Consider the following 57,066-nt stretch of genomic DNA (forward strand, 5'->3'; position numbering starts at 1 on the left):
GAGACGCCCCGATTATATAAGGGCGTCGTCCTGGACCGCCGAGGGTTCGGCGGGGGTACGACGGGTCCGAGCGCCCTCGAGCGAGGCGGCAGCGGCGTGAGCCGCGGCGGCCCCGGGGAGGGTGGATACAGCGTGGGTCCTCCGTGCCGGGTTGCGGCCGGAGGGAGCGTGGCGGCGAGCGCCACGTCGTTCGCATTCCAATCGAACGCCGGGTTCACATATAAGGCCGTCGGACGAGACCGATATCGGAAACCGATACCATGGCACGATTTTCCACGAGAAGATAGGGTCGATGACACTAATAAATGGACGTGCTGCTCGAGCGCGCCAGCTCGGCGGTTCGAGAATGTCACGCGGGCGGAGGTCGGCCGGTCATCCCACCCTCGAAGGTACGGTCGGGCCGGATGATACCCGCGTGAATTGCACTCGAGCGCGTACGCGCAAGAAGGCTTCGTGTCTCGGGCAGACGACGGGAACGCTGGGAGACGCATCGATGCCGATAAACCACGTGCGTTGTAACAGTGAGACGAATGGTCCGGGACCCGTTCGCTTCGGAGTCGACGCCGTCCGCGGAAGAGATCTGCTCTGCGCTGGACGATCCCGACTGCCGTGAAATTATTCGGCATCTCGAGGAACCGATGACCGCGTCCGAGCTCACGAAGCAGTGTGAGATCCCGCAGTCGACGCTGTACCGGAAACTCGAGTTGTTGACCGAGGCGACGCTACTCGAGGAGTCGACGGAGATTCGACAGGACGGCCATCACGCGAGCAAGTACTCGGTCGCGTTCGACGAAATCACGCTCGGATTAGACGAAGAGCGATCGTTGACGGTCCAGATCGAACGCCCCGCCCGGACCGCGGACGAACGGCTCGCGGAGCTGTGGTCGGAGGTGCGAAAGGAAACATGAATCCATTTCCAGCTGGCTCGGCCGAGATGATGTTCGCGTTGGCTGTCGTCAAAACGCTCGTCCTCGTCGTCGGGGGCGTCATCACGTATTTCGCGTTCAAAGCGTACCGTCGGACGCGACAGCGAGCGTTGGGTTATCTCACGGCCGGATTCGGTCTCGTCACGCTCGGGCTGGTGCTCGCCGGTATGTTGTACGAGCTACTCGGTGTCGAACTCGCGACGGGAATCCTGCTCGAGAGCCTGCTCGTGTTGGCCGGCTTTCTCGTGATCGCGTACTCGCTGTACGTCCAGTGAAACGGCGAAAACCGGCTATCGACCATCGGCGTGACGCGGTCGGCCGAAACGCGTTTCGGGCGTACGAGTACGCACCGGAGGAGAGTTCTGCGGACGCGATTCCGTGCGATCGTCACCGGTTCAGCGTGTGAATCGCGTGACCGAGCGCGTTTTCGGCGGCTTCCATGACTGCTTCCGAGAGCGTCGGATGGGTGTGGACCGTCGCGGCGACGTCCTCGAGCGTCGCGCCGAGTTCGATAGCGAGGCCGAGTTCGGCGATCAGTTCCGAGGCCTCGGGGCCGACGATCGAGGCACCGAGGACGTAGCCGTCCGCGTCGTCGGCGACGATTTTGACGAAGCCGTCGGAGTCACCGGTCGTCAGCGCGCGGCCGCTGGCGCGGAACGGGAACTGACCGGTCACAGTCTCGAAGCCGGCCTCTTCGGCCTCGGATTCCGTCATGCCGACGGTCCCGATTTCGGGATCGGTGAAGACTGCCGCGGGCATCGCCTGATAGTCGATCGCCGCGGGTTCGCCGGCGATCACTTCGGCGGCGACTTGTCCCTCCGCGCTGCCCTTGTGCGCGAGCATCGGTTCGCCGGCGACGTCGCCGACGGCGAAGATGTGATCGACGTTCGTGCGTGCGCGCGAGTCGGTTTCGATGAACCCGTGGTCGTCCGTCTCGATACCGGCGTCCGACAGGTCGAGCGTGTCCGAGACGGGGTGGCGGCCGACGGCCACGAGCACCTTCTCGGTGTCGAGCACGAGCCGTTCGTCCGCGGCCGTTTCTGCACCGCTCTCGGTTTCACCGCTCGCTTGTTCCGAGGCGCGTGGCGCCTCGTGCCCGCCGTCTGCGGCGGCCTGGTCCGCCGGCTCGGCGACGACGCGAATGCCCTCGCCGTCGCGGTCGTGCCACTCCGAGGCGGTGTACCCGAACTCGAAGTCGACGCCCAGGTCGTTCGCGCGTTTCTTTACCGGGCGTTTGAGGTCGTCGTCGTACCCCGGGAGGATCGAGTCGAGCATCTCGACGACGGTCACGTCGGTCCCCAGTTTGGCGAAGACGCCGGCGAGCTCCATCCCGATGTAGCCGGCACCGACGACGACGAGCGAGTCGGGGACCGACTCGAGCGCGAGCGCCTGCTTCGAGTCGAGGACGGGCTCGTCGGCGAACTCGAAGTTCGGAATCTCGATGGGGCGCGAACCGGTCGCGACGATCGCGTGTTCGAATTCGAGGCTCTCGGAGCCCTGGCCGTCGCCGCTGTGTGAGACGCGGACGGTATTCTCGTCGGCGAAGCGGGCGGTGCCCTCGAGCAGGTTGACCTGATTGGCCTTGCAGAGTTTCTCGACGCCGCTGGTGAGCTGGTCGACGACGCCGTCTTTCCAGTCCATCATCCCTGCGAGGTCGATCGCGGGGTCGGCGTGAATGCCCATCTCCTCGGCGGTGGCGGCCTCGTGGGCGACGTCGGTCGCGGTGATCAGCGCCTTCGATGGGATACAGCCGTAGTTGAGACAGGTGCCGCCGTAGGCGTCCTTCTCGACCAGCGTGACGTCCAGATCGAGCTGTCCCGCGCGAATCGCGGCGACGTAGCCGGCTGGGCCGGCGCCGATAACCAGTACGTCCGTTCCGGTGGTGACGTCTCCGACGACCATCAGTTATCCGCCCCCGTCGTACGCATCGTCCGTGAACTGTGTGTGTTCATGTTCGGTAGAGTTTGGTTCGATCACTCGAGCAATAGTAGGCTGGGGTTCTCGAGGTACTCCATGACGGTGTTCGTAAACTGCGCACCTACCGCGCCGTCGATCAGCCGGTGGTCGAACGACAGCGAGAGCGTCATCACCGAGCGCGGTTCGATCGACTCGGTGCCGTTCTCGTCGGTCACCACGCGCGGTTTGCGTTTGATCTCGCCGATCGCGAGGATCCCCGCCTCGGGGTAGTTGATGATCGGCGTCGCGTACTCGCCGCCGATGCCGCCGACGTTGGTGATCGTAAACGTCGAGCCGCGGAGTTCCCCGGGACTGATCGTTCGGTCGCGGGCCTTCTGGACGACCTCGTTCATCTCCGAGGAGAGCTGGAGCAGCCCTTTCCGATCGGCGTCCTCGACGACCGGGACCATCAGTCCGACGTCGGTCGCGGTCGCGACCCCGATGTTGTAGTAGTCGCGGTAGACGATCTCGTCGTTTTCGTCGTCGATGACCGCGTTCATCTCGGGGTGTTCGTTCAGCGCCGCCACGACGGCCTTCATGATAAACGGCATGTAGGTCAGCCGGATTCCGCGCTCCTCGGCGCGGGGTTTGAGGTCCTCGCGCGCCGCGACGAGGGCCGTGACGTCGACCTCGTCGTGGTGGGTGACGTGGGGGGCGCTGTATTTCGACTCGACCATCGCCTCGGCGATCCGCTTGCGGACGCCCCGGAACGGCTCGCGGCGTTCGCGCTCCCCTTCGGCGAACTCGGCTCCCGTCGCTCCGACGGGCTCGCCCGCCTCGAGCGCTTCCCGGTCCGCCTCCTGGGCTCGCCGCTGGGCCTCGGCGTACTCCCGAACCGCGTCGGGCGTGACGAACGCCTCGCCGTCGCGCTCTTCGGTGGCGGGAACGGCGTCGATGTCGACGCCTTCCTCCTCGGCCACCCGCCGGGTCGCCGGCGCGGCGAGCGTCCTGTCGCGGTCGGCCGACTCGACCTGTGTCGGCGTCTCGGATCGCTGGGTGCTCGAGCCAGGAGTCGTGCTCTCGACGACCGTTTCCTCGGTGGGACCGCCACCCGCGCCTGCCGCTTCGCTCTCGGCGCTCGAGCCGCCCGAATCGGCCGCCGCGCCGCCGGCCGTCGTCCCGTCCGGCTGTGACTCGGCCTGGTCCGTTGCCGCTGCGGTGCCGATTCCTGCCGCTGCCTGCACGTCGGCCGCAGTGATGCGACCGCCGGGGCCGCTGCCCTGAATCGTCGAGAGATCGATTCCTCGCTCGCGGGCCATGCGGCGCACGCGCGGCGGTGCGAAGATTCGATCTTCGGGCGGCGCGACGTCCTCGGTATCGGCCCCGGTCGCGCCGGGACTGCCGGCGGGTTCACCGCCCTCGGCCGGCTGTTCGGCCGCCTCGCTCGCCGCGTCGCCGGTCGCGCTTTCCGAAGTGCGTGACACCTCGCTCTCCTCCCCCGCCACGTCGAACGAGATAATCACCGTCCCGACGGGGACGATTTCGCCCTCCTCGACGTGTAACTCGCGAACGGTACCGTCGACCGGCGCGGGGACCTCCACGAGCGCCTTGTCCGTCTCGACCTCCGCGACCGGCTGGTCCTCGGAGACCGTGTCGCCCGCGGCGACCAGCCACGAGACCAGTTCGCCCTCCGCGACGCCCTCGCCGACGTCCGGTAATTCGAACTCTCGGACCATGTTAGAACTCCACGGCGTCTCGAATGCCGTCCTCGATGCGCGCCGGTTCGGGCAGGTAGTAGTCCTCGAGCGCGTACAGCGGGAACGGCGTGTCGAACCCCGTGATGCGCTGTACCGGCGCTTCCTGATACAGCAGCGCTTCCTCCTGTAAGGTCGCGGTGATCTCGGCCCCGAGGCCGCCCGTTTTGGGTGCCTCGTGGACGACTGCGGCGCGGCCCGTCTTCTCGAAGGAGTCGACGATCGTCTCCTCGTCCAGCGGCGACACGGTTCGCAGATCGACGACCTCCGCGTCGATGCCCTCCTCGGCGAGGTTCTCGGCCGCCTCGAGGGTCGGCCGGGTCATCGCACCCCACGTGAAGACCGAGATGTCGGTTCCCTCGCGACGAACGGCGGCCTCGCCGATCGGCACCTCGTACGATTCCCGAGGCACGTCCTCGCGGAACGCCCGGTAGATGAGCTTCGGCTCGAGGAAGACCACCGGATCGGGGCTCCGGATCGCGCTGGTTAGCAGTCCCTTGGTGTCGTAGGGGGTCGACGGGATGACGACCTTGAGCCCGGGCTGGTGGACGAACATCGCCTCCGTCGACTCGGAGTGGTGTTCCGGCGCGCGGATACCGCCGCCGTAGGGGGCCCGAATGACCATGGGACACGTGAATCGCCCTCGCGAGCGCGTCCGCAAGCGCGCCGCGTGCGAAACAATCTGATCGAATGCAGGATAGATGAACCCCAGGAACTGGATCTCGGGCACTGGCCGCATCCCATAGGCAGCCATCCCGATCGCCGTCCCGACGATCCCCGACTCCGCGAGCGGGGTGTCGACGACGCGGTCCTCGCCGAACTCGTCGTAGAGTCCCTCGGTCGCGCGGAAGACGCCGCCGTTCTTGCCGACGTCTTCGCCCATGACGATCACGTCGTCGTCTCGCTCCATCTCGGTGTGTAATCCGTCCTGTACCGCCTGTACCAGCGTGAGATTGTCTGATTCTGATTCCGTAGCCATGATATCACTCCAGCAGCGCGTCGTCGCCGTGTTTGTCGCGAACCGATTCGAAATATTCGAGCTGCCGTTGTAACCGACGGGGCATCCCCTCGTAAACGTGTGCGAAAATTTCCTCGGGATCGGGCCGTTCGAACGACTCGGCGGACTCGATCGCGTCGGCGACGTCGTCCTCGATCCGCGCTTCGATGGCGTCGACCCGTTCGTCGTCGAGGATTCCGTTCGACCGGAGGTACGTCTCGAGGCGCGGAATCGGATCCTTCTGCTTCCAGCGTTCGACCTCGTCGTCGGTCCGGTAGACCGAGGGGTCGTCCGCGGTCGTGTGAGCACCGAACCGGTACTGGACGGCCTCGATGAGCGTCGGCCGCAGTTCGTCCTCGTCGGGGTCTTTGGCCTTCGCGATCGCATCGCGGGTGACCTTGTACACCGCGAGCGGATCCATGCCGTCGACCTGTACGCCCTCGAAACCGTAGGCGGTAGCCTTCTGGGCGAGGGTCGCGCTGGCCGTCTGGCGTTCGCGCGGGACGGAGATGGCCCACTGGTTGTTGTTACAGAAGAAGACGTTCGGCGTGTCGAACACGCCCGCGAAGTTCAGGCCTTCGTGGAAGTCGCCTTCGGAGGTCGCGCCGTCGCCGAAGTAACAGACGAACGCCCGTTCTTCGTCGCGAAGCTTCGAGGCCCAGGCCGCGCCGGTCGCGTGCGGGATCTGGGTCGCGATGGGGACGGCGACCGAGAAGATGTTGACGTCCTCGGGGACGTAATTGCCCCGTTCGTGCCCCATCCAGTAGAGCAGCGTCCGCTCGAGCGAGAGCCCTCGAACGAGCCCGACGCCGTGTTCGCGGTAACTGGGGAAGACCCAGTCATCCTCGGCCAGCGCGTGGGCGCTGCCGACCTGTGCGCCCTCCTGTCCCGACAGCGGCGGATAGGTTCCCATCCGTCCCTGCCGCTGGAGGCTGACGGCTCGCTCGTCGAACCGGCGAACGAGCCGCATCTGCTCGTACATCTCGACGAGGCGGTCCTCGGAGAGGTCGGGGACCTCGGCACCCTCTCGGACCCGACCGGCTTCGTCAAGTATCTGTACTCGCTCCTGCGGATCGCGCTGTAACGTACTCACGGGAAGACCCACCTGTACATACTCGGGGTAACTATCGCTCAGGGTAAAGGAGTTTCCCAAATAGTTTACTATCAGTGAGATTCTTGCCAGACGCCCGAAAAACCACTGTACGACGGGGGACAGAGATGGACAGGGATGAGACAAAATGGTCATTTCTTTTGTTTCGTTCGATTCTGCCCTCGAGTGACGGGGTGGAGTGGACGAACTCACAGTTCGATCGGACCGGCGGCTCAGCGACCGAGAATGGGGCCGAGGAATCGGCTGTGCGTGTCGACTGCTCAGGATTCGGTCTGTCGGGGCTGGGATCGGCGCGCGTCGGCCCTCGCCGCCGCGACGCTCTTGCCCTCGCGGAGGACGGCGTCGACGAACAGTTCGCCCGCCTTGTACGACGAGCGTACCATCGGCCCGCTCGCACAGTACAGGAACCCGAGTTCCTCCTCGGCGACCCGTCGCCACGTCTCGTACTTGTCCGGCGGATCGTACCGCTGTACCTCGAGGTGGTCCCGCGAGGGCCGCAGGTACTGGCCCAGCGTGACGATGTCGACGCCGCGCTCGCGCAGGTCGGCCAGCGTCTGGTAGACCTCGTGGTCGTACTCGCCGTGGCCGAGCATGATCGACGTCTTCGTGTAGATATCCGATTCGCGCTCGACCTGCTCGAGGACCGAGAGGCTCTGCTCGTAGCCGGCCCGTCGGTCCCGGACGGGATACTGCAGGCGATCGACGGTCTCGACGTTGTGAGCGATCACGTCCGGTTCGGCGTCGATGATCTGCCGGACGAGCCGTTCCTCGCCCCGGAAGTCGGGGATCAGTACTTCGACGAGGATGCCCGGATGGCGGGCCTTGATCTCGCGGATCGTCTCGGCGAAGTGGCCCGCCCCCTGATCGGGGAGGTCGTCGCGGTCGACGCTGGTGAGGACGACGTAGTCGAGGCCGATTTCGGCGATGGCGCTCGCGACGTTTTCGGGTTCGTCGGGATCGAGGGGTTCCATCCCGCCGGTTTGCACGTCGCAGAAGTTACAGGCTCGAGAGCAGCGGTCGCCCATCAGCATGAAGGTGGCCGTTCCCCCGCCGTCCCCCGACCCTGCGTTTCCGTCGGGGCCGGCTCGTCCCGACCAACACTCGCCCAGATTGGGACAGTTGGCCTCCTCACAGACGGTGTGCAGGTCGTGCTCCCGCAGCGTCTCTCGGATGCCGGCGAACTCCTGTCCCGACGGCGGGCGGCTCTTCAGCCAATCGGGCTTTCGCGCGCGGCTCATACCCCATCATGGGGCCGGACGGTGAAAAACCGTGGTGATCACTCGGTTCCAGGCCGCGGCGTTGGTATCGGGCATCGAATCGCTCGAATAGACGGCTCGTCGGCGTTAACCGGTCCATTCCCCCGATAGCTTTACGGGCAGGTGTGGAATAGGCGCGGCCGATGGCCTTCGGCTCGACCCCCGACTGGTTTCACATCAGCGACGACGAGAGCATCGTCTGGGAGAGCCGCCCCCATCCGATCACGATGGGGTCCGGACTGCCAGTCGGGATCGGACTGGCGATCGTGGGCTTTCTCGTCGCCGGGTGGAGCGGAACCGACGGCGTCGGCATCCTGACGATACTGGGCGTCCTGCTGACGGTCGTCGGTGCGGCCGTTGCGCTCGTCCGCTACCTCGTCTGGACGAACACTCGCTACGTCATCACCTCCTCGGAGCTCTACAAGAAACGGGGGATCGTCTCGAGGGACGTCACCCAGTTTCGCCTCGACCGCGTCCAGAACATCAGCTTGCGCCAGTCCGGGGTCGGCCGCCTGCTCGGCTACGGCAATCTGACCGTCTACACCGCCGGCTCCGGCGATCCGGAGCTGGTCTTCGAGCGCGTCCCCCAGCCCGACCGGGCCAGCAGCCGGCTCAGCGACCAGCTCGAGGACGTGGCGACCGACGAGGCGGCCGTCTGAGCGACCAGTGGCGGACTCGAGTTCTCAGCCCGTCGAACGAGCCACTCGACAGTGAATCGATTCTCGAACAGTCGGCGGAGACTCAAACCACAAGATCCATTATATCAACGCACATCTAGGTTCTCCACAATGTCTTCACAGTTGGCAAGGTCCGAAGAGAGTGCAGTACCGGGTGGCTCGAGAGTCGCGGCGGGTGCGGGGCTCGGCGTCTTCGCCGCCGTGATCGGTTATCTACTTACGTACCTCCTGATCAGCGGCGAGGTTCGCGAGACCATCAGTGAGAGCGTTGCCGAATGGAAGGCTGTAGCCTGGTACTTTTACAACGCCCACATGGTCGACATCCAGAGCAGCGGTAGTTTCGGACCGTTCGGCGGGACGGGCACCGTGAACTTCATCACCGAGTCGAGTAGTTCGACCGCGGGGGTACTGTACATCCTGCCGCCGCTTGCGTTGCTCGCAGTCGGCGCGTTCTTGGCCCTCCGGTGGAACGCGACCGACCTCGGCGAGGCCATCATCGCCGGGACACCGGTGACGATCGGGTACGGGCTAGTCATGGGCGTCGGTGCCATCGTCACCGAATCCAGCGCGGAATGGTCCACCTTCGGAATCGAAGGCAGCAGTTCGACCGCACCGGTACTCGTGCCCGCGGTTTTGCTCGGTGGGATCATCTACCCGCTGGTGTTCAGCAACGCCGGGGCTGTGATCGCCACCGCCATCAACGGACGGTAGCTACTGCGACTCGAAGGAAACGCCTTTGACCCGCCACCCCCCGTTTCCGTGTGATGGAGGTCGCCGAGGTTCTCCCCGAATTCGCCGACGCCTTCGCCTTCGAGGAGTTCAACCGGATGCAACGCGAGGCACTGCCCGCATTACTCGAGTCCGAGGACAACGTGGTCGCGAGCGCGCCGACCGCCTCGGGGAAGACGGCGCTCGCGGAGCTGGCGATCTGTAAGTCGCTCGCCGACGGGGGAACGGCGCTGTTTATCGCCCCGATGCGAGCGCTCACGAACGAGAAGGAAGACGACTGGGATCGGTTCGAGGAGCTGGAGTACTCGATCTACGTCGTCACCGGCGAGCGCGACCTGAACCCGCGGCGCGCGCGCCGGGCGGACATCCTCGTGATGACCCCCGAAAAGCTCGACTCGGCGACCCGCAAACACGATTCGCGACGGTACGACTTCGTCACCGACGTCGACGTCTGCGTCATCGACGAGGTTCACCTGCTGGATGCCGACCGGCGAGGATCGGTGCTCGAGGTAACGATCTCCCGCCTGCGTCGGCTCTGTGACCCACGCATCGTCGCGCTCTCGGCGACGATGCCGAACGTCGACGACGTGGCGGCGTGGCTGGACGCCCCGGCGGAAACGACCTTCGAGTTCGGCGAGGAGTACCGACCCGTCGAACTCAACGCCGGCGTCAAGACCTACACCCACGGCGACAACTCCTTCGCCGACAAGTACCGCCGCCTCTACCGGGCGCTGGACCTCGCAGAGCCGCATCTCCGGGAGGACGGCCAGTCGCTGGTGTTCGTCTCCTCTCGACAGGACACCGTCCAGGCCGCCAAGAAGGCCCGCGACGAGATCGCCGAGCGCGACATTCCGATGGGCGCTCGCGGCGACTACGATTTCCACACCGACTCGACGGAACTCGAGGACTCGACGCTCCGCAAGTCGGTGCTCGACGGCGTCGCCTTCCACCACGCCGGGCTCTCGAAGAACGACCGCGACCTCGTCGAGAAGTGGTTCAAGGCCGGCCACATCGAGCTCCTCTTCTCGACCTCGACGCTGGCCTGGGGTGTCAACCTGCCCGCCCGCTGCGTCGTGATCCGGGACACGAAGCACCACGATCCGCTCGAGGGCGAAGTCGACATGAGCCCCCTCGACGTGCTCCAGATGCTCGGCCGCGCCGGCCGCCCGGGGTACGACGACGTCGGCTACGGCTGGGTCGTCTGCGATTCGTCGGAGGCGGACAAGTACCGCGGGCTGCTCCGCGACGGGAAGGAGATCGAGTCTCGGCTGGCCGAGAGCCTCGAGACCCACCTCAACGCCGAGATCGCGATGGGGACGATCACCGATCTCGACGACGTGATGGACTGGCTCGAGACGACCTTCTACTACGTCCGCGGGCAGTCCAAGCCCGACGAGTACGACTTCCCGAACCTCACACAGCGGGTTCGGGACTGCCTCGAGGGACTGGTCGACCGCGGGTTCGTCGAGACCGGCGACGATCTCTCGATCGAGGCGACGCCGCGGGGCGTGTTGACCTCGAAGTACTACCTTCGACTCGACACGGCGGCCCGCTTCGCAGCGCTTTGCGACCGCGTCGCCGGCGACGACGGAACCGGCGGGGGCGACGAGCCGACGACCGGCGATATCCTCAGGGCCGTCGCGACCGCCGAGGAGTTCGACTCCGTGTCGGCCCGGCAGGACGAACGCGACGCGATCGACGCGGTTCTGGTCGGCGAGGACACCGAGGCGCTCGAGGCGGGCCAGCGGAAGGTGCTCGCGATCCTTCGCAGTGCGGCCAGCGGGACGACCCCGTCTGAACTCCGCAGCGACGCGTGGGTCATTCGCCGGAACGCGACGCGGCTCGTCTCGGCGCTCGGGGCCTTCCTCGATCGGTTCGTCGGCCCCCACGCCGCGAACCTCGCGCGTCGGGTCGAGGCCCGTATCGAGAACGGCGTCGCCGAGGACGCGGTCGGGCTGACCGCCATCGACGGCGTCGCGTCGGGTCGAGCGAGCAAACTCGCGAAGGAGGGGCTGTCGACCCCCGGCGACGTCGTCGACGCGGGCGTCGACGGACTCGTCGACGCCGGCCTCTCCGAGGGCGTCGCCGAGCGCATCCGTGAGGGAGCCGGGTCGCTCCCCGCGGTCGAAATCGAGTGGGGCCGGTTTCCCGAGACCGTCGCGACGGGCGAGAACGAGGTCTGCGAGGTCACGGTCCGAAACGTCGGCGAACCCGCCCGCGCCGGCGTTCGGGTGACGGTCAACGGCGTGGAGATGACGAGCACGAGCAGCTACCTCCGCGACGCGGAGACCGTCCCGGTCGGCGTCTTCGGCGCGGACGCCGAGGAACTCGAGTTCACCGTCAGCGTGGCCTTTCCCGAGGAGCCGCTGCTGCCGATCGAGGCGAGCCGGACGGTCGACGTGCGATAGCGTCGACCCGCTCGAGCAGTTACGCGACGCCGTCGGCCGTTCGTCGAAGTGCGTTTCGCCGAGAGCCCGGGAGACGGGGCCGTCGGTCACGGCGTCCCCGCGGGCGGTCTTCTTCGGCAGCGCGATGCCGCTACGCTCGGTCCGTCAGTGCGAGCACCCGCTCCCGAAGCTCGGCCGGCGAATCGACCACCTCGTCCGCGGACGAGCGATCGATGTCGCCGTGGGCTGCGATCCGATACGCGACGACGATCGTCCCCGCTCGAGCGGCCGCCTCGATCCCGTTTGCCGAGTCTTCGACGACCACACACTCCGCCGCCGGGACCCCGACTTCGTCGGCCGCGTACTCGAAGACGTCCGGCTCCGGCTTGCTCGCCGCGTCGATATCGTCGGCGCTGACGACGCGCTCGAACTCGCCCTCGAGGTCGAAGCGCTCGAGTACCATGCCGATCCAGTCGTGGGGCGACGAGGAGACCAGCGCCGCGGGGACGCCGCGCTCGTCCAGTTCGGAGAGGAGGTCGCGGAGGCCGTCCAGTAGCTCGACGCGTTCGGTGTAGATCTCCTCGGCGGCCTCGTTGAACCGCTGCACGAATTCGTCGCGAGAGATGGCAGTTCCGTACGCCGCGTCGAGGTAGTCGTAGATCTCGCGGAAGTTCATTCCGCTCGTCTCGGCGAGATCGACGTCCGCGTCGGGGACCGTGGCGGGAAAGATCTCCTCGCGTTCGACGTCGACCCAGTAGTCTTCGCTGTCGACCAGCACGCCGTCCATATCGAACAACACAGCAGGCATGTACGACGGGGTATTCGATCGCTCCCTATAGCCGTTTGGCACGCGCGGGAGATCAGTCGACGACCGCGCCGCGCCGTTCGTGTTCCATCTCCGTCTCGACCGCCGCGGCGACCGCCGCGCCGAACTCGCGCTCGAGGAACCACAGCGCCAGGTCGAGCCCCGCGGTGACGCCGCCGGCGGTGAGAACGTCGCCGTCGTCGACCACGCGCGCGTCGATTACGTCCGCCGCGTGGGCCTCGAGATCGTCGACGGCGACCTGGTGGGTGATCGCCGGTCGCCCCTCGAGCAGGCCGCCCGCCGCCAGCACCATCGCACCGGTACAGACGGAGGCGACGGTCGCGCCGGCCGCGGATCGCTCGCCGACGGCGTCGGGCAGCGTCCCCTCGTCGACGACCGCCCGGACGCCGCCCGCGGTCGTCCAGCCCCCGCCGGGAACGAGCAACAGGTCCGGCTCCCCGAGGGTCCCGTCCGGTTCGACGCGGAGTCCGTGACTCGCCGTCACGAGCGCCGTCTCCTCGAGCGTGACCAGCCGGGTTTCGAGGGACGCGCCGGCCTGCGCCCCGTTCTGAAAGACCTCGTAGGGGCCGATGGCGTCGAGTTCGTCGAAGCCGTCGAACAGCACGATTTCCGCGAGCAGATCGGCCATAGCCGAGAGTCACCGGCGCTACGGAAATCCGTTGCGTCTCCGGCGACGCGAGACTCGAGTCGTCGCGTCGTCGACGCGCACCCTGCCGTTCGGTCGGCGTCGTCGTCGTGTCGCGGTCCGCCGGCAGACGGAGATCCGAGCCCGTTCGATCCGCGTTGAACGGGTCACAAACCGACGAAAACGCGGTTCAAACGGCCTCAAACACTCGAAAACCGCGTTCACGAGAGTGCCCCTTCAAATGGCTCGACCGACCGAGAGTGGGATGCGAGCTATGAAACGAACAACGCTCATCGCAGTCGCACTCGCAGTACTGATCGCGGCGACCGGTTTCGCCGCCGCAGCACCCGGAAACGCACCCGTGTCCGTGGACACTGGCGCGGATAGTACCGACGAACAGCACACGAACGAACGCGGTGACGACGAGCGAAGCGAGAACGGAGCCGCTGTTGGCAGCGCCGCCGACGAACGCGACGGGCAGGGTCCGACCGTCGACCTCCCGGATCAGGCCCCAGATCACGTCTCGGCGATCCACGAGCGGATTTCGTCGTTCCTGAGCGGGGACCTCGAGGGATCGCTCGGCAACGCGATCGGCGAGGTGACGCCGGGTGACGACGAGGAACCCGACGAGGCTGACGACACCGAGGACGAGTCCCAGGAGACCGACGACGAGGGGGCCGACGACGATCACGACGAGTCGGACGACGGCGACGAATAAGCCGCTGCACGACTGCACCATCCCATGCCGCCGCTCGCACCACCAGCGCCGCTCGGTCTCGAGGACCGACTGCTGGCGTTCGCCGTGAGCCTGCTGGTCGGCGGTGCCGCTCTCCACGCCGGCACCCACGTCGTCGCGGACGCCCGCGACTACGGCCACGCGGTGCTGACCGCGCTGCTCGGCGCACTGGTCTGGGCCGTCCTCGAGCCGATCCCGTTGTTCGGCGGGCTGCTGGCGATCGCGGCGTGGGTCGCGGTCGTCAAGCGGCGCTACCGGCTCGGCTGGCGACGGTCCGCCGGCGTCGGCGTCGCCGCCTGGGCCGCCACAGTGGTCGTCCTCGCGGCGCTCGAGCTAGTCGGTATCGGTTCGGTCTCGGCGCTCGGCGTGCCGGGTACCTGAGTTGTCCCCGTTGACACCCCCTGTCGGCCCTCCCTCCCGGTTCCTCCCTTGCCGACCCGAGCGACAGTGAGACGACTCCGTCGGCGGTCGCTCCTGCTGTTCGGTCGTCCCGTTCTACGGACCGGCTTTCTGCGTGAGGCTGGGTCGCGAAACCACCACGATACCGACGGATCGGACGGTGGCACGCGACCGACGCGTCCCGCTCGAGTCGTCCGCGGTGTTCTCCGGTCGCCGGGGACTGGGGACGGACGTTCGGGCGCACTTTTCCGAGGGTGGCGCGGGCCAAACAGTATCTAGTAGTGATTTCGTATTGATGCGATTTTCCCGACACCGGTCTCGTCGGTGCAGTAACGGCCGGTAGCACCGGAGATCCGACTTCCGCATGCTTTAACAGAGGTGAGAAGTACCGACTGGTATGAACGGTCGCGTCGGCGTGACGATCCTCCTGGTCGCGCTCCTGCTCACCGGAACGGGACCGGTCGTCGCCGCTACAGCCGTGGACGGCGGGCAGCCGCAGTCGGAGCCGTTCGCGGTCCAGCAAGACCGGATCGACGCGGACGAGGTCCGAATGGACGTCGCTGTCCGACCGAACGGGACCGCAGCGTGGACCCTCGAGTTCTGGGTTCGGCTCGACGACAACGAGAGCGAGACGGCTTTCGAGTCGCTGCGGGACGACATCCGAGCGGACCCGGCGAATCACACACAGTCCTTCGCCGATCGAATGACCGACACGGTCACCGCGGCGAGCGACGCGACGGGTCGGGAGATGGCCGCCGACGAGTTCAGCGTGACGACCGAGCGCCAGTCGTTCGGCCGCGAGTACGGCGTGGTCAGATACGCGTTCCGCTGGCACGGATTTGCCGCCGTCGACGGCGACGAACTCCGCGCAGGCGATGCGATCGAAGGGATCTACCTCGACGACGGGACGCGATTACTGATCGAGTGGCCGGACGGATACGAACCGACCTCGATCGCACCCGACCCGGACGACGAACGCGATCACGCGGTGATCTGGCGGGGTGACGAGACCGACTTCGTCTCCGGCGAGCCTCGGGTCGTCGTCACTGCCGCCGGAAGCGGGTTCAGTACGGCGATGATCGCGGGGATCGCGGTCGGCGTGGTCGGACTCGGCGTCGCCGGCGCGTGGTGGTACCGCAACCGAGAGCCGGCGAGTCGAGCGACCGGAGATAACGGGGCGGCCACGTCCGATTCCGGACCCGAGCCGGACCCTCGTTCGGACGCCGGGGCGGCGGGAACGTCCGACGAATCGGCGAACTCGAGCGCGACGGAGGGGCCGGACCCCGAACTCCTCACCAACGAAGAGCAGGTCCTTCGCCTCGTCAGAGACCGCGGCGGCCGGATGAAACAGCAGGCGGTCGTCGAGGAACTCGGCTGGACCGACGCGAAGACCAGCAAGGTCGTCACCGGGCTCCGCGAGGAGGGCGCGCTCGAGTCGTTCCGGCTCGGTCGCGAGAACGTGCTCTCGCTTCCCGATGCGGAGGAGGAGGAAGGGAACGAGACCGAACGAGAGACCTGACTCGGAGAAACCAGCCGAAACCGACGGACGGCGACGGATCGAAAACCGCGTTGAATCGCGTTAACCGTCGGTGAACCCAAGTCATCGTCTCGAGCACCTATCACCGACCGACGCAATCTATCACCAATGAATCGAACTACGTCGATGACGCTGGCAGCGGTACTGGTCGTCGCGACGGTCGCGATGCCCCTCGCTGCGGCGAGCGTCGTCTCGAGCGGGAGCGGACAGGACGGCTCCGACGCCGAGACGGGACCCGAATCGATCGCACCCGGCGAACGGTTCGTCGCCGCCGTCGGCGTCCAGAACGCCGAGATCGAGGGCGACGTCGCCGAGCGAGCCTTCGACGTCAGGCTCTCGAACGCCGACTCGAACGAGACGAAAGCGGCCGTCATCGCAACGCAACACGAGGAGAGCGAGGCGCGCCTCGCCGACCTCGAGGAGCGACTCGAGGCGGTGAACGAGTCCCGCGAGGCCGACGAGATCAGCGACGGTCGCTATCGCGCGGAGGTCGCGAAAACGGTCGCCGAGATGCGAAGCGTCGAACGACGGGCCGCGGCGGCCGAGACCGCCGCAGTCGGAATCCCCGCGGACGTGCTCGCCGACCGCGGCGTCGACCTCGAGTCGATTCGAACGCTTCGAGAGCGCGCTGGCGAACTCGGCGGTCCCGACACGGCGGCGGTCGCTCGCTCGATCGCCGGCGACGATGTCGGCCGATCGATGAGCGACGACCGCGCACCCGGCGGGTCTGACGGGAGTGCGAACGCGTCCCGATCCACCGAGCGAACGGCCGACGGAAACGAGAGTCGAGAAGCGACGAACGAGAACTGAGGAGCGACCGCGGTCCACTCCCGTTTTTTGCCCGTCGATACCGTAGACGGGCAGGATGGTCTACGCGTTTGCGATGCTCGACACCGCGGCCGGAACCGCCGAGGAAGTCTGTCAGACCCTGCGCGATGCGACGGGTGTCGTCGACGCACACGTCATCGCGGGCGACTTCGACGTCATGGTCGAACTGACCGGCGACGATCCCCGGGATATACTCGAGACGATTACCGAAACCGTTCGGCCGCTCGAAGGAGTCGGAACGACGCGAACCTACGTCTGTCTCGACTGAACGGATCGAAGAGGCGGACCGGTCGCACACGCCGCCGAGCGGGAGCGACCCCCGAACGGCCGGTGGTGCCCGGTGTCACGAAAGCCGGCTCGACGGGTCGATCGCCGGCCTCCCGACCGAGGTCGCCGCGGCGGTCACGTCCGGTCCGCGGGTTTAAGTACGAAACCGCGGCCAGACGGCCCGTGATCGACGACGCGATTCGCGTCCTCGCGGGTGACTGCACCGTCATCGCCGAGGACGCCGACCGAGCGGAGTACCGCGGCCGAGTGACCACCATCGTCAAACCGGACAACACCGTCCTCGTCCACGACGTCGACGGCTACCAGCCCGTCGCGTGGCTCACCCGCGCCGACAGCGTCTCGAGCGACCGCAGGGACGGCTTCACGCTCGTCGCGAAGAAAGGCACCCAGACGCTGCGGATCGCCGCCCACGAGCGGGAGGGGTTCGCACACTATCCGTCCTCCGCGGCCGGGACGCCGGTCGGCACCTGTCCCGACTGCGGGGGCGCGCTCGTGCGCTCGAGCGGGGTCCACTGCGTCGGCTGCGGCGACCGCTACGGCGTGCCGGCCGACGCGACGATCCGAGACGAGCAGTGCGATTGCGACTGCGGCCTCCCGAAGATGCGCGTCGAGCGCGGCCTCGCGTTCAACCTCTGTCTCGACCGCGGCTGCGAGTCCCTCGACGCCGCGGTCAAACAGGCGTTCGACCGCGAGTGGGCGTGTCCGACCGCCGACTGCGACGGCGACCTCCGGATCCGCCGACGCGGCGGGCTCATCGCCGGCTGCGAACACTACCCGGACTGCGACACCGGCTTCGCCGTCCCCGCCGGTGTGGTCGACGGCGCGTGCGGCTGCGGGCTCCCGACCTTCGAAACGAGAAGCGGAATCCGGTGTCTCGACGCGACCTGCGACCGCGCACTCGAGGGGCCGCTCGAGGCGGACTCCGCCGCCGACGACTGACCGACCCGTCGATCGAACCGCAGCGACCGCCACCCCGGGACAGCATCCCGACCAGCCGCAGCTGCGGCGGGTGGGATCGCCAGCGTGTTCGAAGGCGTGCCGTTGTCGACGTCGATCGTGCGTCCCGAACCGGCCACCGTCGAACCGGGTGTTCCACGACGGCGGTCGCCCGGGAATCGATCCGCAGCCACTTAATGTCGCCCGGCGAAGCCACGGGTATGGCACTCGAGGGACGGTTCGAGACGGACGACGGCGTCGTCTACGTCGGCGGCGACGCGCGCCAGCGCTATCACGACTCGCGAGGCTACGGCTATCCGCTCGAAGGCAACGAGATCGCGCTCGCGCCCGTCGAGGCGGCCCACCTGCTCTACCGGGGAGACCTCGAGGCGATCGTCGACGCCGCGAGCGGCGAGCGGCTGCGTTTCCGGGAGTTCGTCGCCAGGGAGCCCGGCGAGGGGTTCGGCGTGCGGTTTCTCGTCTACGCGGATCTGCGATCGCGCGGATTCTACCTCTCGCCGGCCGCGGAGCCGTGGGTTCCGGACCCGCCCGGCGGCGAGGTCGACTTCGCGGTCTTCCCGCGCGGGAAGGGGCCCGGCGACGGGAAGATCGCCTACGCCCTGCGGATCGTCGGCGAGCGAACCGACATCCCCGCCGCCGAGCTCCGGGAAGGCGTCTTGGCGGTCGTCGACGAGGAAAGCGAGATTACCTATTTCGAGATCGGCCGCCGAAATCCGTCGGGGACCTCGGGGTCGGACGCCGCGCTGCCCGACGGCTGTGAGGCCGACCTGCTCGCCGATCGGGTCGTTGTCTGGGAGCCGCCGCTCGACCTCTACGAGCGGACGTTCTACGGCCAACCGCTCGAGGGCCGGGAGTACGACGAGCCGACGCTGCAGTGTTCCCTGCTCGAGGCGGCCTACCTCGCCGAACGGGGCGCGATCGACCTCGAGCCCGAGATGGTCCGCGAGCGGGGGCGGGAGGTCGAGGGCGAACGCTTCGATCGGCGGCTGACCGTCTATACGGAGCTGCGAGAGCGGGGCGTCGTCCCCAAGACGGGGTACAAGTTCGGGGCGGACTTCCGGACGTACGCGGACGTGGAGTCGGTCGAGAATCTCGGACACTCCGAACTGCTCGTTCGCGTGCATCCGGCCGACTACGTCTTCGAACCGCGCGATCTGGCGCTGGACGTGCGGCTGGCCCACGGCGTCCGGAAGACGATGGTGTTCGCGCTGGTGGGCGACGGAACGGATCGAAGCGACGCGATCGAATGGTGGTCGCTCGAGCGGCTCACGCCGTAGTACCCGGCCGCGTCCTCACGCGATCTGATCGAGCAAGACCCTCCCGAGGACGACCTCCGTCCCCGCCAATCCGACCGAACAGAACAGCGTGACGTCGTCCTCGCGTTGCCGTCCGCGTTCGGGGGCTCCGAGCACGTCGGCGAGTTCGACCAGCCGCTCGCGGTCGTCGCCCGACGCGATGTACGGCCGGTCGTAGGCGTCGACCTGCGGCAGCGAGTCGGTCGCGACGACGTCGGCGCGATCGACCACCGCGAGCGGGAGTTCGTGGGCGTCCCGAAATCGCGGGCCGATCGTGGTGACGTGGGTTCCGGGCTCGAGCCAGTCGGGATCGAAGACCGGCTCCTCGCTGTCGGTCGCACAGACGAGCGCGGCGGCGGCGCGGACGACCGGTTCGGGATCGTCGACCGCGCGGACGGCCGGCCCGACCTCGCCGTCGACCGTTTCGGCGAACGACTCGCGGCTCTCGGCGGTCGGACTGAAGACCAGTACCTCGTCGAAGTCGCGGGCCGCACACGCCGCACCGACCTGCGCCCGGGCCTGAAACCCCGCCCCCAGAATCCCCAGCGTCTCGCTGTCCTCGCGGGCGAGACAATCGATCGCGACGCCGCCGATGCCGCCCGTTCGGAGCCCGCCGACCGCGTACCCGACGAACAGCCCCTCGAACGCGCCGGTCGTCGCGTCGAAGACGGCCACCAGTTCCGCGTGGTCGTCGCCGGACTCGGGATGCGTCTCGTAGACCCGGAACCCGGCCGCGTTCGTGGGGCCGGTCGCGGCACCCGCGGTGAACACCAGGTCGCCCGCGCCGGCCGGGACCCGCCAGCGCGGCGGCGCTTCGAGCGTGCCAGCCGCCCGTTCCGCGAAGGCGTCGCGCACGGCGTCGACGACCGTCTCGTAGTCGAACCGGGAGTAGACGTCGCCGTCGGTGAGGACGGGAAACTCGGTCATGGCTGCCCGGTCGGGCGGACGGCGTATAACAGTTCAGTCGCGCGGCGAGTCGACGGCCTCCCGCTCGCCCGGAATCGCCGCGCCCTCGTGCTCGAGCAACTGCCGTTTCAGATCCAGTCCGCCGCCGTATCCGACCAGCGAGTCGACGCCGACGATACGGTGGCAGGGAACGATGACGGGAATCGGGTTCCGACCGCAGGCCTGCCCGACCGCGACCGGTGCGCTCTCGAGCGTCGCCGCGACGTCACCGTACGTTCTCGTTTCGCCGGCCGGAATAGCCGTCATCGCCTGCATAACGCGCCCGGTAAAGCTGTCGGGGTACGCGATCTCGAGGTCGAACGCCGTCCGTTCGCCCGCCTCGTACTCCCGTATCTGTTCGCGGATCGTCGCCGGCCGTGCGTCGATCCGCGACTCGTCGATCTCCCGCTCGCGTCCGAATAGCTGAACGTCCATGGTCGGTCGACGTTCGTCGCGCACCGACTTCACTCTCCGGCCGCGAAGATTCCACCGACGGCGAAGCCGAAGGTTTTTGCGCGCTGCCGCGCCAAAACCGACACGATGACCGGAGACGACCCACTCGAGGAGCCCGAGTCAGGGGAACCGTTACCAGACGGCGGAGCTGCAGGTGCGGACGACGTCGCGCTGGACCCCTGGGGTTCCTCGAGCGTCTCCGACTACCGGAAGCTGTTCGAGGAGTTCGGCATCGAGGAGTTCGACGAGTTGCTCGACCAGGTACCGAACCCGCACTACCTGATGCGTCGGGGCGTCATCTTCGGCCACCGCGACTACCGGCCGGTCGCCGAGGCGCTGCAGAACGACGAGCCGGCGGCCGTCCTCTCGGGGTTCATGCCCACCGGCGACCCCCACATCGGCCACAAGCTGGTCTTCGACGAGATCATCTGGCACCAACAGCAGGGAGCCGACGCCTACGGCCTCATCGCCGACCTCGAGGCCAACTCGGCCCGCGGGATGAGCTGGGCGGAGATCGACGAGCACGCCCGGGACTACCTCCTCTCGTTGCTCGCACTCGGCTTCGACCCGGACGAGGGGACCCTCTACCGCCAGTCGACGAACCGCGAACTGCAGGACCTGTCCTTCGAACTCGGTGCCGAGGCGAACTTCTCCGAGTTCCAGGCGATCTACGGCTTCGACGGCGAGACCGACGTCTCGCACATGCAGTCGGTCGTCACCCAGATGGCCGACATCCTCTACCCGCAACTCGAGGAGCCGAAACCGACCGTGATCCCCGTCGGGCCGGACCAAGACCCCCACGTCCGGCTCGCGCGGGACCTCGCCGAGCGGATGCGCTTCTTCAAGGTGAGCGAGGCCTACGCCAGCTTCGAACTCGAGCCCGACGAGCGCGCCCTCGTCGCCGCGTTCTACGAGCGGCTCGACCCCGCCGACGTCGACGACGACGCGCTCCGCTGCGTGCACGTCGCCGAGGCGCTCGAGGAGACGCCACTGTCCGAACTCGACGCGGACGCCGACACGCTGAGCTCGGTCCTGACGAAACTCAACGAGGCCGGCATGGAACCGGTCCGGCCGCGAACCCGGTTCTTCGATCGGCGAGCCACCGACGAGGCCTTCGACGCGCTGATCGACGCGATAGCGGGCGAGAAACGGGTCTACGAGAGCCACGTCGACGCCTTCGAGATCGACCGCGCCGAGGCCGAGGAGCTGGCCCGGGAGATCGAGGTCGAGAACGGCGGCCACGGATTTCAGCCGCCGTCCTCGATCTACCACCGGTTCATGACCGGGCTCACGGGCGGGAAGATGTCCTCTTCGGTTCCGGCGAGTCACATCTCGCTGCTCGACGACCCCGAGGACGGCTACGACAAGGTGAAGGCCGCGACGACCGGCGGCCGAGAGACGGCCGAGGAACAGCGCGAGAAGGGAGGCCGCGCCGACGAATGCCCGGTCTACGAACTCTACGCCTACCTGTTGGCCGGCGACGACGACGAGTTCGCCAAGCGCGTCTACGACGAGTGCGTCGGTGGCGAGCGCCTCTGTGGCGACTGCAAGGAACAGGCCGCCCAGCTCATGCGGGAGTTCCTCGCGGAACACCAGGAGAAACGCGCGGAAGTCGAGGAGCTGCTCGAGGCCGCCGACATCGAACTCGAGTCGCCGCGGCGTCGCTGAGCCCGGAAGAGGGGGAGCGGCCGCACGGACGGCTCCCGACCGATCGGTGAGCGAGCGGCGACGTTTGTACGGGCGACGGGAGGGATACGTTTTGGCGTCTGACGAAGATATATAGGTGCGTCCGTGGAATCCGGAGGTATCGATGGTCCTGGCCACTCGTGACTCGAACGACGACCTGTTGGTCTCCGCCGACGTCCTCGGCTCGTTCGGCGTCACGCCGACGGACATCGGACGGGCGGCGTCCGGTGACGACACCCTCGAGGCGGCGCTGGCCGACGCCTTCGCGACGTCGGTCGACCGGACCGCGGTGCTCCGCCGAACGATCACGCGGAGCGACCGCGGACTCGCCTGCGCGGCCCGGTACTCGCGGGCGGCGCTCGAGCGCGAACTCGCGGCCGTCTTCGAGGCGATCGGCTGGTCGCTCGCCGGTTCGGTCACGCGGACGGGGATCGAACTGACGGCGACGGATCCCCGCGGTCGCCGCCGCGAGGCGACGGTCGCGTACCCGGACACGCCGCTCGCGACCGACAACCTCCCCGCCGTCCTGTGGGCGATCAACGACGAGATTCTCGCCAGGACCGACGCCCGGTTCGTCCTCCTCTCCAGCGGCGTCGACCGCTGGCGGGCCGCGCTGGTCGACGCGGGCGAACTCGAGCGACTCCGGGACCGCTACGGGCCGCGAATCGAAGCGTTCGACCGGCCGCTGCTACCGACACACGGACTCGAGGCGTACGTGCCCGCGGCGGGCGACGACCCGACCGCCAGCGGCGATGACGACCCGTGGCCGCCGTGGGCGCTGGAGGGCAACGCCCGTCGGGCGGCGAACTCGCCCGCGACCGTCGACTCGCTCATCGACGAAGCCGAGCCGTCGACGGAACGGGAGCCGGAACCGAATTCGGAACCGGCGACCACGTCGACCCCCTCGAGGGAGGTCGACGGATTCGAACTCCGCGGTCGCCCGTCGGTCGCACGACGCCGTGACGAAGACGATAGTGACGACGATGATGGGTGCCGGTCTCCGGAGCGCGACTGCGCGACGCCCGATGCCGACGATGCAGGCGGGGCCGCGGGCTCGAGTCGGCCCGAGCGAGCGACGAGCGACAACGGAGACGGAGACGGAGATGGAGACGCGACGAAGGCGGACGAGTTCGGGACGCTCTCGGGAGGCTGCGAGACCGCGCGCGTCACGAACGACGCCTTCGGGGCGGACCTCGAGTGCCGGTCCGACGACGATCGCTATCGCGCGCTCGGCGCGGCGCTCGACGCGGGCGGGGCCGTCTCCGTCCGGGGATTGCTCGAGGACGACGACTTCCTCCCCGAACTGCCGGCCGTCGGCTCCGAGGAGACCCGCATCGAGTTCGCCGACGGGTGTGCGCCCGTGGACATCCCCGACGCGACGGCGGCAGCAGAACGGTCCGGATTCGAGTGGGTCGACGCCGGCTCGCTCGAGACGACGCGCGTGTCCGAGGGGTAGCGTGCAGTGGTGTGGTGACTCGTATCACAACGTTTTTAGGCCGGTCGCGAGTGAGACCGCGTATGGCATCCGAATCCCACGGAATCGGTGTCGGCAGCCAGCCACAGCGCCAGCGGTCGGGGTTCGGCTTCTTCTTCGCCCGGTGAAACCGGGCCGGTGGATCCGCGGGGGCTCACATCGAGTGCGCGCGGCGAAACCGACCGTTCGACACCGTCCGGGGAGTCGTTCTCGGACGGGTATCGGAACCGCTAACTGACCGACACGCAGGCATACGAACAAGCGAATGCAACTTCCATCACAACAGGTCGCGGTCCTGAAGACCGCGAACGCGGACGAGGCAACGTCCGTCGACGCCCTCGCCACGGCGACCGACCTCCCTCCCGAAACCGTCACCGGGGCGGTCTTCGAACTCGAGGACGAGGGGCTGGTCGCCGTCAGCGAACGCGTCGACGAAACGGTCGCCCTGACCGACGAGGGGCGCGAGTACGTGGCCGAGGGGCTTCCCGAGGTCCGACTGTACGAGGCAGCGCTCGAGGCCGGTGCCGACGCCGACCCCGTCTCGATGGGGCAGGTCATCGGCGCGTCGGGTCTCGAGGGGAACGCGGTCGACATCGCGCTCTCGAACTACGCGCGCAAGGGCTACGGCGCGATCGACGGCGGCGAGATCACGGCCGATCCGGACGCAGCGCCGGACGCCGACACGGAGGCGAACGCGCTCGCGGCGCTCGCCGACGCCGACGACGCGCCGACCGACGGCGTCGACGTGGATTCGGAGGCGCTCGAATCGCTCGACCGACGCGGCCTGCTCGAGCGCCGCGAGTCGACGGTCCGCGAAGTGACCCTGACCGAGCGCGCCGTCACGGAGCTGATGGCGGGGCTCGAGACCGCCGAAACGGTCGGCCAGGTCACGCCGGAACTCCTGACGAGCGGCGAGTGGGCGGACGTCGAGTTCGCCGAGTACAACGTCGAGGCCGACGCCGAGCAGTTCCAGGGCGGCAACGTCCACATCCTGCGCCAGACCGCCGAGCGCGTGAAAGACGTCCTCGTCGGCATGGGCTTTCAGGAGATGGAGGGCCCGCACGTCGACGCGGACTTCTGGATCAACGACTGCCTGTTCATGCCCCAGGACCACCCCGCGCGGACGCACTGGGACCGGTTCGCCTTGGAACAGCCAACCCACATCGGCGAGCTTCCGGACGACCTCGTCGACCGCGTCGAGCGGGCGCACAAGGAGGGCGTCGGCCCGGACGGCGAGGGCTATCACTCGCCGTGGGACGAGGACTTCGCGCGGGCGCTCGCGCTGCGCGGACACACCACCTCGCTGTCGACCCGCTACCTCTCGGGCGAGGAGATCGGCGAACTCGAGCCGCCACAGCGGTACTTCAGCGTCGAGAAGGTGTACCGCAACGACACGCTCGACCCGACCCACCTGCTCGAGTTCTTCCAGATCGAGGGCTGGGTGATGGCCGACGACCTCTCGGTGCGCGACCTGATGGGCACCTTCGAGGAGTTCTACGCCCAGTTCGGTATCGAGGACATCCAGTTCAAGCCCCACTACAACCCCTACACCGAGCCGAGCTTCGAGCTGTTCGGCACTCACCCGACGACCGGCGAACTGGTCGAGATCGGCAACTCGGGCATCTTCCGCGAAGAGATGCTCGATCCCCTCGGCGTCGACTGCGACGTGATGGCGTGGGGACTGGCCCTCGAGCGACTGCTCATGCTGATGTACGGCTTCGAGGACATCCGGGACATCCACGGGACGCTGTGTGACCTGGAACTGCTGCGCGAAACGGAGGTGACCTACTGATGCCCACGGTCGACATCGACCCCGACGAACTGCGTACCCTGACCGGCCACGACGAGAAGAGCGACGACGACCTGATCGACGACCTGTTCGGGCTCGGCCTCGAGTTCGAGGGCCGAACCGAGGACGGCGAGTTCGAACTCGAGTTCGCGCCCGACCGTCTCGATCGGCTCTCCGTCGAGGGCGTCGCCCGCTCGATGCGCTACCAGTACGGCGACGCGCGAGGTGTACACGTCCCCTCGCCGAACTCGCCGGACTGGACGATCGAAGTCGACGAGTCGGTCCCCGACGACCGCCCGTACGTCACGGGTGCGGTCGTCCGCGACGTCGACTTAGACGAGGAGTCCCTCGAGTCTCTGATTCAGCTCCAGGAGAAGCTCCACGCGACGATGGGGCGCAAACGCGCGAAGGGCGCGATCGGAATCCACGATCTGACGATGCTGAAGGGGAGCGCCGCCACGGAAGGCAATCCGACGATCCAGTACGTTGGCGTCGAACCCGACGAAGATCGGTTCGTTCCCCTCGATTCCGATCGAGAGATGACGCCCGCCGACGTGCTCGAGGACCACCAGACGGGACAGACCTACGCCGACCTGGTCAGCGAGTACGAGCGCTACCCCGCGATCTACGACAGCATCGGGCTGTTCTCGTTCCCGCCGGTCATCAACGGCCGGCGGACCGAGGTGTCGACGGACTCACGGGACCTGTTCGTCGAGATGACCGGCACCGACCAGTGGACGATCGACAAGATGCTGACCATCGTCTGCTACGCGCTCTCGGCCCGGGGAGCCACGCTCGAGGAAGTGCGGGTGGAGTATCCGGATAGCGAGTCCGGCGGACGCGAACTCGTCCGCCCGGATCTCTCGATGAAGACGAAGACGGTCGCGCACGACCGCATCGAGACCATCCTCGGGATCGGGCTCGATCCCGACGACGTGATCGATCTCGCCGAGCGATCCGGGCTCGAGGCCGAAAAGGCGGAGAACGACGCTGGCGACCTCGTCTACGAGGTGACGATCCCACCCTACCGCGTCGACGTGCTCCACCCGCTGGACATCATCGACGACCTCGGGCGGGCCTACGGCTTCAACGACCTCGAGCCCCGCTACCCCGACATCGGGACCGTCGGCGGTCGTCACGAGCGCTCCCGGCTCGAGAACGCCGCCCGCACGCAGCTCGTCGGGCTCGGCTTCGAGGACATGCTGAACTTCCACATGATCAGCGAGGCCGAGAACTACGACCGGCTCGATGTGTCGCCCGGTGACGACGTCTACGGCACCGGCGAGCCGGCGACCATCAAAGAACCCTACAGCGAGGACTTCACCATGCTTCGAACCTGGGTCACGCCCTCACTCCTGATGGTCCTCGAGCGGAACACCCACCGGTCGTACCCGCAGAACCTCGCCGAGATCGGCTTCGCCGCCGAAGTCGACGAGCGCGAGAACACCGGCGTCAGCGAGGGTCGCCGCGTCGGGGCCGTCCTCGCACACCACGACGCCGGCTACGAGGACGCCAAGGCGCGGCTACAGGCGCTGGCCCGCAACTTCGACGTCGAACTGGAGACGCCGCCGACCGACCACCCGACCTTCATTTCGGGTCGAACCGCGGCGGTCGTCATCGACGGTGAGGAAGTCGGCGTGCTCGGCGAGGTCCACCCGAAGGTGCTCGTCGAACACGACCTCGAGGTACCGGTCTCGGCGTTCGAATTCGACCTCGAGGCGCTCCGATAGCCCCGAGTTCCGACTACCGACGCTCGCCGACGGTCCGCACGAGGTCGCCGTCGACGTACCGTCGCTGCTCGAAGTCGAGTGCGTTACAGAGCAGCGTGTGGCCCATCTCCGAGAGCGCGTAGTCCGCGAGCCCGAAGGGGTGGAGTTCGGTCTGTCGAGCGGGCGGGAGCACCGATCCGAGGACGGTGATCTCGGCGTCGCCCGCCGGGAGGATTCCGGCACCGACGCCGTAGCCGGCCGGAACGGGCTCGCCGTCGTCGATCAGCCACCGCGGGAGGGTCCCCGCGACGGAGCCGCCGGCCGCCTCGAACGCGTCGCGCTCGACGGTCGTCGACGGCTGGTCGATCCCCGTCGTGTAGCCAAGCTGTGAGCCCTTCCAGATCTCCTGCTGTCGCGGCCTGATTCCCGCGAGCAGCGGGTGCTCGAGGTCCCTGTCCTCGAGGGTCGCAAACACCATGTCGGCGTCGGTGATGTCGTCTGGTGCGATCGAAGCGGCCGCCCCGACGTCGAGTTCGCCGAGCAGGTTCACGCCCGCGTCCGTGAGGACGAGATCGCCGCCGAGTTCGACGAAGCGCTCGATCGCGCGGAGGTACAACGGATGGTCGAGCCCGACGTCGTGCGAGACGACGAGTTTGTCGTACCGACAGGCCGTCGCGTCGTCCCAGAGCAGTCGACCGATGGCGACGTCGAGGATACTCATCCCCTCGATCTCGCCGTCCTCGAGGAACGGCTCGAGGTCGTCGAAGAACTGCAACGGCGTGACGCTGTACGCACGCTGTTCGTACCCGAGTACTTCTTCGGGGTCGGGAACGTCGCCGTCGGCGTCGATCACCGTCGTCCCGACGCGGATGTCGGCGTCGGCGTCGACGTCGATCTCCCACCGTCCCGCACGCGGCCGGCGGACGAACACCTCCTCGACGTCACGTCTTCGCGCCGTCAAATCGGTCGGGTCGGCCTTCGCAGCGAGATCGATCTCTCGAACCACGGTCCCGGTCGGGTCTTTCACCCGGATCGTTCCCGTCGTGGCGTTGCGGACGCCGTCGAAGTGGACGAAAAGGGAGTGAGACGAGTCGACCGCGTCCGCTGCGACGGTCGACTGAGCCGCGGAACCGGCTTCCACGCGACGGTGATTCCGTCGCACTTCGGTTGCGTGGTCGGTTCCGCGACCGCCGTCGGGGCCGGAGTCGGTATCGGCGGCGGTGTCGGGGTCGAAGTGGTCGTCGGTGTGTGGGAGGGCTGCTGACGTGCGCGTGAGTTCGTCGGTCGTGACGTACGCCACGTTCTGACCGCCGGTCGCGACGGTCGCGCTCGTCTCGCGCGCGATCAGTTCCGCACACGTCCGCATCGAGATCCGGTACGCCGTGACGTAGTGGCGCGACGAGTACGGTTTCCACTCCTTCTGGGCTGCGACCTGGTGATTCGAGAGCACGACCTCCGGCGTCACCGCGACGGCCCCGAGTCCACCGAACGCTTCGGGCTGTCCCGCCCAGTCCGCGAAGCCGCCGGTCACCTGGTAGGAGATCGAATCGTACGTCGTCCCCCAGTCGAACAGGCCGTCGTAGCTGTCGCCGTCCGGAACGGCCTCGTCCCCGTCGTCCACCCAGTCGTACATCTCCTCGATTGCCGTCGCGATGTCGTCTTCGATCGCCTCGATACCGCCCCAGTGAGACTGCATCGCCTCGCCAATGCGGACGTTGAGCTCGTCGAGTTCGTTCGTCTCCCCATGATCGAGCGACGCGTTCGTCTCGAGGTTGAAGACCGCGTGATCCGCGGTGTACATTCCGTGGTAGTCACAGAAGAGCGCCACGTCGTCGTAGTCCCGCAGGTGGTCGACGATCGCGAGCGCGTCCGGGACGAGGGCCTCGAATTCCTCGGGTGCACCGTCGGGTTCGGCCGGCCGGAACGCCGGATTCGTCCAGCCGATCGTCGGATACTGACGGTTCGTATCGATCGGCTGCCCGTCGAAGACGCTCGCGTTGCCGCGCTGGAAGTTGGTGTCGTGGGCCTCGACCCAGGGAATCGCGGTCTGCGGGGTGCGCGAAACCCAGCCGTCGGGGTTGGGAAACAGGAACACGAGAACGATGTCGTCGAGCAAGTGTTCGAAATCGTCCGCCCGGCCCGTCGCGAGATCCTCGAGCAGGCGGCATCCGCTCTCCGCGCCGGCCCGTTCGTCGCCGTGGATCGAGAGGGAGTAGACGATCCGCTCTTTCTCGGCGACGGACTCCTCGTCCCGGACGTTCGCCGTCACTTCGGCGACGTAGACGGGGCGCGGATCCGACTCCTCGCCGGTGAATCGATTCGTCCAGCCCGGCGACTCGCCGATCCGCTGGACGCGGACGCGGTCGGGACGGGCGGATTCGAGGTGGTCGAGCCCCGCGGCGAGTTCCTCGTACGCGACGTAGTTACGCGCCGACTCCACCGGTGGGAAGACGCCGTCCTCGTAGGGTGAGTCGAGTTTCCACCACGGGTTCGCTCCGGGCGAGAAGTCCAGCCGCTCGACGCCGTCTCGCTCGCAGACGTCGGCGACCTCGTCGGCCGTGAGGCGTGCGTGTGCGGCGGGCGCGGGCGAATTACGGGTTACCGCCTTCGGTGCCCGGGACAGCTCCGGGTCGGGTTCCGTCACGTAGTCGTCCGCGAACGCCTCGAGCGCCCGTCGGTTGGCGAACTCGACGACGGTCGCCGCCTCGTACTCGTCGGGGGTGTGGTTGACGACGAACGCGAGTTCGTCGGTTATCGGTTCACCGCGGACGTCCGCGGTTGCGGACCCGGGAAGCGCGAGCGCGGCTCCCGTCGCTGCCGAGAGGGAGAGGTAGGTCCGTCGGTCGATGACGCTGTCAGCGAATTCGTCGCCCGAATCCTGCCCATCGGCGGTCCCGGTGGCAGCGACACGGTCGTCGGCGCGTGGCGATTTCGAACGGCCATTCCTGTTGGTCATTGAGCTTCGGCAGAAAGTATCCCCCGCTGACCAATAATTGTTTCCGACGAACGGTCGGGAATGAAATGCCCGTCGCTAGGCCAGTGGTGGAGCGGCGGAGACGAACCGACCGCCGAAAGAACCGTCGTCGAGCGCTAGAATTCGTGTTCCACGTCCTCTTCGTCGGCTTTCTGGATGATGATTTTGCCGTCCCGGACCCGGACGAAGACCTCGTCGCCGATATCCATGCCCGCGACCTCGAGTTCGTCCTCGTGGAGATTGAGGTGGACGTTGTGGTAGTTACCGTCTTCGTCTTTCGCACCGCTTGGACTCAGCTTCTTTTTCCGTACCATCGCGGGATTCTATTCCGAACTTCGCCGTAGGATATACTTAAGTGTTTTCGACGCCTCAACGAATGACCTTTGTACACACGCGTCGCCGCGACAATTACGGCACGGCGACGAGAGGCGACTGGAGATATTGCGGGAAAGTGGCGTACGCGTCTCACTTAAAGATACCGGCGCTGTCGGTCGATTTACGGGGATATCTTTATGTCGGATCGTGTGCTGAATTGACACGGAGGCGAAAATCATGGTACGCGAAGACGGGAAACGAAACTTTGCACTGCGTGAATCGGGCGGTGACGAGTCGAGCGTCTTCTCGGGCAACACGCCCCGACAGGCGGCGCTCAAGGCGGCCCGGCGACTCGAGCCGGGCTCGAGCGAGGAGGACGCGGAACGAGTCGAACTCAAACTCCGAGAGAAAGGAACGGACAAGGTTCACATCTACGACGGCTGGGCGTGGGAGGAGACGGCCCCCGACGACAAGCCGGACTGGATGCCGAGCGAGATTACGGAGGCCAACGTTTCGAAGAAGGGCATCGAACACCTCGAGGAGTGAATCGGCCGATCCGAAGATTTCTCAGGCGCAGGGCAGCCCGCGAGCGGGAGGTCTGTGCGCCGACGACGCCGCGTCGATCGATCAGCGACGCGTCCGCTGTCGGGGTACGCGGCTCGAGACGTCGCTGGCGGCTCGTGTACCGGTAGCGCGAGCGGTTCGTCGCCGGCGCAATGGAGGGATTCCGAGAGTTTAGATTATTGTAATAATTCTCGGATAGGGAACGTATGTAAGAAGAATATACGGCATAATACGATCCATCTGTATTCCAATAGTGCCGTACAGGTGGAAGGAAGCTAAGAAGTAGGTTTATACGGTAGTCGTCGGATCGTTCGGACGAGATATGCGCGAGATCGTCGAAGAGAGCGGGCAACAGAAGGCCCATTTCGACCACATATCGGGACGTATCGAAACGTTCGTTTCGAATACCCCGGTAAAACGGTTCGAACAGAAAGGTAGATCTATCGTCGCCGTCGGGAGGGAACAGCAATGATCAGGATGACCAAGTGGCGGACGCTGGCGCTGGCGACGATCGGGTTCAACTTCTCGTTCCTGATCTGGTTCTCCTTCGCCCCGTTTACGGGGCCGATGGCCGAGGAGTTCGGCCTCTCGTTGGCGGAGATCGGCATTCTGGCGAGCGCTGCGATCTGGCTCGCACCCTTTGGGCGGATTCTGACCGGCTGGCTCTCCGATCGCTGGGGCGCACCGACCGTGTTCGCCATCGTCCTGACGTACGTGGGCGTGTTCTCGATCGCGAGCGCGTTCGCCCAGTCGTACGCCGTCTTCTTCGTCGAGCGCCTGATCGTCGCGACGGCGGGGATCACGTTCGTCATCGGCATTCAACACGTCTCGGAGTGGTTCGACGAGGAACAGCTGGGGACGGCCGAAGGCATCTACGCCGGCGTCGGCAACGCCGGTGCCGCCGGCGGCGCGCTCGTCCTCCCGCGTGTGTTCACCAGCGACTGGAGCGGTCCGATCTTCGACACGAGTTGGCGAGCCGCCTTCTTCTACACCGGGATCGTCTCGATCCTGCTGGCGATCGTCTACTACACGATCGGCGAGGCCGCCAAATCGGCGGAACGACGGCAGGCGACCGCCGAGAGCGCCACCCTCGAGCAGTGGCTCCACACCGCCACGCGCTACGGCACGGTCGTGCTCGCGCTGGCGTACGTGATGAGCTTCGGCCTCGAACTCTCGATGAACGGCTGGCTGGCGACGTACTACCGCGAGGGATTCAACACCGACAACCTCGTCCTCGCGAGCACGTTCGCGGCGACGTTCTCGGTCGCGGCCGGGCTGTTGCGACCGATCGGCGGCTACGTCAGCGACCTGTTGGCTCGCAAAGAGGCGGACATCTTACCGGTCTTCACGGGCCGATACCGGGAGCAGTGGACGTTCGTGACGCTGTGTTTCATCGTGCTCGCGATGCTCGGGATGACGCTGGCGGGACTGACCGGCGAGGTGCTGCTGGCCGTCGCGGCCGGCTTCGTCGTCGGGATGGGGTGTGCGTTCGCCGAAGGGGCGATCTTCGCGCAGGTACCGGCGATGTTCCCCGACAACTCGGGGAGCGTCGCCGGCGTCGTCGGTGGCGTGGGCACGGTCGGTGGGATCGTCTATCCGCTGGTCTACGCCGCCCCGGTGATGCCGTCCCTCCACACCGGCTACACCGTGGTCGCGGTCGCGATGATCCCCATCGTGTTGCTGTGCGCGTGGGTCTTCCAGCCCCACGTCGCCGCTCGCGCGACCGACGACGGATTCGTCGTCTCGAGCGAAGACGTCGCCGGAACGCCGGCCGACGACTGATCCCCACCGACGACGACTCGAGCCGGGCGTCGGGAAACCCGACGGTCTTTTGACCCGTTCTCTCCTATCGGTGGGTAATGGCTGCAGTTACGCTCGGACCCGAAGGGACCTACTCTCACAGAGCGGCAAGTGCGGTCGCCGACGACGACGCGATCGACTTCCGGCAGTCGGTCACGTCGATCGTCGACGCCGTCGCCGGCGGCGAGTACGATCGGGGCGTTATCCCGATCGAGAACAGTATCGAGGGCTCCGTGACGGAGAGCCTCGACGCCATCGCCGAGTACGATGTCGCCGTCGTCCGCGAGATCGTGACCCCGATCAGACACGCCTTGCTCGCTCAGGGTCCGGAGTTCGACACTATCGCCAGTCACTCGCAGGCACTGGCACAGTGTCGCTCGTATCTCGAGCGCGAGTATCCCGACGCGACCCTCGAGGCCGTCGCGAGCACGGCCCAGGGCGTCGAGTTCGCCCGTGACGACCCCTCGGTCGCGGGAATCGGCCATCCGGCGAACGCGGGCGACGGTATCGAGGTCCTGGCCGAAGACATTCAGGACCAGGACTCCAACGCGACGCGCTTCTTCGCGCTCGCACCCGCCGAGGAGCGCTCGAAGGGCGGCGGCAAGACCTCGCTGGTGGTCTACCCGAACGCGAACTACCCCGGGCTGTTGCTCGAACTACTCGAACCGTTCGCGGATCGCGACATCAACCTGACCCGCGTCGAATCGCGCCCGAGCGGCCAGCGACTGGGCGATTACGTCTTCCACGTCGACTTCGAGGCGGGGCTCTACGAGTCGCGGACGACGGAGGCGATCGACGATCTCGAGGAACTCGCCGAGAACGGCTGGGTTCGGCGGCTGGGGTCGTACGATACCGAGCACGTCGTCGAGTAGTGCGATCGACGACGCGCGAGGCGGAGAAGGGGTCCGAACGGAATCGGTCGCGGGTTCGGCGACCGAACTGATCGGATGATCGGGATCGCGAGCAAATGCGTGACGCGAGCGAAGAGCGGATTACTCCGTCGTCGGCTCGCTCTCGGCGCGGAACCACCCCCGAATGCGATCCGCGTAGGCGACGACGCCGAGGCCCGCGATAAACGAGAGGACGGCCGGAACGACGATCCACAGGAGGTTGGGATGCGATGCACCAGTGTGAAGCACGACGTCTTGCATACGGAAGTATATCCGAATGCACCGGCATAATATGTCCGACGTTGGCAGAAATGACCGTAACTGGTGCCGGATCGGCACGCCGTGTCGACGAAACCGCCGTATTCGTTCAGTCCAGTGTGAGCGGAATGTAGGTGTGGCGGACGAAAGTCGAGCGTGACCCGCTGTGAGCGGCGTCGAAATCCGCGGGTGTCGTCGAAAGTCCGGGTGCGAGAATCGAACTCCGCGTCTCAGCCCGCACAGGCTGAAGGATAGCCACTACCCCAACCCGGACACGAGGGCGCTGCGCTCACAGCTACGACGGCCGATCAATAAGGCGCTGGGAAACTCTTCGCGGACTGTGAATCACGAGAAGGTACTTGACGCGGCAGCGACCGACAGGCTGCCGTCGCCACTCAGGTCCCGGCTGGCCGTACCACAAACGGTTTCTCCGCGTCCCGCGGTACCACGGATATGGCACTCGCTGCAGGCGACGACGCGCCGACCGTGACCGCACCGAACCAGAACGGCGAGGACGTCAGCCTCGCGTTCGAGGAGCCGACGGTCCTCTACTTCTATCCCAGGGACGAGACGCCCGGCTGTACGATCGAGGCCACCCAGTTCCAGCGCGAGCGCGAGACCTACCGCGACGCTGGCGTCGACGTCTACGGCGTCTCGACCGACGACGTCGACTCCCACCGTTCGTTCTGCGAATCGGAGGGCCTCGAGTTCGACCTGCTCGCCGACCCCGACGGGGAGATCGCCGAGGTGTTCGACGTCGAACTGCGGGACGGCGCGACCGCGCGGACGACGTTCCTGCTGGCCGACGGGGAGGTCCAGAGCGTCTACGGGAGCGTCGATCCCGACGGCCACGCTCGTGAGGTCCTGCTCGACGCACTCGACGACGGACTCGTGAGCCTCCCCGAGTAGTCGACGCTTCTGTCGTCGCATCGCGGGCAGAATTTATCCCCGTCGGGACCCTATCGGACCCTATGCGACGCAATCCGTTCGACAATATCGAAGAAATGCTCGACCGCGTCAGTCGGCAGGTCGAGGAAGGGATGACCGCCGGCGGCCTGCAGGTTCCCGGCTCGGTGCCGGTCGACGTCGCCGACACCGACGGGGAGTACGTCGTCACGGCCGACCTGCCCGGCTACGAGACCGACGATATCGAGCTGACGCTCTCGAATGGGACGCTGCGCCTCGAGGCCGCTCAGACCGACGAGGAGGAGTACGCCGAGGGTCGATACCTCCGGCGCGAACGAACGAAGACGTCGGCGAGTCGGCGGATTCGGCTTCCGGAGCCGGTCGACGAGGACGGGGTCGCCGCGGGCTTCGAGAACGGCGTGCTGACGGTGCGACTCCCGAAGGAGTCGAGCGACGAGGACTCGAAGCGGATCGACATCGAGTAACCGGCACCGCCACTCCTCGAGCGCGTCCCGTGTTCGTTTCCGCCGATAGCCGTCGAACCGGACGGGACCGGGACCGCCGAGCGAAGCGGTGTCGCGAAAGCGCCGGCAGCGTCCACTCGGTTACCTGCCGGACCGTCACCGTGACAGGACGTTTCCGGGCAATTATTGTGTTCCAGTGACAACTACTCGGCCATGGTCCAAGTGGTCGCACTCGTCTTCGCCGGGGCCTTTCTCCTGTTCGGCGGTATCGTTCTGTCTCGAGCAAGCGAACTCGGCGATCGGCGTGAGACGATCGGTGAACTCGCGTCGGCGGGCGACGAGCGGGTCGAACCGGGCGGCGAAGCGACGATCAGTGGACCGGCACACGTCCTCGAGCCGGCATCGCCGACGCGGACCGGTCCCGATCGGAACGGGGATGATTCGGCCGCCCTCTGGGCGTGGCGAGTCCGCCGGAAGGAGAACACAGGAAACGGCAGCCGGTGGCGGACGGCCGAGGCCGAACTCGCGGTCGGTGATTTCGCCGTCGATCACAGTTGGGACCGCGTCCGCGTGGACGCGACGACGCTGGCGACCGACGCGGACGACGATCCCTTCGACTCGCCGGATCTGTTTCTCGGCGACCCGGAAACCGAGTCCTATCTCGGCGACCTCGGCCCGGTCAATCGCTTCCTCGAGCGGACGGGACTGGCGAGCGAGGACGGGGTCGTCAGCGATCTGGAGTTCACGGTCAGCGTCGGCGGAGAGACCACCATGCCCGACAAGTATCAGGCCACCGTCGTTCGGGACGGCGACGAACTGGTCGTTCGGGGCGAACTGACCGAGACGGCCGACGGATACGTTCTGCGAGGGACCGAGGAGACGCCGCTCGTGATCGCGAACGGCTCCCTCGAGGACCAGCGGGAACGGGTCAGCTCGGAGGTCCGGCTCCGACGGGCGGCCGGCGGTGTACTCGTCGGTCTCGGCCTGTTGGTCGCGATACTCGGAGTCATCTGAACTCGGGTTGTGTTGCAGCCGCCGGGGTTAGTACCAGGCTCCGCCGGACGAGACGTTGATATCCTGTCCGGTGACGTGACGCGAGTCGGCGCTCGCGAGGTGGACGGCCAACTCGGCGACCTCTTCGGGCGGGACCAGCTCGTCGATCATGAGGCTCTCGAGGACCTCGCCTTCGACCGCCTCCACGGGGACGCCCGCCTCCTCGGCCTGTCGCTCGAAGACGCCCCGGATTCGATCGCCCTCGACCGGGCCGGGACAGATCGCGTTGACCGGCACGTCGTCGTCGCCGAACTCGGCGGCCAGCGCGCGGGTCATCCCGATCAGCCCCATCTTCGATGCGGCGTAGGGCGTCCGATTGGCGTACGGTCGCTTGCCGCCGATCGAGGAGATGTTGATCACGCTGCCCCGCTCGGAGCTGCGGAGGTGTGGAGCCGCTTCCCGCGTGACGCGAGCGACGCCGACGACGTTGACGTCGAGGGTCTCGAGCCACTCGTCGTCGGTCGTCTCCTCGATCGGGGCGGTGGGACCGGCGATACCGGCGTTGTTCACGAGACAGTCCAGCCCGCCGAACGCGTCGACCGTCGCCGCTATCGCGTCGGCGACCGACTCGGAATCGGTCACGTCGGTCTCGACGGCCAGCGTTCGATCGGGGGCGTCGATCAGCTCCGCGGTCTCGTAGATACCGTCGCTCCGGGCCGCGAGGGCGACGTTCGCGCCCTCGTCGGCGAACGCGACGGCGATTTCGCGGCCGAGCCCCTGGCTCGCACCCGTGACGAAAACAGTGGAATCCGCTACCATACACCGTGGTCGGGCGAAGCGAGGATAAAACTTCCCGCCACCGGACGGAGCCGCGCCCGTCCCCCGTCGTCGTCGGGAGCGGATCGGCGGAATCGGGCCGCGCGAGCGGCGAATGGGGTCCCCGATCATAGAGGTATGGAAAGGTATAGGGCGGCGTCACCCGCTATACGTATATAAGCAAATGAGCGACGCGGGATACGACCACGCGACGGTCGAACGACGCTGGCAAGAGGCGTGGGACGACGCGGACGTCTACCGGACGCCCGACGACGTCGACGATCCGACGTACGTCCTCGGAATGTACCCCTATCCGTCCGGAAAGCTCCACATGGGGCACGTCCGCAATTACACGATTACGGACGCATACGCTCGCTACCGCCGGATGCGCGGCGACGAGGTACTCCACCCGATGGGGTGGGACGCGTTCGGACTCCCCGCCGAGAACGCGGCCAAAGAGCGCGACACGAATCCCCGCGACTGGACGTTCGACTGCATCGAGACGATGACGGACCAGATGGAGTCGATGGGCTTTGGCTACGACTGGGATCGAGAGATCGCCACCTGCACGCCCGACTACTACCAGTGGAACCAGTGGCTCTTCGAACGGTTTCACGAGGAGGGACTGGTCGAGCGACGCGACGCCGAGGTCAACTGGTGCCCCCACTGCGAGACGGTGCTGGCCGACGAGCAGGTCGAAGGCGAAGCCGAACTCTGCTGGCGCTGCGACACGCCGGTCGAGCAACGCGAACTCGAGCAGTGGTTCCTGAAGATCACCGAGTACGCGGACGAGCTGCTCGAGGCCATCGACGACCTGGAGGGGTGGCCGAACTCGGTTCGGCAGATGCAGCGCAACTGGATCGGTCGCCAGTACGGGACCGAACTCGAGTTCGACGTGGAAGGGTACGGCGGCGTCGAGGCCTTCACCACTCGCGTCGACACGATTTACGGCGCGACCTTCTTCGCGCTCGCACCCGACCACCCGATCAGCGAGGATCTGGCCGCGGCGGACGACGACGTTCGTCAGTTCATCGAGCACGAAGCCGATCCCGAGGGTGACGAGCCCAACGGCGTCGAGACGAGCCTGACCGCGACGAATCCAGTAACCGGCGAGGAGATCCCCGTCTACGTCGCCGACTTCGTTCTCTCGGACGTCGGGACCGGTGCGCTGATGGCCGTGCCCGGCCACGACGAGCGCGACCACGCCTTCGCGGAGAAGAAGGGACTGGACATCGTCCCGGTCATCGCGCCCGAACCCGACGACGGCGAGGAACCGACGGCGCCGGACGTCGAGGCGGAGGCGTTTACCGACGACGGCGTGCTGATCAACTCGGGCGACCACTCCGGGCTCGACAGCGAGACCGCTCGAGCGCGGCTGACCGACGAGATCGACAGCGCCGAGGAGGCGACACAGTACCAGCTACGCGACTGGGGGATCTCCCGGCAACGTTACTGGGGGACGCCGATTCCGATCATCCACTGTTCGGACTGCGGCCCCGTCACGGTCCCCGAGGAGGAGCTGCCGGTCGAACTCCCCGAGTTCATCAACACGACCGGGAACCCGCTGGACGCCGCCGAGGAGTGGAAACGAACGACGTGCCCCGACTGCGGCGGCGAGGCCACCCGCGAGACGGACACGATGGACACGTTCGTCGACTCCTCGTGGTACTTCCTGCGCTACGTCTCTCCGGACCTCGAGGACGCCCCGTTCGATCGCGAGCGGGCCAACGACTGGATGCCCGTCGATCAGTACGTCGGCGGCATCGAACACGCCGTGATGCACCTGCTGTACTCGCGGTTCTTCACCAAGGTGCTGGCCGACCACGAGGGGCTCGAGCACCGCGAGCCCTTCACGAACCTGCTCGCGCAGGGAATGGTCCAGCTCGAGGGTGAGAAGATGTCGAAATCGAAGGGGAACGTCGTCTCGCCTCAGCGGATCGTCGACGAGTACGGAGCCGATACCGCGCGGCTGTTCATGATGCAAGCCGCCCAGCCCGAGCGCGACTTCGACTGGAGCGAGGAGGGCGTTCGCTCTACCTACGCCTTCCTCGACCGACTGAAGGGGATGGTCGAGACGTACGTCGACACCGAGCCCGCGGGCGACGACGACGCGATCGCTAGCTACGTCGACGCGGAGATCGACGCCACCATCGCCATCGCCACCGACGAGTACGACGCTCTGACGTTCAACAAGGCGCTGCGCGAGACCCAGGATCTGACCCGGACGCTGCGGCAGTACGCCGACTACACCGAACCGCACGCGGAGACCTACGAGCGCGGGCTGGCGGCCGTCGTCCGACTGCTCGCACCGGTCGCACCCCATCTCACTGAAGAGTTGTACGAGACGCTGGGCAACGACGAGTTCGTCGCGGAGACCGAGTGGCCGACCGCCGAGGTCGACCGCGACTACGTCACCAAGCGCCGCCGACTGGTCGAGAACACCCGCGAGGACGTCCGCGACATCGTCGAGGTGGCCGGGATCGACGACCCGAAAGCGATCGACGTCGTCATCGCTCCCGAGTGGAAGTACGACGCCCTCGAGATCGCGATCGAGAGCGACGCCGACAACCTGATCGGCGAACTCATGGGAGAGCCACACATCCGCGAGCAGGGCGACGCCGCGGCCGACTACGGCCAGGACCTGCAGGCCGAGCGAGAGGCCCTCTCGATGACGCTCGATCCGGACGACGAGTTCGCGGCCCTCGAATCGGCCGGCTGGCTGATCGAACGCGAGTTCGAGGCACCGGTGAGAGTCGTCCGCGCCGCCGAAGCCGACGACGACGCCCTCGCGAACGCCGAACCCGGTCGACCGGCGATCGAGATCGACGACTGAACGCCGCTTGCGCAGCCGCGCAACTCGGCGGTCGACCGCGACGGTGTTCGGTTCGGTCCTGTGGCGGGCCAATCCACCCGACGATACGCTGCAGAAAACTACCCCTAGCTATTTTACATATATGGGCAGTGCACACATTCCGATTCTTCCGTCTGCAGACGACAATCGAACATGATCGTGGCCGTCTCTCCAGCGAGATAATCAGTTCGACCGATACATTCAATGGGACCTAGTGAACAGTAGCAAAGAAGAAATCGGACAGCCTCGCGCCGTCCGACGACCCATGTGACAATATGGCACTCGAGGATTATCTACCTGATCGGCTCAGAGAAACGTATAGTGTAAAGATCGGACTCATCTTCCTGTTGGTCGTCGTCATGACGATCCTCGTCTCCACGCTCTTCCTGGGACACGTCTCCGGGACGGTCGGGGCGTCGGCTGAAGACCACTTCAGCGACCGGACCGACGACCGGACCGACGTCGCAGCGGCCTGGCTCGAGACGAACGTCGAAACGGCGAACGGCCTCGCCGCGGACGCGACCGTCCAGTCGGGGTCCGACGACGAGATCGATGATCGACTCACGGACGCGCAGTCCACTCGCGAGGACCGGATCGCAGAGCTGCACTATCTCGACGACGACGGCGAAGTACTCGCGAGTAGCGCGACCGGAGCCGTCGGCCGGAACTTCTTCGAGACGGCCGGCGTCGAGGGGGCCACCAACGGACCCAGCGCTACTCACGAGGCGATGGCGAGCAACGAGACGGTCCTCTCGTTCGTCGTCGGCGTCGACGGGGAGTCCGACCGCTACGTGGCTGTTTCGGCTCCCGCCAGCGCGTTCGGCGCGACGCTCGAGACCGGCGCGGACGACCGGCGAACGATCGTCACCGACGGCGACGGCGAGCCGATCACGGCCGTCGGCGAGGAAGCGGCGGTCGGCGACGACGCCGTCCTCGCCGCGGTCTCGCCGAACGCGGACGGCGTCGCGACCGGGACCCCCGACGGCACCGACACGGAGTTCGCGGCGACGGCGTCGACGATCGACGTCGGCGGCGAAACGCTGACGGTCACGACCTACGATACCGCGACGGCCGTCTACGGACCACAGCAGACCGCCACGTCGGCGCTGGTCGCACTCGTGTTCGTGTTCGTTCTCCACCTCGGGCTCGTCGGGGTCGTCCTCGGCGGGAACGTCTCGCTGAACCTCCGGCGGCTCGCGACCAAGGCCGAGCGGATCGGCGGCGGCGATCTCGAGGTCGACCTCGAGACCGACCGGGTCGACGAGGTCGGGGCCCTCTACGGCTCGTTCGACTCGATGCGAGACTCGCTCCGGACGACGCTGTCCGACCTCGAAGACCAGCGCGAACGCGCCCGCGAGGCCCAACAGCGGACCGAGGAGCGCAACCGCGAACTCGAGGCCGAAGCCGAACGCTACAGTGACGTCATGGCGGCGTGTGCCGACGGCGACCTCGAGCAGCGCCTCGAGCCCGAGACGGACCACGAGGCGATGATCTCGATCGCCGCGGCGTTCAACGAGATGATCGACGATCTCGAGGACGCGGTCGCCCAGGTCAAGACGATCTCGGCGGAGGTCGCGCGGACGAGTACCGAGGTACAGACCAGTTCCGACGAGATCCGCCGAGCGAGCCAGGAGGTCAGTACGTCGGTCCAGGAGATCTCGGACGGCTCCTCGAAACAGGCCGAGGACCTGTCGATGGCGACGACCGAGGTCAAGGAGATGTCCGCGACCGTCGAGGAGGTCGCCGCCGCGACGAGCAACATCGCGGAGCAGTCCAGCCAGGTCGACGAGCTGGCGATGGACGGCCAGCGGGCGGCCGAGGAGACGACCGCGGAGATGCACGCGGCCAGCGACCGGACGGCGGCCGTCGCGGAGACCGTCCGATCGCTCGACGACGAGGCCGAGCAGATTCAGGAGATCGTCGAGCTCATCGACGAGATCGCCGGCCAGACGAACATGCTCGCGCTGAACGCGGCCATCGAGTCGGCGCGATCCGAGAGCGCCTCGAGCGAGAGCGGCGGCTTCCAGGCCGTCGCCGACGAGGTCAAGGAACTGGCAGAGCAGACCCAGGCGGCAGTCGACGACGTCGAAACCATGATCGAATCGATACAGCAGCGGGCGGCAAAGAGCGCGACGCAGATCGAGGAAACCGAAGCGACGATCGGATCGGCGACCGATCGGGTCGACTCCCTCTCGGGCAAACTCGACCGGATCGCGACGGAGATCGAACAGGTGACCACGGGCGTCCAGGAGATCGACCAGGCGACCGACGAACAGGCCAGTTCCGCGGAGGAGCTGGCGACGATCGTTCAGGAGGTCGCGAGTGTCGCCAGCGAGACGACGTCGCAGGCCCAGCAGGCCGCGGCGGCAGCGGAGGAGACGACCGCGACGATTACCGACGTCTCCGCCGAGGCGACCCGTCTCGACGAGCGGGCCGCGGAGTTGGCCGACGCCGTCGACGAGTTCACCGTTTCCGGGCCGTCGAGCGGTTCGACTGCGGCTCCCGCTGGACGAGGAGGTGAGTCCCGATGATACCCGAGCTAACGCTCTATCGGCTCACCTTCTACGTGATGGCGGCGATGACCGGGTTCTTCCTGGTGTGGGTCGCCCAGTTTCCCGAAGGGAAGCGGCGATATTACCTTCCGATTCCGATCCTCTGTGGGATCCTGGCGCTGGCGTACTTCGGCATGTCGCTGGATCAGTTCCAGGTGATGACCCCGACCGGGCAGCCGGTGCAAACGAGCCGGTACGTCGACTACTACCTCTCGGGACCGCTGATGATTACCATCGCGGGAATCGTGGCTGGCGCGTCGCGCCGAGAGTTAGTCACGATCAACACCGTCATGGTCAGCTGGACCACTGCCACGGTCGCCGGCTACTTCCTCACGGAACCGGCATCGTACGTGGCCAATATCGCCAACATCGTCCTGCTCGGCGTTCTCGCCTACCTGCTGATCTGGCCGATCACGCGACGGTCCGGCGAGCAGAGCGGGGAGCGCGTGCTCCTCTACGGGAAACTGCGGAACCTGCTGTTGATCCTCTTCGTGGCCTACCTCGTCGTCGGCCTGATATCGCGACAGGGCTTCGGACTGCTCGACGCCTTCAGCGGAATCTTCGCCGGAAGCTATCTCGACATCCTGACGCGGGTCGGGTTCTGCGTGCTGGTACTCCGGGCGACCGACGCCACGGAGCAAGTCATCGACGACATCAGCTCGGACGGCACCGGTGACGACGGCTCGGACGGCGTCGCCCTCGAGAAAGAGGAATCCGCGGTCGAGCCGGCCGACTGACACACCCTCGCGTCGCGTTCTGCAGCGAGATCGCGTCCCCGGCGGTGGGGACCCGAAATACCACCGGATCTGACAGCAGTCTATCTAGTTTATACCCCGACCCGTCGTACGGAGCGCTACACTACGTGTTGGTTCCGAGGATGAACGCACAACGTACGGATCAGTTCCGATGGACGTCCGCAGATGGGTCGTCGCCGAAAGCACCACACGTCGCTTCGATGACCTGGCGCGATGGGCTGTTCGTCCACTGGCCGGTCGAACCAGACGAACTCCGTCCGCACGTTCCCGGCCAGTTACGGCTCGAGACGCGGGACGGTCGGGCCTGGCTGAGCGTGGTCCCGTTCGTACTCACGAACGTCGGCCTCCGCGGGACGCCGTCGATCGCCAGACTGGCCTTTGCCGAGCTCACCGTTCGGACGTACGTCCGGTATCGCGGCGATCCGGGCCTGTTTTTCTTCAGTATCGACGTCGGGAGCTCGCTGGTCGCGGCGGCCGTCGGCCGGACGACGCGGTTGCCCGTCCACCACGCCCGGATGCGGGTCGGGGCGACGGAGGAGAACCACGTGGCCTTCAAAAGCGAACGAGAGGAGGCCGAGACGGCGAGCGACACCCCCGCCCGATTCGCCGCAGCCTACCAGCCGAACGGGGAGCCCTTCACCGCCGACCCGAACACGCTCGCGTACTGGCTGACCGCACGCCGACGGTTCTACGCGGCGACCGCGACTGGCATCCTGACCGGCGAGATCGCACACGATCCGTGGCCGCTCCAGCCGGCCACCGTGACCATCCACGAGAACACGATGCTCGAGGCCGAGGGCCTGCCGACGCCGGTCGGCGAGCCGATCGTCCACTACGCCGACGAACTGTCGATGACCGGGTCGGTGCCGCGCCGCATCAGGACCTGATCGGGTCTCGAGTCGGCTATCGGGGCGATCGTTCCGGGGGCGCACGCGACACTTCAGTCGAGACGGATCGTTAGATTTGTTAACTACAATCAAAAATAATATCTCTGCCTAATAACGATGTCAATGACACAATCGGGAGCGGCCGCCGACGGACGAAATTCGTTCATCTACGTCGTCGCGGCGTTAGCAGCGCTCAACGGGTTACTATTCGGGTTCGACACCGGCGTCATCTCCGGTGCGATGTTGTACATCCGAAAGACGTTCGAACTGACGACGGTGTTGGGCTACTCGATGAACGCCTCGGTCGTCGAGGGAATCGTCGTCAGCGGCGCGATGGTCGGCGCGATCGTCGGCGCGGCCCTCGGCGGTCGGCTCGCCGATCGGCTCGGTAGGCGACGGCTCATCCTCGTCGGTGCCGTCATCTTCTTCGTGGGGTCGCTCATCATGGCGATCGCACCGACCGTCGAGATACTGATCGTCGGCCGAATCGTGGACGGGGTCGGCGTAGGCTTCGCGTCGGTCGTCGGGCCGCTGTACATCTCGGAGATATCGCCGCCCGAGATCCGCGGCTCGCTGGTGTCGTTGAACCAGCTGACGATCACCAGCGGCATCCTCATCGCCTATCTGGTGAACTACGCGTTTTCGGCCGGCGGCGAGTGGCGCTGGATGCTCGGCCTCGGAATGGTTCCCGCGGCCGTTCTGTTCGTTGGAATGCTGTTCATGCCGGAGAGTCCGCGGTGGCTCTACGAACAGGGACGCGAGGCGGACGCTCGCGAGGTACTGGCACGTACCCGCGTCGAGAGTCACGTCCAGAGCGAACTGCGCGAAATCAAAGAGACGATACACACCGAGTCCGGGACGCTCCGGGATCTGTTCGAACCGTGGGTGCGGCCGATGCTGATCGTCGGCGTCGGACTGGCGGCGTTCCAGCAGGTCACCGGCATCAACACGGTCATGTACTACGCGCCGACGATCCTCGAGTCGACCGGCTTCGCGGACACCGCCTCAATCCTCGCGACCGTCGGGATCGGTGCCGTCAACGTCGCAATGACCGTCGTCGCAGTGGTGTTGATGGACCGTTCCGGCCGCCGTCCGTTGTTGCTCACTGGACTGGCCGGGATGACCGTCATGCTCGCCGTCCTCGGCTTCGTGTTCTACCTGCCCGGCCTCTCGGGTGCGATCGGCTGGGTCGCGACCGGGAGTCTGATGCTGTACGTCGCGTTCTTCGCGATCGGGCTCGGCCCGGTCTTCTGGCTGCTGATCGCCGAGATCTACCCCATGGAGGTCCGCGGGACGGCGATGGGCGTCGTCACCGTCGTCAACTGGGCCGGCAACCTGGTCGTCTCGCTGACCTTCCTCCGGCTGGTCGAGGGGATCGGCCAGACGGGAACGTTCTGGCTCTACGGCGCACTCTCGCTGCTCGCGCTGGTCTTTTGTTATCAGCTCGTCCCCGAAACGAAGGGACGGTCGCTCGAGGAGATCGAAGCCGATCTCCGCGAAACGGCGTTCGGCAGCGACACCAGCGACCGGTCTTCCGTCGTCGAGACGGACGATTAACGGTCGAGACGGACACACTACTCCGGTTTCACCAGCTCGAATGGGGGCCCGAGGGTCGGCACGGGTCGCCGGACGGCGGTCAGAATCGTTACTGGTCGGTATCGATCAACCCGAAGTCGTATCCTGAATCGGTCGCGCGGGCGTTCTCGTAGACCACGCGGGCGGCCGCGACGTCCTGAATCGCGAGTCCGGTCGAGTCGAAGACCGTGATACCGGTCTCGTCGGTTCGACCGTCCGCCGCACCGACGACGAGTTCGCCGATCTCGCCGTGGATGTCCGCATCGGTCAGGACCCCCTCACCGTAGGGGACGTTGATCTCACCCGAGTGGGTACACTGCTCGTGGTCGTCGATGACGATCCGCGCCGACTGCAGGAGTTCGTCGCTCAGTTCGTGTTTCCCCTCCGCGTCGGCACCGATGGCGTTGACGTGCGTGTGCTCGCCGACGTCCTCGAGTCCGACGATCGGGTCCTCGACGGGCGTCACGGTCGAGAGCACGTCGCAGTTCCCGGCCGCCGCGATGGAACCGCTCCGGACGTCGAAGCGGCCCTCGTAGGCCGCCACGAACTCCTGGACGCGTTCCTCGTCGGGGTCCGAGACGACGACCTCCTCGATCGGCCGCACCTCGCTGATCGCATCGAGTTGCGTGTACGACTGGACGCCGGCCCCGACGATGCCGAGGCTCGAGGCGTCGTCGACGGCGAGGTAGTCGGTAGCGACCGCGGCCGCCGCACCGGTTCGTTTCATCGTGAGCGTCGTCCCGTCCATGATCGCGAGCGGGAATGCGGTCTCGGGATCGGAGTAGATCATCGTCCCCAGTACCGTCGGCAGGTCGTGCTTGGCGGGGTTGTCGGGGTGGACGTTGACCCACTTCAGCCCGGCCGCGTCCCACTCGTCGGTCTCGAGGTAGGCGGGCATCGACCGGAAGTCCCCGTTGTACTGAGGCAGGTCGATGTAGGATTTCGCCGGCATTTGAGTGTCCCCGCGCTCGAAGGCCGCGAAGGCCTGTTCGACGGCCTCGATGACGTCGGCCAATCGTGCGAACTCGTCGACGTCATCGCTGTCTAACAGAAGCGTGTTCATATCCGCGAATATTGCGGGAACCTACTTAATTCGTCAACATCCGGTTCCGAGAGCGAGGCCGCCCGCCGTCAGGCGCTCGCCCGGAACAGGACGACGCCGGTCCGGTACGATGCCAGTCGTTCCCGGTCCGCGGACTCGAACCGGAACGCGAACGCGTCCTCGAGGGCGGCCGGCGCGTCCGACAGCACGGTTCTGATCTCCCGACGACGGTCGGTCGGAACGTCCATGCGGTCGAGCCAGGCGTCGACCTCGAGTCGCCGACTCGTCTCGTGGACCGCATCGACCGTCAGTCCGGTTTCCGCGAGCCACCCGCGCCACCGGTCTCGGGAGTAGGTCTCGACGTGTCCCGGATCGCGAAGCCGCTCGAGTCGATTGACGTACGCCGCGAGCTCGGGGTCGGCCGGGACACAGAGGTCCTCGAGCGCGAGGACGCCGCCCGGCGCGAGAACCCGCTCGACCTCGGCGAGGAACGCCGCCGGATCCGGAAAGTGGTGCGCGGCGAATCGGCACGTAACTGCGTCGAACCGATCCGACGCGAACGGCAGTCGCTCAGCGTCGACCACGACACCCTCGAGGCCGTCGTACACGTCCGTCGCCGTCCGCACCATCGCCGGGGAGAGATCAGCCGCGACGACCCTCGAGACATCCGTTTCGGCGAGCGAACCGGCGACGTGCCCCCCGCCAGTCGCCACGTCGAGCGCTCGCGTCGCGTCGCTACACCAGTCGACGAGTCGCTCGAGGTCGGCACCCTCCTTGAGGACGGCACCGTCCCGGTAGCCGTCCGCGGCGTCGCCGAAGGCGGTCGCGACGTCCCGTTTTCTGTCGGTGTCGTTCGTCACGGCCACCTCTTGTATCGAAAAATACGTGAACGTTGGGGGCAGTTACGTGCGATCGTCGACTCGAGGCGGTCCCGACGGGAGCGAGACCGGTACTGGTGATACCGCTCGAGGGTCGAAGTGCGAGAACGGGTCGGGAGCGCCGACGAAAGAGTGGAAATGGGCCGACTCGACGGGATCGAGACGGGCTATTCGAAACGGTGGTACGGCACGAACGACGCCCTCGAGTCGCCTCTCGGCGAGCGAGCGGTTCGGAGAACCCGAGCGACGCCGTTCACCGAGCGCACGGCGCTCGGGCCGACGAGCGACCCGCGGGAGCGAGGAGTGCTTTTATACTAAATTTTGCCGAGGGCCGCCTTCGGCGGCCCGTAGAGCAAAATTTAGGCTTACATCATGCCGCCCATACCGCCGCCCATGCCGCCCATGCCGCCGCCCATGCCACCGGGGCCGCCGGCAGGCATGTCCTCGTCGTCGTCATCGTGGGAGACCGCGAGGTCGCCCGCGGCGATGACGTCGTCGATGCGCAGCAGCATGACGGCCGCCTCGGTGGCGGACTCGATGGCCTGGGTCTTGACGCGGAGCGGCTCGTAGACGCCCTCGGCGTCCATGTCGATGACGTCGCCGGTGTAGGCGTCCAGTCCGGCGGCCGTGTCGCCGCCGTCGTGGGCGCTGCGGAGTTCGACCAGCGAGTCGATGGGGTCTAGCCCGGCGTTCTCGGCCAGCGTGCGCGGGATGACCTCGAGCGCGTCGGCGAATGCCTCGACGGCGAGCTGTTCGCGGCCGCCGACGGAGTCGGCGTAGTCGCGCAGCGCGAGCGAGAGGTCGATCTCGGGTGCGCCGCCACCGGCGAGGACTTTCCCGTCCTCGAGGGTCGTCCGCACCACGCCGAGGGAGTCCTCGATGGCGCGGTCGATCTCGTCGATGACGTGCTCGGTGCCGCCGCGGAGGATCAGGGTGACGGCCTGCGCGTCGTCGACGTCCTCGACGAAGATGCGCTGGTCGCCGGCGATCTCCTTCTGGGCGACGCTGCCGGCCGCGCCCAGATCGTCCTCGGTCAGGTCGTCGACCGTCGAAACGGGCGAGGCACCGGTCGCACGAGCGAGCTGCGCCTGGTCGCTGGACTTGACGCGGCGGACGGCGATGATGCCCTCCTGTGCGAGGTAGTGCTGGGCCATGTCGTCGATGCCGCCGTCGACGAAGACGACGTCAGCGCCGACGTCGGCGATCTGCTCGGCCATCTCGCGGAGCTGCTGTTCCTCCTGTTCGAGGAACTGCTCGAGCTGATCGGGATCGGTGACGTTGACCTCGGCGTCGATCTCGGTCTCCTTGATCTCGAGGTCGCCGTTGATGATCGCGACTTCGGCGTCCTCGGCAAAGTACGGCATGTTCTCGGAGACGCGCTCCTTGTCGACGATGACGCCCTCGACGAGCTCGGAGTTCTCGACCGAGCCGCCGACGACCTTCTCGACTTTGATGTTGTCCGTGTCGACGCCGTCGTCGTCGGCGACCGCGCGAACGGCCTCGACGACGAGTCCGGAGAGCAGGTCCTTGGCGTTCTCCGCGCCCTTGCCGGTCATCGCCGTCGCGGCGATCTGCTCGAGGACCTCGGTGTCGTCCTCGCTGACGTCGATGGCGATCTCCTCGAGCGCCGCGGTCGCTTCCTCGGCGGCCTCTCGGTACCCCTGCGCGAGGGTGGTCGCGTGGATGTCCTGGTCCAGCAGGTCCTCTGCCTGGCTGAGGAGTTCGCCGGCGACGACGACGGCGCTCGTGGTGCCGTCACCGACTTCCTCTTCCTGCGTCTCGGCAACTTCGACGATCATGTCGGCCGCGGGATGGTCGATCTCCATCTCCGAGAGCAGGGTGACACCGTCGTTCGTGACGATGACGTTGCCCGACGAGTCGACGAGCATCTTGTCCATCCCCTTGGGGCCGAGCGTCGTCCGAACCGACTCGGCGACGGCCTTCCCGGCCTGTACGTTCATCGACTGCGCGTCCTCCCCGGAGGTGCGCTGGCTGTCCTCCGAGAGTACGATAAGGGGCTGGTTGCCCATCTGCTGTTGAGCCATAGTCACTCGAAGGATTGATTGTGATTCTATATAAGTATTTCCCTATCTAACGGAGAGGTGCGCTCGAGGTGGCCCCTGTCTTGCGTTTTCGATCCGATGGTCGATCGGGTATATATGATTGCACTGCGTGAGAAACGCCGAATAGACGGCGCATCGCTGGAGATTCTGGCGAGACGCGGAGAGCGATAGAAAAGCGGTTCGGACGACTGCCTCCCGCGAAGGGTATCGGAGAGCGGCGGACCGTGGACTCGAGGCCGTCGGTCGCGGTCAGGACTGGCCGCCGGGGAACCGGTGGTACTCCATGCCCTGATGTTTCATCTCGTTGTGCTTCTCCTCGAGGAAGGAGTAGACCGCGCCGTGGGGGGCCCCGTCGAGGAGCATCTCGGCGGCGCTGCGAACCGCGTCGACCTCCTGTGGCGCGCCGATGATCCCGAGCGTCGAGCCGTAGATGACGACGTCGGCACCGGTCAACTCCTCCATGAGTTCGCGCGTCCGGCCGCCCTCGCCGATGAGCCGGCCCTTCTTGCGTTTCATGTCGTTCGTGTTCCGCGCGGCGGCGTCGATGTCGACGACGTCGAACAACATCATGTCGTCCTCGAGCAGCCGCAGCGCGTCCTCGGGCGCGAAGCCGCGGCCGATCGCGCGCACGATCTCGGGGCCTTTGAGGCCGAGCACGGGGTCGCCGACGGTTTCGACGGCGACGGAACCGTTCTCCGAGTCGATGTCGAGTCGCACTTCGGCCTCCGCCTCGATCTCGCGCATCGTCTCGCCCCCTTCACCGATGAGAACGCCGATGCGGTCCTGCGGAATCTTCACGTGCTGCATACTGCCCGGTACTGGCTGGGCGAGGTTAAGCGCTTGGTCCGCGAGCACCGGGTGAGTCGTGGCACCGACGGACGCGGACGCGGACGCGGACGCGGCCGTCTACAGCGGCGGCGGTGACCGACCGAAGTCGCGGCGGGACGGCTCTCGTTATACGTCACGCTCGAGCGTACTGCGGAGTATGACACCCGAACCGGTGTACGACATGGTCATGTGAACGTCGCTCCCGGCGGGATCGACCCGCCCGAGCGAGCGTCGGGTCGGCTACTCGAGAACGGAGCGAAACCGTACCGACTCGGTGCGCGTGTCGAGGATCGCCACGGTCCGGTCCGCCTCGGACTTCGCCAGGAAGTGCGCACCGGGATTGAGCACCGTCGTCCGACCGTCCTCCGAGAGTTCCCGCTCGTGGTGGTGGCCGTAACAGACGAAATCGTACGTCTCGCCCGCAGCGATCGCCTCGACCTCGGCCCGACTCTCCCCGTGGAGGGCCGCGATCGAGAGGCCGTCGAACTCGAGGTCGGCGAACCGACCGTGGAGCCGACTCTCGCCGCCCAGCGAGTCGAACGCGGCCTGCAGGTTCGCCGCGTCGCCGTCGTTGTTCCCGAGGACCCCGTGGAGTTCGAACTCGTCGAAGGAGGGAACGATCAGCGGCGCGACGAAGTCCCCGCAGTGGACGACGATTTCGACACCCTCCTCCCGAAAGATCTCGGTCGCGCGCTCGGTCGCCTCGGCGTTGTCGTGCGTATCTGAAACGATGCCAATGTTCATACACGTTCCCGCGAGGGCGATCCACTAAGGCGTTCGGGGAACGCCGATTCGGGAGGACTGGGCGATCGAACGGCTACCGCTCGAGCGGCGATGGGACGCCCGCTCGCTCGAGCGCCCGTCGCCGCTCCCGCTCGGGCAACCGGAAGGGCTCGAGTTCGGCCTCGAGCGACCCCAGTTCCCCGCGCCGGTGCTGGTGTTCCGAGAGGAACTCGGTAATCCGATCGATGGCGATCTCCTTCAACTCGCCGCTGAGGAGCTCGCCCGATCGATAGTCGGCCGCGATGCGCTCGAGGGCGGCGTCGTCGGGTTCGAAGAAGTATCGGAGGTACTGGAAGGGAACGTCGACGGTCGGATCACCGCCGTTCTCGCGGTGATCCGCGAGGGTCGCCCGGCCACCGGTGTACGCGTGCGTTCGGATCGTCTCGGCGACCGTTTCGGGGTCCGCGGTGAGTTCGATCGACGGCGCGTCGCCGGAGGAACTCATCTTCCCCGGACCCTCGAGACTCGGGAGGAACCGACCGAGCAGTGCGCCCGGTTTTTCCACTGGAAGCGCCTCCCTCGCGGCGACGTCGCGACAGACGCGGACGTGCGGGTCCTGATCGACGGCGATGGGGACCAGCGTCGGCTGGCGGCCCGCAACGAGTTGCGGGAGCAGGAGGTGGGTCGCCTGCACGGCTGGATAAAACTGCAGACCGACGGTATCCTGATCGCCGTAAACGGCGTCGACCGTGGCCGGCGTGAGGTGCTTCGCGAGGCGAACCGCGATCGGGTAGATCACGTCCGCGTCGGCGGTGTCGACGACGATTTGCGTCCGGTCGGGATCGAAACCGACGGCGAGGATGTCCCGCAGGTTGTCCCGCGTGTGCTCGCCGATGGCGTCGAACGACTGGTCCTTCGCGAGGAACTTCTCGTCGTCGGAGAGTGGGAGATACACCGTCGCTCCCGTCACCCGCTGGAACCGCTTCGCGAGGTACAGCGGGAGGACGTGCCCCAGATGCATCGGTCCCGAGGGGCCGCGACCGGTGACGATCGCGTGCGGATCGCCGGCCGCAGCGGCCTCGAGATACCGGTCGACGTCACGTCCCGCGTAGAACGTTCGGCGACGGAGCAGCGGGTGGTCGGGGAAGCGAGCGATCTGCCCGTCGGTCAGCGGATCGGCCCCGAACCGCTCGAGGAGTTTCTCGTAGTCGATCTCCCCCTCGACGGCGGCGGGAGTGACGGTAAACTGGCCGGCGGACGGATTCGATTCGGTACGAGCGGTGCTGTCTGTGGGTTCGTTTGGCTCTGTCATTTGTGTTGGTCGGGTGCAGCGGCGAGGGGACGATTCGGACGAAAACGAGCGGAGGGAGCATCCGTCGCCGCAGTCGACGGGTTAGGCCGCGTCGCCCGCCGCGACGACACTGTCCGCTCTCGAGGGGGCTTTCCAGCGCCACTGCCAACCGAGAGCGGCCGTCACTATCGCGTTCTTTTCAACCGACGGTAAAGAAGATGTCGGCGGGCTGTCGCCGCGTCGAATCACTCCCGGGACGGATCCGGCTCCGGGCTCGTGACGAACTCGAGGAGGTCGTCCTCGGTCACCTCGAGCCCCTGCCGGGAGAAGAAGCCGGCGACGTTCCGGCAGTCCCGCTCCAGGAAACTGCGGCTGTTGGGGTGGTGCACCGTGACGGCCTGCCCGAGGTCGATGACCACCAGTTGTCCCTCGGTCTCGTCGAAGACGACGTTGTACTCGCTCAGATCGCCGTGGATCAGGCCCGCCGAGTAGAGCCGGCGCATGTACTCGCGCATGACCTCGTAGGCGGTCCGTGGGTTCTCGATCTGGACCTCGCCGAGTCGCTTCGCGCGGCCGTCCTCGGTGCCGATGTACTCCATGACCAGGACGTTGCGCTCGGTGGCGATCGGTTCGGGAACGCGGACGCCCGCCACCTTCGCCCGTCGGAGGTTCGCCAGTTCCTTCTTCGTCCACGCGAGGACGACGTCTTTCTTCTTCCCGCCCAGCCCCTCGAATCGAGGGTCGCCCTCGAGGTACTCGCGCATCTGCTGGAAGTTCGAGGCGTTGATCCGGTAGATCTTGACCGCGACCTCGCGGTCGTCGCCCAGCGCGTGATAGACGTTGGCCTCCTTGCCCGTCGAGAGCGGTCCCCCGAAGGCCTCGACGTGACCGTCCTGGACGAGCTTGTACAGCGCCGCGAAGGTCGCGTCGTCGAACACCGACTGCTCGACCTTGAACTGGTCGGCGTCCTTGATTCGCTCCTCGAACTGCTCGAACTCGCGGTCGCGCTTGCGGGCGATCCGGTCCGCTTCCGTATCCGAAACGTCGATCTCCTCCCACTCGTCACCCGGCGTCTCCGCTTCGTCGAGGTCGACCAGCCCGAACTCCGTTCCCTGTCCCATCTGTACGCGTCTACGGGTCGGGAGCGGGTAAATACTGGGTATCGTTCTCCCCTCGATCCACATCGACTCGGCCGGCGTCGCCCATCGCACCCGCTCGAGGGCGGCCCGCGCCACGCTTTTCTCGCTGTCCGTCGTAGCCGTGGCCATGAGTGGCTCGAACGAGTACCGGCACCAGGCGACGGTGGCGATCGACCGATGACCCGCTACGACGTGACCCTCGAGTGGACCGACGGCCCGACCCGCACGGTCGCCGTCGCCGAGGACGAGACGGTACTCGAGGCGGCCCAGCGGGCGGGCGTTCGGTTGCCGTACGACTGCCGAGAGGGAACCTGCATCACCTGCGTGGGCCGGCTCCTCGCGCTCGGGGACGGGAATGCCGAACCGGACGATAGTGGGACGGGGCAGCCGCCCGACGTCGCGGACGGATTTACGTACCGGCGACCGCCGCAGGCGCTGACGGACGAGGAGCGGGCGGACGGCTACGTCTTGCTGTGTATCGCCTCGCCGCGAGCCGACTGCCGTATCGAGGTCGGGCCGCGGGTACGCGCCGAGGTCGGCGACAGCCCGTGGGCGTAGCGTCCGTTCCTGCCACGGCACCCGGACCAGATTTATCTACGTGTTCGTCGTCGGGGTACCTATGAGTGATGCTAGCACAGGCAGCGACGCGGAACCGGACCACGACCACGAACACCACCACGAAGGACCCGGGTACGCGACGCCCCAGGCCGCCATCGAGGAGGGCGGACGAGAGAAACTGGCCTACGTGATGAGCCTCTACGTTGGCACGGACGTCGACGCGCCGGACTTCGTCGCGGTCGTCGACCTCGATCCGGAGTCGGACACCTACTGCGAAATCGTCGACCGCATCGAACTGCCGAATCGCGGGGACGAACTCCACCACTTCGGCTGGAACGCCTGCTCGTCGTCGTGTCACATGGAGGGACTCGAGCGCCGGCACTTGATCGTTCCCGGGCAGCGCTCCTCGCGAATCCACGTGATCGACGCGCAAGATCGGCGAAATCCCGAACTCGAGACGGTGATCGAACCCGAGGAGGTCTTCGAGTACGACCTCTCCGCCCCGCACACCGTCCACTGCATTCCGGACGGGGAGATCCTGATCAGCATGCTCGGCGACGCCGACGGCGAGCTGCCGGGCGGCTTCCTCGAGCTGAACGAAAACTTCGAGATCGAGGGGCGCTGGGAACCGCCGGGCGAGATCGAGATGAACTACGACTACTGGTACCAGCCCCGCCAGAACGTGATGGTCTCCAGCGAGTGGGCCGCCCCCAAGACGTACTATCCAGGGTTCGACCTCGAGGACGTCGAGGCTGGCAACTACGGCCGGAAACTGCACTTCTGGGACTGGGAGGACGGCACCGTCGAGCAGACGATCGACCTCGGCGAGGAGGGACTGATTCCGCTGGAGGTGCGATTCCTCCACACGCCCGAATCGACCCACGGCTTCGTCGGGGCCGCGCTCTCGTCGAACATATTCCACTTCTGGCACGACGAGAACGCGAACGGTGGACAGGGGGCGTACCGCGCCGAGAAAGTGATCGACTTCGAGAGCCGGGAGCACCCCGACTGGGATATGCCCGTTCCGGGCCTGACGACCGACATCCTGATCTCGATGGACGATCGGTACCTGTTCGGTTCGAACTGGCTCCACGGCGACCTCTGGATGTACGACATCTCGGACCCGGCGAACCCGCGACGGGCCGACTCGCTCTCGGTCGGCGGTACCTTCGGCGAGGTGCAGGAGGTCCAGGGCCGCGAACTGAACGCCGGGCCACAGATGATCCAGCTCTCCCTCGACGGCGAGCGCCTCTACTGGACCACCTCGCTGTTTTCCTCGTGGGACGAACAGTTCTACCCCGAGGAGGGCGAGCAGGGCTCGGTGATGCTGAAAGCCGACGTCGATCCTCGAGCGGGGACGCTCGAGCTCGACGAGGACTTCCTCGTCGACTGGGGGGAGTGCCCGGCGGGACCGGCCCGCGCCCACGAGATCCGATGGCCCGACGGCGACTGCACGAGCGACGTCTGGCAGTGAGCAGCAACCCAACCGGGGCCCGGTCGCGCACATGACGAGCCACGACGTGACCCTCGAGTGGCCCGACGGCCGGGCGCGAACGATCGCGGTTCGCGAGGACGAGACGGTCATCGAAGCGGCCGAACGGACCGATACCGCCCTTCCGTATGGCTGTCTGACCGGTGCCTGCGGAACCTGTACCGGGCGGCTGCTCTCGGCCGACGCGACCGAGCCGATGGACGGCGAGGCCGACGGGGCAGGCTCGGACGGAAAGCGCGGTGCGGGGGCGATCGCGGTCGACGCCGCCTTCGCGTATCGTCGTCGACCGAGAGCCCTGAAGGACCGCCACCGGAAGGACGGCTACGTGCTGCTGTGTATCGCCTCGCCGCGGACCGACTGTCGGGTCGCCGTGGGCTCGAGCGTCCACACCGAACTGGTGGAGAATCCGTGGAAGTGACGTCTCGAAGGGGGTCGAAACGGCTCCACGCGCCCGCGGTCAGTAAGGTTAACGGGGGCGAACGGCTATCCTCGGACAATGCCAGTCGCCGACGAGAACGCGGACGAGGACAACCCGTATCTGCGGGATCCGCCGACCGATTTCGAGCCGGTCGAGGAGCTTTCCGAGGCCGAAGCCGAACGGCGCGTCGAGCAGCTCCGGGCGGCCATCCGCGAGCACGACCGCCGGTACTACGTCGAGAGCGAGCCCGTCATCGCCGACCGGACCTACGACGCGCTCTTCGCCCGGCTGCGCGAACTCGAGGACGCCTTCGAGCTCACCCATCCCGACAGCCCGACGCGGGCCGTCGGCGGCGAGCCGATCGAGGAGTTCGAGACGGTCGAACACGTTGCGCCGATGCTCTCGATCGACCAGAGCGGCGAGGTCGAAGACGTCCGCGAGTTCGCGGACCGGGTGCAGCGAGAAGTCGGCGACGTTCGGTACGTCTGTGAGCCCAAATTCGACGGCGTCTCGATGGAGTTCGTCTACGAGGACGGACGCCTCGAGCGGGCCGTCACGCGCGGCGACGGCCGCGAGGGCGACGACGTCACCGCCAACGCCCGCACCATCGGCTCCGTGCCCCAGAGACTCCACGGCGACTCCCCCGACTTCCTCGCGGTCCGCGGCGAGGTCTACATGCCGAAAGACGCCTTTCAGAAGCACAACCGCGAACGGATCGAGCGCGGCGAGGAGCCGTTCGCCAACCCCCGGAACG

Annotated in this window: 52 protein-coding genes (1 of these 52 only partly in view); 32 read left to right on the plus strand and 20 right to left on the minus strand. The window is 66.9% G+C overall.

The genetic code is table 11. The features are described 5' to 3' along the window. Window positions 1-530 precede the first annotated feature (530 nt). A complete protein-coding gene (locus BMX07_RS09565) occupies window positions 531-908 on the plus strand; it encodes a winged helix-turn-helix domain-containing protein (RefSeq protein WP_090617250.1) in 378 nt (125 codons plus the stop codon). After that, window positions 905-1,201, plus strand: a complete 297-nt coding sequence (locus BMX07_RS09570) for a DUF7521 family protein (protein WP_090617252.1) — start codon at window positions 905-907, stop codon at window positions 1,199-1,201. Before BMX07_RS09565 ends, BMX07_RS09570 begins: the two co-directional genes overlap by 4 nt. Window positions 1,202-1,313: 112 nt before the next feature. On the opposite strand, the gene BMX07_RS09575 is transcribed toward BMX07_RS09570, so the two are convergent. The 5 genes from BMX07_RS09575 to lipA form a co-directional block, all read right to left on the minus strand. Then, on the minus strand, window positions 1,314-2,828 hold the full coding sequence (locus BMX07_RS09575; RefSeq protein WP_090617254.1) for a dihydrolipoyl dehydrogenase family protein: 1,515 nt from the start codon (window positions 2,826-2,828) through the stop codon (window positions 1,314-1,316). Window positions 2,829-2,899: 71 nt separating this feature from the next. Next, complete coding sequence (locus BMX07_RS09580) at window positions 2,900-4,558, minus strand: dihydrolipoamide acetyltransferase family protein (protein ID WP_090617256.1); 1,659 nt, start codon at window positions 4,556-4,558, stop codon at window positions 2,900-2,902. A 1-nt stretch (window position 4,559) separates the two neighbouring features. Then, on the minus strand, window positions 4,560-5,555 hold the full coding sequence (locus BMX07_RS09585; protein ID WP_090617258.1) for an alpha-ketoacid dehydrogenase subunit beta: 996 nt from the start codon (window positions 5,553-5,555) through the stop codon (window positions 4,560-4,562). Between the two features lie 4 nt (window positions 5,556-5,559). Next, entirely contained in the window at window positions 5,560-6,666 is a 1,107-nt protein-coding gene (pdhA, locus tag BMX07_RS09590) for a pyruvate dehydrogenase (acetyl-transferring) E1 component subunit alpha (RefSeq protein WP_090617259.1), read from the minus strand. Window positions 6,667-6,944: 278 nt separating this feature from the next. Continuing rightward, a complete protein-coding gene (lipA, locus tag BMX07_RS09595) occupies window positions 6,945-7,922 on the minus strand; it encodes a lipoyl synthase (protein ID WP_090617260.1) in 978 nt (325 codons plus the stop codon). A gap of 161 nt (window positions 7,923-8,083) precedes the next feature. Between lipA and BMX07_RS09600 the strand changes: the two genes are divergently transcribed. The 3 genes from BMX07_RS09600 (at window position 8,084) to BMX07_RS09610 (ending at window position 11,754) form a co-directional block, all read left to right on the plus strand. Further along, the gene (locus BMX07_RS09600) at window positions 8,084-8,599 is read left to right on the plus strand and encodes a PH domain-containing protein (RefSeq protein WP_090617261.1); all 516 of its coding nucleotides are present in this window, start codon (window positions 8,084-8,086) and stop codon (window positions 8,597-8,599) included. A gap of 129 nt (window positions 8,600-8,728) precedes the next feature. After that, window positions 8,729-9,328, plus strand: coding sequence for a DUF7978 family protein (locus tag BMX07_RS09605; RefSeq protein WP_090617263.1), 600 nt, complete (start codon window positions 8,729-8,731; stop codon window positions 9,326-9,328). 53 nt (window positions 9,329-9,381) lie between these two features. Then, window positions 9,382-11,754, plus strand: a complete 2,373-nt coding sequence (locus BMX07_RS09610) for a DEAD/DEAH box helicase (RefSeq protein ID WP_090617264.1) — start codon at window positions 9,382-9,384, stop codon at window positions 11,752-11,754. 130 nt (window positions 11,755-11,884) lie between these two features. On the opposite strand, the gene BMX07_RS09615 is transcribed toward BMX07_RS09610, so the two are convergent. Both BMX07_RS09615 and BMX07_RS09620 read right to left on the minus strand, forming a co-directional pair. Continuing rightward, window positions 11,885-12,541, minus strand: a complete 657-nt coding sequence (locus tag BMX07_RS09615) for an HAD family hydrolase (RefSeq protein ID WP_090617266.1) — start codon at window positions 12,539-12,541, stop codon at window positions 11,885-11,887. A gap of 52 nt (window positions 12,542-12,593) precedes the next feature. Further along, window positions 12,594-13,187: a DJ-1/PfpI family protein gene (locus tag BMX07_RS09620; RefSeq protein ID WP_090617268.1), complete on the minus strand. Its 594-nt coding sequence runs from the start codon at window positions 13,185-13,187 to the stop codon at window positions 12,594-12,596. A 271-nt stretch (window positions 13,188-13,458) separates the two neighbouring features. On the opposite strand from BMX07_RS09620, the gene BMX07_RS09625 reads away from it, so the two are divergent. The 7 genes from BMX07_RS09625 to endA all read left to right on the plus strand — a co-directional run bounded on the left by BMX07_RS09625 (window position 13,459) and on the right by endA (window position 19,206). Then, on the plus strand, window positions 13,459-13,902 hold the full coding sequence (locus tag BMX07_RS09625) for a hypothetical protein (protein ID WP_090617270.1): 444 nt from the start codon (window positions 13,459-13,461) through the stop codon (window positions 13,900-13,902). Window positions 13,903-13,926: 24 nt separating this feature from the next. Beyond that, window positions 13,927-14,301 carry a hypothetical protein gene (locus BMX07_RS09630; RefSeq protein WP_090617271.1) on the plus strand — a complete coding sequence of 125 codons (375 nt, stop codon included), beginning with the start codon at window positions 13,927-13,929 and terminating at the stop codon, window positions 14,299-14,301. A gap of 415 nt (window positions 14,302-14,716) precedes the next feature. Further along, on the plus strand, window positions 14,717-15,838 hold the full coding sequence (locus tag BMX07_RS09635) for a helix-turn-helix transcriptional regulator (protein WP_090617273.1): 1,122 nt from the start codon (window positions 14,717-14,719) through the stop codon (window positions 15,836-15,838). Between the two features lie 126 nt (window positions 15,839-15,964). Further along, window positions 15,965-16,666, plus strand: a complete 702-nt coding sequence (locus tag BMX07_RS09640) for a hypothetical protein (RefSeq protein WP_090617274.1) — start codon at window positions 15,965-15,967, stop codon at window positions 16,664-16,666. 55 nt (window positions 16,667-16,721) lie between these two features. After that, entirely contained in the window at window positions 16,722-16,952 is a 231-nt protein-coding gene (locus BMX07_RS09645) for an Lrp/AsnC family transcriptional regulator (RefSeq protein WP_090617276.1), read from the plus strand. A gap of 182 nt (window positions 16,953-17,134) precedes the next feature. After that, entirely contained in the window at window positions 17,135-17,911 is a 777-nt protein-coding gene (locus BMX07_RS09650) for an endonuclease NucS domain-containing protein (protein ID WP_090617278.1), read from the plus strand. Window positions 17,912-18,129: 218 nt separating this feature from the next. Then, on the plus strand, window positions 18,130-19,206 hold the full coding sequence (endA, locus tag BMX07_RS09655) for a tRNA-intron lyase (protein WP_090618400.1): 1,077 nt from the start codon (window positions 18,130-18,132) through the stop codon (window positions 19,204-19,206). Window positions 19,207-19,221: 15 nt separating this feature from the next. Here endA and BMX07_RS09660 read toward each other — a convergent pair whose 3' ends face one another. Then, entirely contained in the window at window positions 19,222-20,151 is a 930-nt protein-coding gene (locus BMX07_RS09660; protein ID WP_090617280.1) for an ornithine cyclodeaminase family protein, read from the minus strand. Window positions 20,152-20,184: 33 nt separating this feature from the next. Continuing rightward, window positions 20,185-20,604, minus strand: a complete 420-nt coding sequence (locus BMX07_RS09665) for a methylated-DNA--[protein]-cysteine S-methyltransferase (protein ID WP_090617281.1) — start codon at window positions 20,602-20,604, stop codon at window positions 20,185-20,187. A 105-nt stretch (window positions 20,605-20,709) separates the two neighbouring features. Between BMX07_RS09665 and BMX07_RS09670 the strand changes: the two genes are divergently transcribed. The 4 genes from BMX07_RS09670 to pheT all read left to right on the plus strand — a co-directional run bounded on the left by BMX07_RS09670 (window position 20,710) and on the right by pheT (window position 27,301). Next, window positions 20,710-22,290 carry a tryptophan--tRNA ligase gene (locus tag BMX07_RS09670; protein WP_090617283.1) on the plus strand — a complete coding sequence of 527 codons (1,581 nt, stop codon included), beginning with the start codon at window positions 20,710-20,712 and terminating at the stop codon, window positions 22,288-22,290. Between the two features lie 142 nt (window positions 22,291-22,432). Next, window positions 22,433-23,764: a hypothetical protein gene (locus BMX07_RS09675; protein WP_090617285.1), complete on the plus strand. Its 1,332-nt coding sequence runs from the start codon at window positions 22,433-22,435 to the stop codon at window positions 23,762-23,764. A 283-nt stretch (window positions 23,765-24,047) separates the two neighbouring features. After that, the gene (gene pheS, locus BMX07_RS09680) at window positions 24,048-25,574 is read left to right on the plus strand and encodes a phenylalanine--tRNA ligase subunit alpha (RefSeq protein ID WP_090617287.1); all 1,527 of its coding nucleotides are present in this window, start codon (window positions 24,048-24,050) and stop codon (window positions 25,572-25,574) included. Further along, complete coding sequence (pheT, locus tag BMX07_RS09685; RefSeq protein ID WP_090617289.1) at window positions 25,574-27,301, plus strand: phenylalanine--tRNA ligase subunit beta; 1,728 nt, start codon at window positions 25,574-25,576, stop codon at window positions 27,299-27,301. The genes pheS and pheT overlap by 1 nt, the downstream gene beginning before the upstream one ends. 13 nt (window positions 27,302-27,314) lie before the next feature. Here pheT and BMX07_RS09690 read toward each other — a convergent pair whose 3' ends face one another. Both BMX07_RS09690 and BMX07_RS09695 read right to left on the minus strand, forming a co-directional pair. Further along, window positions 27,315-30,236 (minus strand): M14 family zinc carboxypeptidase, encoded by a 2,922-nt coding sequence (locus BMX07_RS09690; protein WP_090617290.1) that lies wholly within the window; start codon window positions 30,234-30,236, stop codon window positions 27,315-27,317. A 134-nt stretch (window positions 30,237-30,370) separates the two neighbouring features. Beyond that, window positions 30,371-30,568, minus strand: coding sequence for a SymE family type I addiction module toxin (locus BMX07_RS09695; protein WP_090312084.1), 198 nt, complete (start codon window positions 30,566-30,568; stop codon window positions 30,371-30,373). A gap of 238 nt (window positions 30,569-30,806) precedes the next feature. Between BMX07_RS09695 and BMX07_RS09700 the strand changes: the two genes are divergently transcribed. The 4 genes from BMX07_RS09700 (at window position 30,807) to pheA (ending at window position 33,805) form a co-directional block, all read left to right on the plus strand. Beyond that, window positions 30,807-31,115, plus strand: coding sequence for a non-histone chromosomal MC1 family protein (locus BMX07_RS09700; RefSeq protein WP_090617292.1), 309 nt, complete (start codon window positions 30,807-30,809; stop codon window positions 31,113-31,115). Between the two features lie 340 nt (window positions 31,116-31,455). Then, complete coding sequence (locus tag BMX07_RS24375; RefSeq protein ID WP_175480112.1) at window positions 31,456-31,605, plus strand: hypothetical protein; 150 nt, start codon at window positions 31,456-31,458, stop codon at window positions 31,603-31,605. Window positions 31,606-31,610: 5 nt separating this feature from the next. Beyond that, window positions 31,611-32,915 carry an MFS transporter gene (locus tag BMX07_RS09705; RefSeq protein WP_175480149.1) on the plus strand — a complete coding sequence of 435 codons (1,305 nt, stop codon included), beginning with the start codon at window positions 31,611-31,613 and terminating at the stop codon, window positions 32,913-32,915. A 77-nt stretch (window positions 32,916-32,992) separates the two neighbouring features. Next, the gene (gene pheA, locus BMX07_RS09710; RefSeq protein ID WP_090617295.1) at window positions 32,993-33,805 is read left to right on the plus strand and encodes a prephenate dehydratase; all 813 of its coding nucleotides are present in this window, start codon (window positions 32,993-32,995) and stop codon (window positions 33,803-33,805) included. A 120-nt stretch (window positions 33,806-33,925) separates the two neighbouring features. On the opposite strand, the gene BMX07_RS24380 is transcribed toward pheA, so the two are convergent. Beyond that, window positions 33,926-34,084, minus strand: a complete 159-nt coding sequence (locus tag BMX07_RS24380) for a hypothetical protein (RefSeq protein ID WP_175480113.1) — start codon at window positions 34,082-34,084, stop codon at window positions 33,926-33,928. A 450-nt stretch (window positions 34,085-34,534) separates the two neighbouring features. Here BMX07_RS24380 and BMX07_RS09715 point away from each other — a divergent pair, with 450 nt between their 5' ends. The 3 genes from BMX07_RS09715 (at window position 34,535) to BMX07_RS09725 (ending at window position 36,465) form a co-directional block, all read left to right on the plus strand. After that, window positions 34,535-34,990, plus strand: a complete 456-nt coding sequence (locus tag BMX07_RS09715) for a peroxiredoxin (RefSeq protein ID WP_090617297.1) — start codon at window positions 34,535-34,537, stop codon at window positions 34,988-34,990. Window positions 34,991-35,052: 62 nt separating this feature from the next. After that, on the plus strand, window positions 35,053-35,472 hold the full coding sequence (locus BMX07_RS09720; protein ID WP_090617298.1) for an Hsp20/alpha crystallin family protein: 420 nt from the start codon (window positions 35,053-35,055) through the stop codon (window positions 35,470-35,472). 192 nt (window positions 35,473-35,664) lie between these two features. Then, window positions 35,665-36,465: a hypothetical protein gene (locus BMX07_RS09725; protein ID WP_090617300.1), complete on the plus strand. Its 801-nt coding sequence runs from the start codon at window positions 35,665-35,667 to the stop codon at window positions 36,463-36,465. A gap of 27 nt (window positions 36,466-36,492) precedes the next feature. Here the strand turns inward: BMX07_RS09725 and BMX07_RS09730 are convergent, their stop codons facing one another. After that, window positions 36,493-37,263: an SDR family NAD(P)-dependent oxidoreductase gene (locus tag BMX07_RS09730; RefSeq protein ID WP_090617301.1), complete on the minus strand. Its 771-nt coding sequence runs from the start codon at window positions 37,261-37,263 to the stop codon at window positions 36,493-36,495. Window positions 37,264-37,444: 181 nt separating this feature from the next. Here BMX07_RS09730 and leuS point away from each other — a divergent pair, with 181 nt between their 5' ends. The 5 genes from leuS (at window position 37,445) to BMX07_RS09755 (ending at window position 45,862) form a co-directional block, all read left to right on the plus strand. Further along, the gene (leuS, locus tag BMX07_RS09735; RefSeq protein WP_090617303.1) at window positions 37,445-40,093 is read left to right on the plus strand and encodes a leucine--tRNA ligase; all 2,649 of its coding nucleotides are present in this window, start codon (window positions 37,445-37,447) and stop codon (window positions 40,091-40,093) included. Window positions 40,094-40,386: 293 nt separating this feature from the next. Next, window positions 40,387-42,642, plus strand: coding sequence for a methyl-accepting chemotaxis protein (locus BMX07_RS09740; protein WP_090617305.1), 2,256 nt, complete (start codon window positions 40,387-40,389; stop codon window positions 42,640-42,642). Further along, window positions 42,639-43,400 (plus strand): bacteriorhodopsin, encoded by a 762-nt coding sequence (locus BMX07_RS09745; protein ID WP_090617306.1) that lies wholly within the window; start codon window positions 42,639-42,641, stop codon window positions 43,398-43,400. The genes BMX07_RS09740 and BMX07_RS09745 overlap by 4 nt, the downstream gene beginning before the upstream one ends. 140 nt (window positions 43,401-43,540) lie before the next feature. Further along, window positions 43,541-44,305 (plus strand): YqjF family protein, encoded by a 765-nt coding sequence (locus BMX07_RS09750; protein ID WP_090617308.1) that lies wholly within the window; start codon window positions 43,541-43,543, stop codon window positions 44,303-44,305. A gap of 117 nt (window positions 44,306-44,422) precedes the next feature. Next, window positions 44,423-45,862, plus strand: coding sequence for a sugar porter family MFS transporter (locus BMX07_RS09755; protein WP_090617310.1), 1,440 nt, complete (start codon window positions 44,423-44,425; stop codon window positions 45,860-45,862). Window positions 45,863-45,950: 88 nt separating this feature from the next. On the opposite strand, the gene BMX07_RS09760 is transcribed toward BMX07_RS09755, so the two are convergent. The 7 genes from BMX07_RS09760 to rio1 form a co-directional block, all read right to left on the minus strand. Further along, a complete protein-coding gene (locus BMX07_RS09760; RefSeq protein WP_090617311.1) occupies window positions 45,951-46,943 on the minus strand; it encodes an ornithine cyclodeaminase family protein in 993 nt (330 codons plus the stop codon). 68 nt (window positions 46,944-47,011) lie between these two features. Then, a complete protein-coding gene (locus BMX07_RS09765) occupies window positions 47,012-47,782 on the minus strand; it encodes a class I SAM-dependent methyltransferase (RefSeq protein ID WP_090618401.1) in 771 nt (256 codons plus the stop codon). A 383-nt stretch (window positions 47,783-48,165) separates the two neighbouring features. Further along, window positions 48,166-49,830 carry a thermosome subunit alpha gene (thsA, locus tag BMX07_RS09775; protein ID WP_090617315.1) on the minus strand — a complete coding sequence of 555 codons (1,665 nt, stop codon included), beginning with the start codon at window positions 49,828-49,830 and terminating at the stop codon, window positions 48,166-48,168. 282 nt (window positions 49,831-50,112) lie between these two features. Then, window positions 50,113-50,670 (minus strand): KH domain-containing protein, encoded by a 558-nt coding sequence (locus BMX07_RS09780; RefSeq protein ID WP_090617316.1) that lies wholly within the window; start codon window positions 50,668-50,670, stop codon window positions 50,113-50,115. A gap of 261 nt (window positions 50,671-50,931) precedes the next feature. Continuing rightward, the gene (locus tag BMX07_RS09785; RefSeq protein ID WP_090617318.1) at window positions 50,932-51,435 is read right to left on the minus strand and encodes a metallophosphoesterase; all 504 of its coding nucleotides are present in this window, start codon (window positions 51,433-51,435) and stop codon (window positions 50,932-50,934) included. 73 nt (window positions 51,436-51,508) lie between these two features. Then, window positions 51,509-52,726, minus strand: a complete 1,218-nt coding sequence (locus BMX07_RS09790) for a tryptophan--tRNA ligase (protein WP_090617319.1) — start codon at window positions 52,724-52,726, stop codon at window positions 51,509-51,511. Between the two features lie 224 nt (window positions 52,727-52,950). After that, window positions 52,951-53,826: a serine/threonine-protein kinase Rio1 gene (gene rio1, locus BMX07_RS09795; protein ID WP_090618402.1), complete on the minus strand. Its 876-nt coding sequence runs from the start codon at window positions 53,824-53,826 to the stop codon at window positions 52,951-52,953. A gap of 195 nt (window positions 53,827-54,021) precedes the next feature. Here rio1 and BMX07_RS09800 point away from each other — a divergent pair, with 195 nt between their 5' ends. From BMX07_RS09800 to ligA, 4 genes are all read left to right on the plus strand, one after another. After that, a complete protein-coding gene (locus BMX07_RS09800; RefSeq protein WP_090617321.1) occupies window positions 54,022-54,402 on the plus strand; it encodes a 2Fe-2S iron-sulfur cluster-binding protein in 381 nt (126 codons plus the stop codon). Between the two features lie 61 nt (window positions 54,403-54,463). Further along, window positions 54,464-55,876 carry a selenium-binding protein SBP56-related protein gene (locus BMX07_RS09805; protein ID WP_090617322.1) on the plus strand — a complete coding sequence of 471 codons (1,413 nt, stop codon included), beginning with the start codon at window positions 54,464-54,466 and terminating at the stop codon, window positions 55,874-55,876. A gap of 31 nt (window positions 55,877-55,907) precedes the next feature. Beyond that, the gene (locus BMX07_RS09810; RefSeq protein WP_090617324.1) at window positions 55,908-56,312 is read left to right on the plus strand and encodes a 2Fe-2S iron-sulfur cluster-binding protein; all 405 of its coding nucleotides are present in this window, start codon (window positions 55,908-55,910) and stop codon (window positions 56,310-56,312) included. 78 nt (window positions 56,313-56,390) lie between these two features. Then, a protein-coding gene (gene ligA / locus BMX07_RS09815; RefSeq protein ID WP_090617325.1) for an NAD-dependent DNA ligase LigA crosses the window boundary here: on the plus strand, window positions 56,391-57,066 show its 5' end (the start). It continues 1,460 nt past the right edge of the window; the window shows 676 of its 2,136 coding nt (coding positions 1-676); the start codon lies at window positions 56,391-56,393; its stop codon lies beyond the right edge, outside the window.

The organism is Natrinema salaciae, from assembly GCF_900110865.1.
Lineage (GTDB): Archaea > Halobacteriota > Halobacteria > Halobacteriales > Natrialbaceae > Natrinema > Natrinema salaciae.

Bases quoted from the DNA above. Each gene is read 5' to 3' on its own strand.
- BMX07_RS09565 (WP_090617250.1), top strand. From the start codon at position 531: ATGGTCCGGGACCCGTTCGCTTCGGAGTCGACGCCGTCCGCGGAAGAG.
- BMX07_RS09570 (WP_090617252.1), top strand. From the start codon at position 905: ATGAATCCATTTCCAGCTGGCTCGGCCGAGATGATGTTCGCGTTGGCT.
- BMX07_RS09575 (WP_090617254.1), bottom strand. From the start codon at position 2,828: ATGGTCGTCGGAGACGTCACCACCGGAACGGACGTACTGGTTATCGGC.
- BMX07_RS09580 (WP_090617256.1), bottom strand. From the start codon at position 4,558: ATGGTCCGAGAGTTCGAATTACCGGACGTCGGCGAGGGCGTCGCGGAG.
- BMX07_RS09585 (WP_090617258.1), bottom strand. From the start codon at position 5,555: ATGGCTACGGAATCAGAATCAGACAATCTCACGCTGGTACAGGCGGTA.
- lipA (WP_090617260.1), bottom strand. From the start codon at position 7,922: ATGAGCCGCGCGCGAAAGCCCGATTGGCTGAAGAGCCGCCCGCCGTCG.
- BMX07_RS09600 (WP_090617261.1), top strand. From the start codon at position 8,084: ATGGCCTTCGGCTCGACCCCCGACTGGTTTCACATCAGCGACGACGAG.
- BMX07_RS09605 (WP_090617263.1), top strand. From the start codon at position 8,729: ATGTCTTCACAGTTGGCAAGGTCCGAAGAGAGTGCAGTACCGGGTGGC.
- BMX07_RS09610 (WP_090617264.1), top strand. From the start codon at position 9,382: ATGGAGGTCGCCGAGGTTCTCCCCGAATTCGCCGACGCCTTCGCCTTC.
- BMX07_RS09615 (WP_090617266.1), bottom strand. From the start codon at position 12,541: ATGCCTGCTGTGTTGTTCGATATGGACGGCGTGCTGGTCGACAGCGAA.
- BMX07_RS09620 (WP_090617268.1), bottom strand. From the start codon at position 13,187: ATGGCCGATCTGCTCGCGGAAATCGTGCTGTTCGACGGCTTCGACGAA.
- BMX07_RS09625 (WP_090617270.1), top strand. From the start codon at position 13,459: ATGAAACGAACAACGCTCATCGCAGTCGCACTCGCAGTACTGATCGCG.
- BMX07_RS09630 (WP_090617271.1), top strand. From the start codon at position 13,927: ATGCCGCCGCTCGCACCACCAGCGCCGCTCGGTCTCGAGGACCGACTG.
- BMX07_RS09635 (WP_090617273.1), top strand. From the start codon at position 14,717: ATGAACGGTCGCGTCGGCGTGACGATCCTCCTGGTCGCGCTCCTGCTC.
- BMX07_RS09640 (WP_090617274.1), top strand. From the start codon at position 15,965: ATGAATCGAACTACGTCGATGACGCTGGCAGCGGTACTGGTCGTCGCG.
- BMX07_RS09645 (WP_090617276.1), top strand. From the start codon at position 16,722: ATGGTCTACGCGTTTGCGATGCTCGACACCGCGGCCGGAACCGCCGAG.
- endA (WP_090618400.1), top strand. From the start codon at position 18,130: ATGGCACTCGAGGGACGGTTCGAGACGGACGACGGCGTCGTCTACGTC.
- BMX07_RS09660 (WP_090617280.1), bottom strand. From the start codon at position 20,151: ATGACCGAGTTTCCCGTCCTCACCGACGGCGACGTCTACTCCCGGTTC.
- BMX07_RS09665 (WP_090617281.1), bottom strand. From the start codon at position 20,604: ATGGACGTTCAGCTATTCGGACGCGAGCGGGAGATCGACGAGTCGCGG.
- BMX07_RS09670 (WP_090617283.1), top strand. From the start codon at position 20,710: ATGACCGGAGACGACCCACTCGAGGAGCCCGAGTCAGGGGAACCGTTA.
- BMX07_RS09675 (WP_090617285.1), top strand. From the start codon at position 22,433: ATGGTCCTGGCCACTCGTGACTCGAACGACGACCTGTTGGTCTCCGCC.
- pheS (WP_090617287.1), top strand. From the start codon at position 24,048: ATGCAACTTCCATCACAACAGGTCGCGGTCCTGAAGACCGCGAACGCG.
- pheT (WP_090617289.1), top strand. From the start codon at position 25,574: ATGCCCACGGTCGACATCGACCCCGACGAACTGCGTACCCTGACCGGC.
- BMX07_RS09690 (WP_090617290.1), bottom strand. From the start codon at position 30,236: ATGACCAACAGGAATGGCCGTTCGAAATCGCCACGCGCCGACGACCGT.
- BMX07_RS09695 (WP_090312084.1), bottom strand. From the start codon at position 30,568: ATGGTACGGAAAAAGAAGCTGAGTCCAAGCGGTGCGAAAGACGAAGAC.
- BMX07_RS09700 (WP_090617292.1), top strand. From the start codon at position 30,807: ATGGTACGCGAAGACGGGAAACGAAACTTTGCACTGCGTGAATCGGGC.
- BMX07_RS24375 (WP_175480112.1), top strand. From the start codon at position 31,456: ATGCGCGAGATCGTCGAAGAGAGCGGGCAACAGAAGGCCCATTTCGAC.
- BMX07_RS09705 (WP_175480149.1), top strand. From the start codon at position 31,611: ATGACCAAGTGGCGGACGCTGGCGCTGGCGACGATCGGGTTCAACTTC.
- pheA (WP_090617295.1), top strand. From the start codon at position 32,993: ATGGCTGCAGTTACGCTCGGACCCGAAGGGACCTACTCTCACAGAGCG.
- BMX07_RS24380 (WP_175480113.1), bottom strand. From the start codon at position 34,084: ATGCAAGACGTCGTGCTTCACACTGGTGCATCGCATCCCAACCTCCTG.
- BMX07_RS09715 (WP_090617297.1), top strand. From the start codon at position 34,535: ATGGCACTCGCTGCAGGCGACGACGCGCCGACCGTGACCGCACCGAAC.
- BMX07_RS09720 (WP_090617298.1), top strand. From the start codon at position 35,053: ATGCGACGCAATCCGTTCGACAATATCGAAGAAATGCTCGACCGCGTC.
- BMX07_RS09725 (WP_090617300.1), top strand. From the start codon at position 35,665: ATGGTCCAAGTGGTCGCACTCGTCTTCGCCGGGGCCTTTCTCCTGTTC.
- BMX07_RS09730 (WP_090617301.1), bottom strand. From the start codon at position 37,263: ATGGTAGCGGATTCCACTGTTTTCGTCACGGGTGCGAGCCAGGGGCTC.
- leuS (WP_090617303.1), top strand. From the start codon at position 37,445: ATGAGCGACGCGGGATACGACCACGCGACGGTCGAACGACGCTGGCAA.
- BMX07_RS09740 (WP_090617305.1), top strand. From the start codon at position 40,387: ATGGCACTCGAGGATTATCTACCTGATCGGCTCAGAGAAACGTATAGT.
- BMX07_RS09745 (WP_090617306.1), top strand. From the start codon at position 42,639: ATGATACCCGAGCTAACGCTCTATCGGCTCACCTTCTACGTGATGGCG.
- BMX07_RS09750 (WP_090617308.1), top strand. From the start codon at position 43,541: ATGAACGCACAACGTACGGATCAGTTCCGATGGACGTCCGCAGATGGG.
- BMX07_RS09755 (WP_090617310.1), top strand. From the start codon at position 44,423: ATGTCAATGACACAATCGGGAGCGGCCGCCGACGGACGAAATTCGTTC.
- BMX07_RS09760 (WP_090617311.1), bottom strand. From the start codon at position 46,943: ATGAACACGCTTCTGTTAGACAGCGATGACGTCGACGAGTTCGCACGA.
- thsA (WP_090617315.1), bottom strand. From the start codon at position 49,830: ATGGGCAACCAGCCCCTTATCGTACTCTCGGAGGACAGCCAGCGCACC.
- BMX07_RS09780 (WP_090617316.1), bottom strand. From the start codon at position 50,670: ATGCAGCACGTGAAGATTCCGCAGGACCGCATCGGCGTTCTCATCGGT.
- BMX07_RS09785 (WP_090617318.1), bottom strand. From the start codon at position 51,435: ATGAACATTGGCATCGTTTCAGATACGCACGACAACGCCGAGGCGACC.
- BMX07_RS09790 (WP_090617319.1), bottom strand. From the start codon at position 52,726: ATGACAGAGCCAAACGAACCCACAGACAGCACCGCTCGTACCGAATCG.
- rio1 (WP_090618402.1), bottom strand. From the start codon at position 53,826: ATGGGACAGGGAACGGAGTTCGGGCTGGTCGACCTCGACGAAGCGGAG.
- BMX07_RS09800 (WP_090617321.1), top strand. From the start codon at position 54,022: ATGACCCGCTACGACGTGACCCTCGAGTGGACCGACGGCCCGACCCGC.
- BMX07_RS09805 (WP_090617322.1), top strand. From the start codon at position 54,464: ATGAGTGATGCTAGCACAGGCAGCGACGCGGAACCGGACCACGACCAC.
- BMX07_RS09810 (WP_090617324.1), top strand. From the start codon at position 55,908: ATGACGAGCCACGACGTGACCCTCGAGTGGCCCGACGGCCGGGCGCGA.